Source organism: Acinetobacter sp. 778_lipA (assembly GCF_058242985.1).
In genome coordinates this window covers 1-54094 of sequence record NZ_JBZAYT010000004.1, presented here as the reverse complement: position 1 = coordinate 54094, position 54094 = coordinate 1, and the positions used below count along the sequence as shown (strand labels likewise).

Genomic DNA, 54094 nt, shown 5'->3' with positions numbered 1-54094 from the left:
AGATAAATTACTTCCAGATTTTAACAAAACACCGCAAAAAGCTCCGTGGTATCAGCGTCTTTTGGCAAGATTACGCAAGCAACCAGAACCTCAGCCTGTGATTCATCATAACGGTGAACATTTTGACCCGTATCAATCTAAATTTTATCAAAGCTTTCGAAAGTTGGTGAACTGGTGTGTGACTTATAGAAAAACCGTCATTTCAATTACGGTTGGGGTATTTGTCCTGTCTGTGGTGATGTTTAAGTTTGTACCACAACAATTTTTCCCGTCTTCAAACCGTGCCGAAATTTTGGTCGATTTAAAACTAGAAGAAGGTGCATCACTGACTGCAACTGAAGATGCAGTGAAGAAAGTTGAGGCATTTTTATCCAAGCAAAAGGGCATTGATAATTATGTTGCGTATGTTGGGACAGGTACACCACGCTTCTATCTGCCTTTAGATCAACAAATGCCGCAAGCCAGTTTTGCACAATTTGTGGTTTTAGCATCTTCACTGGATGATCGTGATGAAATTCGTAAATCCTTAGATACGCAAATCCGCCAATTATTGCCACAGGTGCGTATCCGTGTCTCTTTATTAGAAAATGGTCCTCCAGTCGGCTATCCATTGCAATTTCGTGTATCGGGTGAAGATATTGCAGTTGTTCGTGAGGAAGCACAAAAAGTTGCTCAACTGGTTAGTGAAAATCCAAATACCGCAAATGTTCATTTGGACTGGGGTGAGCAAAGTAAAATTATTTCGTTAGTGATTGATCAAGACCGTGCCCGTCAAATGGGTGTGACCTCAGAAGATTTGGCGAATTTTTTAAACAGTTCAATATCGGGTGCAATTATCAATCAATATCGTGAAAAACGTGAGCTGATTGATGTTCGTATCCGAGGAGATCAAGCCGAACGTGTCAATGTTGAAGCATTATCCAGTCTTGCTGTTCCAACAAGTAAAGGCGCCACCGTACCTTTGGCGCAAATCGCTACACTTCAATATAAATTTGAAGATGGTTTGATTTGGCACCGCAATCGTTTACCGACCATTACCGTACGTGCAGATATTCGAACAAAGTTACAGCCTGCAACCGTAGTCAATGAACTGGCTGAAAAAATGGATCAGCTTCGTACAACATTACCCAGTGGTTATTTGCTAGAAGTTGGTGGCGCGGTAGAGGAGTCCGCAAAAGGGCAAACCTCTGTGAATGCAGGTATGCCATTATTCCTTGCGGTGGTTTTTACTTTGCTGATGCTTCAGTTAAAGAGTATCTCTCGCTCATTCATTGTATTTTTGACAGCGCCCTTAGGTTTAATTGGGGTGGTTTTATTCCTGCTCTTATTCAATAAGCCTTTTGGTTTTGTGGCAATGCTAGGTACTATTGCATTATCTGGAATGATTATGCGTAACTCACTGATTTTGATTGATCAGATCGAACAAGATATTCGAGCTGGGCAGAATCAATGGGATGCGATTTTGGATGCAACAGTTCGTCGATTCCGTCCAATTATTCTCACCGCCTTGGCAGCTGTATTGGCCATGATTCCGCTTTCTCGAAGTATTTTCTTTGGACCAATGGCAGTGGCGATTATGGGCGGCTTAATTATTGCGACACTTTTAACGTTATTTTTCTTACCAGCGCTGTATGCGACTTGGTTTAAGATTAAAAAAACTACAGAAAATACATAAATTGTTGAGAATATTAGGTGCGAAAAATTGAAAACTTCAATATAGTAGCACTTAATCTTTAACAGAAAATAACATAGGAAATTTTATTGCATAATAAGTAAATTGGTATGCAATAAATTTGAGGTCAAAAACACCCATGGGGCAAACAAATCCAGAACAGCATCGTAAATTTATTACGAGCTCTTATTTGTTTATGTTTCTCGCATTGTTTACGGTGATTACAGCCGTGTTGGCGTATTGGTTAGCACGTAAAGTAGCAGTGGCAGATAATGCAGAGGTATGGATACATGCGCAAGCGTTGTGGATTATGCGCAATGCTCTTATTTTTTTGATTTTGGCAGCCTTTGCTGCGCTATGGTTTATTCCGTTAATCTTTTTCTATTGGGACAGTTTCATTTGGGTAAAAGCGTGCACTGTGGCAGGTGTGGTATTTAGCGCCATTGCGTGGTTATATTTACTCAATACATGGCTCAAAGGTTTTACTAAATATTTGCAGAAAAAAGCTGTTTTTTAAAAAAAACCACATTTCACGCTTGTAAAAAATAACATCGCCCCCAATTTACTCTGCATAGAAGTATTATCAAATTTTGTGGAGCATCGCCAATCATGGCTAAACGTGATTATTATGAGGTTTTAGGTGTTGCTAAAACCGCTAGTGATGATGAAATTAAAAAAGCCTACCGTAAGTTGGCGATGAAGTATCATCCAGATCGTAATCCTGACAATTCAGAAGCTGAAGAAAAGTTTAAAGAATGTGCGGAAGCATATGAAATTCTTTCTGACGGTGAAAAACGTAGCATGTACGACCGTATGGGTCATAACGCCTTTGAAGGTGGTATGGGCGGCGGTGGCTTTGGTGGCGGTTTCAGCGCCGAAGACATTTTCAGTCAGTTTGGTGACATCTTTGGTGGCGCTTTTGGCGGTGGTGGCCGTGGTCAGCAACGTGCGCGTCGTGGTTCCGACCTGCGCTATGTTATGGAATTAACGCTTGAAGAAGCGGTGAGAGGCGTTAAGAAAACCATTACCTTTACTGCACCAGCACCTTGTGATGTGTGTGATGGTAAAGGTTCAAAAAATCCAAATGATGTAGAAACCTGTAAGACTTGCCATGGTGCAGGTCAAGTGCGTATGCAACAGGGCTTCTTCTCTGTTCAGCAGACATGTAGTACATGTCGTGGACAAGGTAAAATTATTAAAAATCCATGCAGCAAATGCCATGGTTCAGGTGTATCAGATCGTCAGCAGACACTTGAAGTTACTATTCCTGCAGGTGTTGATAATGGTGATCGCGTTCGCTTAACCGGTAAAGGTGAAGCAATCCGTGATGGTCAATCTGGTGATTTATACGTTGAAGTCGTAGTGCGTGAGCACGATATTTTCCAACGTGATGGTGCAGACTTATATATGGATGTGCCAGTCAGTATCGCAGATGCTGCTTTAGGTAAAGAACTTGAAATTCCAACGTTGGATGGTCGTGTAAGTTTGAAGGTACCTGAAGGTACACAAACAGGTAAAATGTTCCGACTACGTGGTAAAGGGGTAAAACCTGTACGTAGCAGTATGCAAGGTGACTTACTTTGCCGTATTGTGGTAGAAACACCTGTACACTTGACCAGCCGCCAACGTGAGCTATTGAAAGAACTTCAAGCCACGATGGAAAGTGATGATAATAAATCGTCACCGAAGAAAAAATCTTTCTTCGATCGTTTATTTGACTAATTGAGTTTAGACCTTTTCATTTAGCAAGCTAAACATTGAATAGGTAAAAACGGAGCAACAGATCTTGTTGCTCCGTTTTTTTATTTTGATGCTTGATCCTATGGTGATAAATCAAATTCGTTGTCATCCGGGGCAGCATCTATTGAATTATCATCTTGGGGGAGGATTACCGCGGGATTTGTTGCTGATATCGATGATTCTGATGATGGAGCGGTAGGTGGGGGGGTGTCTTCGGCCCAAAGGAGTGAAACAGTTGTAGTCATCATCAATCCTAAAATGATTTTTTTGAGTTGCATGATATTTCCTCTGATATTTGCTTTTTATGATTGCATCCAAGCGTCTTTAGTTTAATAGATCTGAAAATTTAAATTTTGCTTTTTAGTTATTTTTAGCTGTAATTTAATACACATTTCAAGAATTTTTTAGATGATTTACAAACAAAATAAGTGTTGATGTTTAGCTGTAGCGTCTGATTTTTATGATGATGATTACAATTGAATTGAGCTATTTAAAAAGACAGGTCGAAGATATTGGACATACCCTCAACCACTGAAAAATAGGTGCTTATTACTCGATGATTGGTGCATCAATATCTTCAACACGGACTTCTGTTTGAGGTTCAGATGCTGTGTTGCTATTGGGTTGAGCAAGCGTTTTTTCTTCAGTTGTTGCTGATGTTGTTGCAGGCGCTGATTCAGCCCAAACATTTGTCATGATCATGCCGAGTACCAGAGCGAAAGCCATTTTATTCGAATGCATATTGATCTCCTTATAAGCCATATTATTTTCATTCGTGGCATGTAGTCTGCTGTGGGATTCTTGCATTTTGATGAAATAGATTTGAAAAGTTTTAAATTTTTCAAAGTTTTATCGATATGTTTTATAAAATTAATCTATTTATTCGTTCAGGCTATTTTGGATCAATGAGCGCACAAGATCCCAAAGCAAGCAAAAAGATTGCAGTATTTTTTTATATTGAAACGTCGTCTTAGAACCGAGTTTTGTTATAGTAGAGCCAAATTTTCAAATTCAGATTTAGGAATAACGTATGTCAGCAGCTCCACGCATTGGTATTGTAGGTGCAGGTGGCCGTATGGGCCGTACATTGATTCAAGCTGTACAACAAGCTGGTTTTCAACTTGCTGCTGCAGTAGAGCGTCCAGAAAGCACATTAATTGGCGCAGATGCAGGAGAGCTTGCAGGAATTGGTGCTGTGGGGATTAAAGTGGTTGGCAACTTAGAAGAGATCCTCAACGATGTGGATGTGGTAATTGATTTTACTGCACCTGTTGCAACTGAACATAATTTAAAATTATGCAGTGCTGCTGGTGTTGCGATGGTGATTGGCACAACTGGTTTTTCGGATCAACAAAAAGAGCTGTTAAATCAATCTGCGACTCAGACACCGATTGTCTATGCTGCAAATTACTCAGTGGGTGTGAATGTTTCGATTAAATTACTTGAGCTGGCAGCTAAAGTATTTGGCGATACTGTGGATATTGAAATTATTGAAGCACATCATCGTCATAAAGTAGATGCACCATCAGGTACTGCACTGATGATGGGTGAAGCTGTTGCTGACACACTGGGGCGCGATTTAAAGAAAGTTGCTGTCTATGGTCGTGAGGGGCATACAGGTCCACGTGAACGTGAAACCATTGGTTTTGAAACGATTCGTGGTGGTGATATTGTAGGCGAACATACAGTGATGTTTATTGGCGAAGGTGAGCGTGTGGAAGTGACACACAAAGCCACGAATCGTATGAATTTTGCTGCAGGTGCTGTACGTGCAGCTGCTTGGGTTGTCGGCAAAGATGCAAAAAAATACGATATGAAAGACGTTTTAGGCTTAAATGATATTTAAGCTTAAAATCTGATGCGATAGAATTAAAACAATTAGTCAAATTTTGAACATTCAAAAATGAAAAAAACAGTGATGTTATTTGCTTGTGTAATCAGTGCTTTTGGCCTGACTACACAAGCTGCTTTACCAAGCAATGCTAAATTAAGTTTGAATAAGAATAACGTTCAGGTATGGACATACAAGGATGCCAGTAATTCTGTGTTGTCTTATAAAGCTGAAACAATATTAGACGTGCCGATTGATCGTGCTGTTGCTTTGGTATTGGACGTCAAAAACTCACCGAAATGGGTCCCCAATGTTGCCAAAGCTGAAGTGTTATCTCGCGATGATAAAAAAGGCGAATTCAGCATTTATATGGTTTTAGATTTCCCCTTTCCGTTAAAAGATCGAGATATGGTGGTTAAAGGAACCATGTCTAAAGATGCAAATGGCAGTATTTTTATTAAAAACTCTGCGATTCAGCAAGGCAAAGCAGTGAATCCTGACTATGTGCGTTTAAAAGATTATTCAGGTGATTGGACCTTTCAAAAACTGGGTGCCAATAAAGTCAAAGTCATTACCTCTGGACACGCCAATCCAGAAGGCTCTATTCCTGCAAGCTTAACCAATATTTTGGTTGAACAGCAGCCTTATCAGATGTTGCAGAAAATGAAAACAGAATTGGCAAAGAATAAACCCTTTACAGCTTTGCCTGATATTTTAAAATAGGCGTTATTAGATCAATAATCCAGAAGCAGACCTTACTGACGAAACAACGCTATATTTGAAAAAATAATGCTTGGCAGATCTTTCCGCTCATTTAAATATTGAAAGTAACCTTTCTCAATGTGTTGATATAGAAAGAAAGGTTACTTGTAGTCTTTGTGACGATTGTTAATCACTACGCTGAATGACTATACTGCCGTACAGATGCTTTATTCATTTTCATTTGAATAAAAACTAGCACTAACCCTAAAGCTGTGAGTACCGCACCTGCAATAGACACTGCAGCATAACTCATCCCCATACTCAATACTGCTCCACCAGCTGTTGCACCTAAAGCATTACCTAAATTAAATGCACCAATATTCACAGAGGATGCCAATCCAGGTGCTTCATGAGCAACAGACATGACACGCATTTGTAAAGGTGGGACCACTGCAAAGGCTGCAGCTCCCCAGACAATCAGTGCCAATGCTGCACCAATTTGAGTTTGAGCCAGGATTGGAAACAGCAACATGCTCACCATTAGTAACAGTAAGAAACTGGTCAATGTTTTGGTCAGTGACAAGTCTGCAAATTTTCCACCTAAGTGATTACCAATTGAAAAGCCAATCCCAATCAGTACCAGCATCAAGGTAATAAACATCGGACTTGCATGGGTGATGTTTTGTAGGCTAGGCGCAATATAGGTATATAGGGTAAACATTGCACCTGCACTCATCACCGTGGTGAGCAATGCAAGAACTACAGGCAACCGAGTCAGCACTTTTAATTCCGCTTTGACATCTGGACGTTGGCTTGCTTTATCTTCAGGCAAGGCTTTCCATAGCGACAACATGGTAATCACGCCGAGTAAAGCGATTGCTGCAAATGACATACGCCAGCCAATATTCTGCCCAACCCATGTGGCTAAAGGCACACCACCAATGTTGGCAATGGTGAGGCCCATAAACATGGTGGCAACTGCACTGGCTTGTTTGTCTTTAGGTACGACGCTTGTTGCAACAATAGAACCAATCCCGAAAAACACCCCATGATTGAGGCTGGTCAGAATTCGAGCGGCCATTAAGCCCCAATAATTGGGAGCAATTGCAGCGAGAATATTGCCAATGGTAAAAATAATCATGGCTAAAATAAGCGCTTTACGTCGTGGAAACCGTCCAAACCATAAGGTCATAAACGGTGCACCAATCATGACACCGAGTGCATAAGCGGTAATCAGCATACCTGCGGTTGGGATTGAAATATTCAAATTTTCTGCAATTTGGGGAAGAAAGCCCATAGGGGAAAATTCTGTTGTTCCTATTGCAAAAGCGCCAATGGCCAAGGCGAGTAAGGGAAAATTTAATTTCATGAGAAATCTCAAATATACAACATATTGAAAATGATGGCGTGTAACAGCGTTCAAGCAATCAAGTTAATGACGATCTTTACTTTTCAGCCGCTATTTTGATGAAGTGACAAAATAAAGCTTCGCAAGAAACAATCTTGCGAAGCAAGCTAAGCCATGAGCAAAAGGGGTAAAGTGTATTTCGAAGCCTAGCAAGCAAAACCTAGCAATCAAACTTTGCTAATCAAAGCCTGAGCCAAGATTTGTTCCGCTTTAAATCACTTTTACTCCATTGGCGAATTAAACATCCCACTGAGGTGCTAAGTTTTCAGGATCAACCTCACGGCCATTACGTTCCAATTGCGCGATTAATTGCATTTCTTCAGCAGATAATTGAATCTCTTGCGCTTTTAAGTTGGCAATTAAGTTTTCACGTTTAGTTGACGACGGAATGACAGCAAACCCTTTCTGCAACGCCCATGCCAATGCAATTTGAGCGCTAGAAGCCTGATGTTGTTTGGCAATTTCAGTTAACGTTGGGTCATTTAAAACTTTGCCATACGCCAAAGTCATATAAGAGGTCACATCAATATTTTGTGATTGTAAAAAGCTCACCAAATTATCATTTTGTAAATAAGGGCTAAGTTCAATTTGGTTGGTGGCAATATTTTCAAGTCCTACAGCAGTAATGGCTTGTTGCGATAAGTCGATATTGAAGTTTGAAATTCCAATATGTTCAGTTAAGCCCAGCTTTTTCGCTTCTAACAGGTTGTGCATCATTTCTGTAACAGAAATTCCTAGACTTGGTGCAGGCCAGTGAATTAAGGTTAAGTTGACAGCATCAGTACCCAGCTTCTGTAAGCTCTCTTTAAGGCTTGGAATAAGTTTGTCGGCTTGATAATGATCTGTCCATATCTTTGTTGTGATAAACAAATCATCACGATGGATATGGCTTTCTGCAATGGCCTGACCGACTTCTGCTTCGTTGCCATAGATTTGAGCAGTATCTACAGCACGATAACCAACGTCTAATGCTGTTTTCACCGAATCAATCACAGTTTGCCCTGTTAAACGGAAAGTACCTACACCAAATTGAGGAACGATGTTTGTCATACTGGATTTCACTTTATTTTCTGAGATTGAGTGTATTTTGCTACTTTAATTGTTGCGGAAAAATACAGGAATATGCAAAATGTTGTTGACTAAAAATCAACAATAAACAGAGCGCTAGCAGCAATGAAATCTACACTCGAAGAATTACAGGCTTTTATTAATATTGTCGATAGTGGTTCGATTGTTGCAGCAGCAACGCATCTTGAACAAACCACTTCAGGTGTAAGTCGAGCCTTGCAACGACTTGAATCTAAACTGAATGTCACTTTATTAGAGCGGACAACACGTAAACTTAAATTGACCCAAGAGGGGCAATTATTTTTAGCAAAAGCCCGAAAAATTGTGCATGATCTCAATGAAGCAGAAGATGCTTTATTAAAATCTGACAGTGATACATCTGGGCTGATTCGTGTGGATTCTGCGACACCTTTTGTATTGCACGTGATTGCACCATTGATGCAAGAGTTTTCTCGATTGTATCCTGAGATTGAAATAGAGTTAAACAGTAACGATCAGATCATCGATTTATTAGAACATAAAACAGATGTTGCGATACGTTTTGGGGATCTTAATGATTCGAGTTTACATGCGCGTTTGTTGTGTAAAAGCCGGTTATATATCGTTGCCAGTCCTGAATATTTAGCAACACATGGTTATCCAGAGACACCGCAAGATATTTTAAATCATAGGCAAATTGGCTTTAGCAAAGTCAGTCGTTTAAATACTTGGCCGATTCGAGTCAATGGAGAAAGGCTTACTGTCAAACCAAAAATCAAAGCATCTAGTGGTGAAACTGTCCGCCAATTGTGTTTACGCGGGCATGGAATTGCGAGATTGTCTGAGTTTGAGATTTTAAAAGATATAAAGCAAGGACGCTTGATCGCTCTATTTGAAGATCAAATAGAGCTTTACGAGCAACACATCCATGCAGTGTATTATCAACAGGAACATTTACCAAAGCGTGTTCGTTTATTTATTGAGTTTTTAACGCAAAAGCTGTCAAAGTTTCGATAGTCTTTTGTGGCGGTAAATCCAGACTCAGTAAAGTTTGGCTACGGGGTTGGTGTGGATTAACCAATTGGATTTCAAAATGATCATTTGCTGTCTGAAGGCATTTAAACGCCAAGTCTTTTTGCACAGGAATATTAATTTTCATCCGCTGATCACTGCTGGCATGGTAGCGGTAGTTTCGGATAGGTGCGGTCTGATGTAAAGTTGGTTCTAAATGATCAAGTTTGTATTCACCTAAATTTTGTGTTTTTAAAAAGCCTTCAATCAAAGATTTACATACAAAATGTTGTTTCTGAGCAGCTTGATTTACGTGTTGAGGTTGGCAAGCAGTTAATCCAAAGACAATACTGATTAAAGCGATCGTTCTCATTTTTTTCTCCTTTCAAATCAATTTGTTTGTAAAAATTGGCTGTGAAACAAGCATAAATCTGTTAACTTTATAGATACAGATACAACAAATATTAAAATTTGAGTACAGATATGGCTTTTCAATATCAAACATTAGCACAGCAAATTGCACAGAAAATTTATTGCGGTGAGTTGGTTGTTGGGCAACGACTTAGTTCTTTACGAAAATTTGCTGCGTTGCAAAATATTAGTCTCAATACAGCAAAAAGTTGTTATGAATTGCTTGAAGCACAAGGTTTGATTTATGTCAAAGAAAAGTCTGGCTATTTTGTTCAATCACAGCAAAAAATTCCGCAGATAGCTGTACCTGACCATCCTGATTTTAAGTCGAGAGCGCGTGAGGTTTCAAATCTAGACTTACAAATTCAAATTCATGAAGCAGCAATCAATAATAAACTGATCCATTTAGGTTCGATTCAGTTATCGCCTAATCTAGTTCCTGTAGAGGCATTACGCCGTTCAATACAACGTGCTTTAAAGCACAGTAAACCTGAAGACTTTTTATATAATGACCGCCAAGGGCACCTTCAGCTAAGAGAGGCTTTGTCAGCACATTGGGCTGAAGATGGTTTTTATATTGCCAAAGAAGATATTTATATCAGCAATGGTTGTATGCCAGCATTGTCTGTGATGATTCAAAGCCTTAGCCAAATCGGTGACAGTGTGATTGTGCCCACACCAAACTATAATGGTCAGTTGCAATTGTTGGCGTTGCTCAAACGAAAAATTATTGAAATCCCTGCCAATACCGAAGGTTTTGATCTAGATCGTTTAGAACAAGAGATGCAAAACTCAGCTGCAAAAGTCTGTTTATTAACCGCCAATTTTCAAAATCCTTTAGGCTTCTGTTTGACTAATGCCGAGAAAGAAAAAATTGCACAGCTGGCAGCGAAGTATCAGTGTTACGTGATTGAAGATGATATTTATGCTGAATGTAGCTTTAATGCCAAACGCCCGTTACCGATTAAATATTGGGATCAACAGGGCTATGTGGTTTATTGCGGATCGGTTTCCAAGTCGTTGTCGACCTCTTATCGGGTAGGTTGGTTCTGTTTACCACAACGTTTACAGCACTTACATGCCAAGTTGATTTTACAAAATGTTTCGGTCAATACACCATTGCAATTGGGACTTGCTGATTTGATTTATAGCAGAGCCTATCGTCAGCATTTGAGTGAGTTACGCCCTAAGTTGATGACTCAAGTTGCGCAATATCTACAGTTTATTCAACATGCTTTTTATGGGGTAGAGATTCGTCTAAATCAACCGCAGGGAAGTTATGCCTTGTGGTTACAGTTCCCAGAGCAGATTGATAGTTTGGCGTTGTATTATTATGCCCAGCAATACAGTATCAATATTGTGCCAGGGATTATTTTTGGTGAGGATCACCGTTATAACAATTGTATTCGCTTAAATGCAGGGCATGAACTGTCGGAAGAGATTCAGGATGCAATTATGTTATTGGCAGATTGGGTAAGGGGTGAATTGTTAGCCAAGAGTGTGGCTTAACTGATCTTTGAGCAAACGCATACCACGACAGCCTTATTCCATTCACGGTTCTTGATAAACCGTGATGGATGGTCAGACTTAAATTAGAAATCCGCTTTTAATACGATACGATAACGGGCTTTTCCAGAATGAAGTCGCTCCAAAGCCTCATTAATTTTTGACATTGGATAAACTTCAATTTGCGGTGCAATGTTTTTGCGTGCTGCAAATTGTAATAATTGACGCAATGCAAAAGGGGAGCCCGTTGGTGAACCAGTCACTGATTTTGCACCGCCAATCAGTGCACCCGCAGGAATCGGCATAGGTTCGAGGACTAAACCTAGCATATGAATTGTGCCATTTGGTGCCAGTGTATTTAGATATGCTTTCCAGTCCAAACTCACATTTACCGTACAGAGCAATAAATCAAATTTGCCACGTTGCGCTTTTAACGCATCGGCATCGCGACTATTGACCACATGGTCTGCTCCCATTGCTTTAAGTTCATCTGTTTTATCCAAACTCGATGTGAAAGCGGTGATCTCACAACCCCAAGCTTTGAGTATTTTAATGGCCATATGACCTAAGCCACCAATCCCAATCACACCGACATGGTGAACTGCTTGAATTTGATGTTTTAAAATTGGGTCAAAAACAGTGATACCACCACATAATAAAGGACCAGCACTTTCAGGGTTTAAATCTTCAGGAAAAGGAATAATCCACTGCCAACCTGCACGGACCTTATCTGCAAACCCGCCTGCATGACCAACGATGGTTGCAACTGAACCTCCTGTGCAAAGCACTTGTTGACCACTAACACACGGATCACAGTGCTGACAACTTTCCGCAGTCCAGCCGATACCAACACGTTGACCGACTTTTAATCCTTTCGCTTCTGAACCCAGTTGAATGATGGTACCGATAATTTCATGACCGCCAACCACTGGAAAAACTGAATTTCCCCATTCATTGTTAATCACTGAAACATCGGAATGGCATAAACCGCAATATTCAACTTTGACTTCGACCTGATGAGGCTGTAATTCACCTGCATCAAATTGATAGGGCACAAGTGCTGCACCTGCCTCTAAGGCAGCATAAGCATGAAACGTATTATTTGACATGTGAATCCTTCCTGTTTGCTCAGTTAAACTTTTAGCGGGATATACAATCATTTTCATGGTCATTGACCATGCCCACTGCTTGCATAAAGGCATAGCAAGTGGTTGGACCAACAAATTTAAAACCTTTCTTTTTTAACGCTTTGGAAAGCTTTTGACTGGTTTCGGTTTGTGCAGGCGCTAATTTATAATCAGGGACATCATTGAGCTGTACTTGCTGGTCTACGAAATCCCATAACCAGTTCACCATATCAATGTCGTGAGCTTTCATGTTTTGCCATGCAATGGCATTGTCACGAATCGCTGTTAATTTCCCGATATGGCGAATCAACCCAGTATCCTGACATTTTAGTGCAAGCTCTTGTTCAGTAAAATTGGCAATGGTTTGAATCGGGTGGTTAAAAAATTGGGCGCGATAGCTTTCACGTTTTTTTAAAACAGTAATCCAAGATAAACCTGCTTGTTGCCCCTCTAGGCAAAGCATTTCAAATAAATGCTGTTCATCTCGATTGGATTTACCCCACTCTTGATCATGATATTCAATATAAATAGGATCATCTGAACACCAACCACAGCGTTTATTTGTCATAAAAGATCTACCATTGTTCTGATTGATTTAAGTTTTAATTGTCTAAAGTTTAAATTCGACCCATTGATCTTGTTTGTTGTCCCAATAGGAAAGTTGCGCATGTTCTAAATCTTTAAAATTTACCCAAATATCTTTACCCGCTTTGTCTGCAAAGCCAGTACTGATCATTAATGCTTCATCGGTGATTTCCATAATCCAGCCTTGATGATTTTGTCCATTGAGGGCAATTTTTTGTTGATTGCCTGATTCTGCAAATTCAACTAAACGCTCAAGCAATGCTTCTGACATGGAATATTCCTAAATTGATTCAATCTAAAATTAACGTAAATAAGGGTAGGGGTTGACTGCACCTTGTCCTTTACCTCTTAAGTATAGTCCATAGTGCAAATGCGGTGCAGTATGTCGTGCATTTCCCGTATTTCCCACATAGCCAATTAGCTGGCCTTTTTTAATATAATCACCTTCTTGTAATCCACGTTTGTGATCATTTAGATGTGCATAATAGTGATAAACACCGCCTGGCCCGATGAGCCAAATCACTTTGCCACCTAGATTATTGCTCTTTAAACTGGTAATTACACCTTCAGTGCTACTGTAAACTTTGGTTCCACGTGAAGCCATGATGTCAATTCCTTCATGTGCTCGCCCAGCACTGCGAGATGCACCCCAAGTATCTGTGAGGTTTTGTGGTTTTACTCCATCTACAGGAATTGCCAATCGGGTTGGCATTGACATTGCTTTTAGGCGGTTAATTTGAGCTTGTGGAAGCTGTGGCTTAGATGAGCTTGGTTTTTTAGGTGCAGTGGTACATGCAGTTAAAATAATGGCAAGCAAAGCCATCAAGCAATATTGGATGCTACGTGACACGAGAAATCCTTTTTTTCAAGTTTCAAAAGGGCAAATTAAAATTGAAATATGCTTAGAATACCCGTGTCTGACTATGTCATATTTTTACTGCTGAGATCAATTTTTTCATGGCTGTCGGGATACCCATTTGTGTAGCTTTTTGTGGTGTTAACCATTCGCCCCCAAGTTCAGCCTGGAGGTATTCTTTTTGGTCTGATTCAACTCGAACAATATGTGCATTCAAAATCCAAGTGAAATGGGTAAAGCTATGCGAGATTTGGACAGATTCAACAGTTGAAATAAGCTTTAGACTTTGACAAAGCTGTTGAAACGCGAGCTCGTTTTCAAAAATCGGTAAACTCCATAAGCCTCCCCATAAACCACTGTTAGGACGCTGTTCCCATAACCATTGTTGATCTGACTCAATTAATAACACTGTGGCAGTTCTAGCTGGAACAGGCTTTTTAGCTTTCTTATAAGGCAGTTCGGTTTCTAGCCCCTGTTGATGGGCTTGGCAATGTTGTTGCATGGGACAGTATAAGCAGAGTGGCTTTTTTGGTGTGCAAATGGTTGCGCCCAAATCCATAATTGCTTGGGTATAGTCATGGTTGCGTTCAGTTGGGCATATGCTTTCCGCCAGTTGCCACATGGCTCGTTCATGGATGGGTTTACTCAGGTCATCTTCAATGGCAAAAAAACGGGCCAAAACACGTTTTACATTGCCATCCATAATGACGCCGTATTGGCGTAAGCCAAGTGACATCAATGCGCCACCAGTAGAGCGACCGATACCTGGAAGTTCCACCCATTGTTCTAAGCTTGGTGGGAAATGCCCCTGCTGGCTGACCACGCCTGCTGCTTTATGCAAATTTCTTGCACGGGCGTAGTAGCCTAATCCTGCCCAATAGGGGGCTACATCGTCCCAAGAGGCTTTACCCAAGTCATCGACGGTTGGAAAACGTTGGATAAATTTATCAAAATATTGCAGTACAGTTTTGACTTGAGTTTGTTGCAACATAATTTCAGATACCCAAACTTTGTAGGGATCATCAGCCACTTGCCAAGGTAAATCATGGCGCCCGTGTTGATCAAACCAAGTCAATAGCGCATCTGAAAATGAAAATTGCGACATAACAATCTAGCGTAAAAATTAGATAGTCAGTATAACCAAGATAAATTTATTGCGGAAAATTATCTTAAACCTGAGCATTCAATTTGCATAAAAAAAGACGCCAGAGCGTCTTTCAAATGAGTTTGTATCCACAACTTAACTTTCGTTCACGATACCCCAGCGCTTATCGAGTTTAAGCGGTTCATTTTTATAACGTGGGATAATATGAATATGGAAGTGTCCACTTTGATCTTCACCAAATACATGCCCATCATTAAAGGCAATATGAAAACCTTCAGGTTGATGGCGAATCTTAAGCTCGTTACGAGCGAGTTCCAATAAAGAGGAAAGGCTTTTTCGTTCTTTCTCTGAAACTTCAAAAAAAGAATCAATATGGCGCAAAGGAATAATAACTGAATGACCTTTTGACAAAGGCTGGTGTTCAGGCAAAATTGCACCAAATTCATTTTTATCAATGATATCAAATTCGTCAAAGTCACAATAAGGACATACTTTTTCAGTCATTTCGAATTCCTCGTTTTGTTGTCTCAATCAATGTAGAACGTATTTTAATTAAGCCAGAGTAGGTTAAACCAAGGTACGGTCTAATAAATCATACATTGCTGCTAATCCGTCTTTCTCTGCTTTTGCGTTATAACCTAGATCTACACCATTTGCTTTTGCTTTTTCATCTGCTTGAGGATTACTAAAGCCATGTTTAGCATCTTTAAGGATGATCACTTCAGATTTTACCTGAGCATGATTCATTTCTTGTTTAAACGATTCTACATCCGCCAAAGACACCATACTGTCTTTTTCACCATGCAGGACAAGAACTTGCGCTTTAAATTTTCCTGATTCCGCTGCATTTCGTGCGGATAAATTTGCATGGAAAGTAATGGCAGCTTTTAATTCTGCACCTGAGCGTGCCAAATCTAATATCACTTTACCACCATAACAGAATCCAATTGCCGCCAGTCGGTTTGCATCTACTTCTGGCTGTTCTGCCAAAGCAGCGAGAGCCGAAGCCGCACGCTCAACAATGGTATTTTCATTTTGGAAAGTTTGCATCATCCACTCTTGAGCTTGAGTCGCAACAGTCGTAGTTTTTTTATCACCATACATATCAATTGCCAGCGCAGCAAAACCATGTTGTGCCAACTCTCGAGCACGTTGTTCAGAATACTCGTTTCGGCCCCACCATTCAGGACCAACAATCACGCCTGCAACTTGTTGTGCGGATTCAGGCGCAGCAAAATAACCGATTAAAGTTGTTCCATCTTTTGCTTGGTATTGAATTTCACGAGTTTTGATTGCAAGAGCCATCGGTTAATCCTTGTCTATTGGCGAGAATGAGATTGATTAAAGCATAAATATATAAGATTCAAATGACTAAATTTGGAATATTTACAATTGAAATGTGAAAATTTATGAATAGAAAAGATAGTTTTCAAATGAAAAAGAGAAGAACCGGGGTTCTTCTCTTTTTATTGAAAATTGATCAGGAAAAGTTAAACTTTTCCTCTCGAAATAAATCCAACAATCGCGAGGATTACAGCGACAACGAGAAGAATGACTGCGAAGTCTTTAGACATTCCCGCAACACCACCAAAACCGAATAAACTTGCGATTAAGGCGATCACAGCGAAAATAATTGCCCAACGGAACATAATATTCATCTCCATATTTTTGTTATGTATTTTCAGTATATGCAGAAAAACCTGACTTACTTGTGAAGTTGTGTTTAGAAAGTGTGATTAATAAAGAAATATGTAAAGGTTTGTTCTGTTTTAATTTTTCTAATTTCTGCTTTTATACTGGTATAATTATTCCGCCTTATATGACTTTAATGTTATGCCATGACCTTTGAGATACGTCCCCAGTTTTGGAAGAATTATACGCTGTCTGAGTTAAATCCGACTGAGTGGGAAGCATTGTGTGATGGTTGTGGGCTGTGCTGTTTGGTGAAATTAGAAGATGATGACACACATGAAATTGCCTATACTAAAGTGTCTTGTAAACTCCTCGATTGTACGACCGCTCAGTGTTCTGACTATCCCAACCGTTTAAATTATGTACCCGACTGTATTCAATTAAGCCCTGAAAAATTAGCCAATATTCATTGGTTGCCTTCAAGTTGTGCTTATCGCCGTGTGCATGAAGGTAAAAATTTACCGGCATGGCACTATCTGATCACAGGCTCAAGAAGCAATGTGATTAAAGCGAGAAAATCTGCTGCAGGGCGTTGTATCTCCGAAACCGAAGTCAATGAAGAAGAAATTGATGAGTACATTGTAAGATGGGTGCGTTAATTCATTTATGAATTGATAATCATTATCAAATAGTAATATGATAACTAAGCCCTCCAGTTTGATGTGTTTTAAAATGTTTGCTTTATCTTCGCTGTTGAAAAAAAGTACCTTTTGTCTATGTGCTATCAGCCTGAGTTTTGGTATTCACTCCAATGTTTATGCAAAGCCAGCTTTGCAAGCTTTAGGGCCAAATATTGCGGAGCAAGGCTCCAGTTATTATCAATTCCAAGTAAAAAATTTTAAATCCGCAGATCAACAACGTTATTATAAAGTTTGGGTCGGTATTCCTAAACACATCAATAAAAATAAGATTTTACCTGCTGTTTTTATGTTAGATGGCAACTCTGCTATGGCGCGTTTAGATGAGTCACTGTTGAAAAAATTCTCAGAACAAGACAGCCCAGTGTTGGTGGCAATCGGCTATCAAACCCAATTACCGTTTGAGTCTGCTTCAAGATCTGTAGACTACACACCTGCGGATGAATCTGGAAAAGTAACTGTTGATCCACGCAATCCTGAACGTATGGCAGGGGGAAGTGCGCAATTTAGACAGGTATTGTTTGAAAAAATTATGCCGTGGGTCAATACGCAAGTAAAACTGGATGAGCAACGTACCGCTTTGTGGGGACATTCTTATGGTGGTTTGTTTGTTTTAGATACCCTTTTAAATAGTCAAAGCACAGATAATAAGTTTTCACACTATTTTTCAGCCAGTCCATCTCTCACATGGGCAGATTCGCGACTGCTTAAAGCTGTTGGAAAAGCCAAGCCTGAACAACTAAAAAATAAAAAATTGTGGGTAATGGAAGGTGACATAATTCAGTCTACAACTAGACCAATCAGCCCAAATGCAGATCGGGAGATGATTCAAAATAACCGTCAATTGGTTTTAGATTTGGCCAGCAAAGGTGTAGATGCAAAATTGATGCTTTATCCACATCTCAGTCATGGCCAAGTATTTCAGGCATCATTAATGGATGTTTTACAGAATCGATTATTTTAAAGCTAAAAGTGTAATATTGATGATTTTCCATAGTAGACTAAGGGCAGCATTCATCAATTAAAAAAGCAGTATGTCAGACACTCAAATTCCGCTTCCAGAACGTTTACGTCCACGTGATTTGTCTGAAATTATTGGGCAAGATCATTTACTCGGTGTCGCAGCACCACTCCGTCAAATGATTGATCAAGGGCATTTACCCTCAATTATTTTTTGGGGGCCTCCTGGTGTTGGAAAAACGACAATCGCTTTGTTATTGGCGCAAGCGGTTGATCGCCCATTTATCAGCTTATCTGCTTTAAATACGGGGGTAAAGGAGCTACGTGAGGTGATTGCTGAAAGTGGTGATTTATTAACACCAGTAGTATTTATTGATGAAATTCATCGTTTTAATAAGTCTCAACAAGATGCTTTATTAAATGCTGTCGAAAAAGGCAAAATTACCCTGATTGGTGCAACAACCGAAAACCCTTCATTTGAAGTCAACAGTGCTTTGTTGTCACGTTGTCAGGTTTATACCTTAAATGGCTTAAGTAATGAGGCGATTCAAGAACTCATTTTACGCGCAATTCAACAAGATAAATTTTTACAAGACCGGCATATCCAGATTGAAGAATTTGATGCGTTGGTTCAATTTGCTGCGGGTGATGCACGTAAGGCACTAAATTTAATCGATTTAATTGCTAGCACCTTTGAGTCCGATATAGAAAATATTGTGACCAATGCGATCGTGGTCAAAGTTGCGCAACAGAACATTGCACGCTATGACAAATCAGGTGAGCAGCATTATGATCTGGTGTCTGCATTTATTAAATCTATTCGGGGTAGTGACCCTGATGCAACGTTGTATTGGATGGCACGTATGCTTAAAGGCGGTGAGGATCCGGTTTTTATCGCTCGTCGTATGTTGATTGCTGCTTCAGAAGATATTGGTAACTCAAATCCAAATGCATTGCTTTTAGCGGGAGAATGTTTCCGCTCGGTTCAAGCGATAGGCATGCCTGAGTGTCGAATTATTTTAGGCCAATGCGCAGTTTATCTGGCAACCAGTGCAAAGAGTAACAGCACTTATTTGGCGATCAATAAAGCCTTAGAACTTGCAGAAAAAACTTCCAACCTACCTGTGCCACTCCATTTACGTAATGCACCGACCAAGCTTATGAAACAACAAGGCTATGGTGTGGAATATCTTTATCCTCATAACTATCCTGAAAATTTTGTGCTACAGGAATATTTACCACCTGAATTGAAAGGCACAAAATTATATGAGTCTGCTCGTAATAAGCGTGAAGTTGAAGGTGAGCGTTTACAGCAACGTCGTTGGCAACAAGAACAGCAGCAACAGTAGTTGTGAAGTTTATTTGCTTAGGCATCTTTTAAATAGATGTTCTGTGTCATATAAAGGTTTAAAATATCGGCAAAATTTAAATTAGGCTAATGCCTTTGAAATGTAGCTTGCTAAAAATACATTTTAAAGGCTCTAGAAATTTTATGAAATTATCCGTTTTATCTTTTGCTGTTTTAATTTCTTTGCCGATGTTGAGCCATGCTGAGCCTGCAAGTAAAATTTCGACCCAAAATCAGCCTAAACTTGCTTCGCAGCAGCTTAAAACACTTTATCAACAAAGTTTTGTTCAGCAAAAAACAATCCCTCAAGGCTGGCGTATTCCTGGCAACAATGCCGGCAACGTCTATGTTGAAAATGGGATGCTTCATATTGATGGTCGAGCAAATTCAGTCAGTCCGACCTCAATTTTATTACCGCAAAATCTTGAGAAACAACAAAACTATCGCATTGATCTCGAATTTACTTTAGACCAAGCTGTCAATAACTCGCGTTGGGGCAGTGTGATTTATGATGTCACAGAAACACAGGGGGTGATTCCAAGCAGTTATTATCAATTTACCCTCAGAACAGACACCACTGCAAAAAATGGTACGGAGTTTGGTCGGCATAAAAGTAACGGGCAATGGGAAGTCTCTGAAACGAAAGCATTCTCGGAGAACATCAAAGCAAATCAATGGTATAAAGCCAGCATTGTGGTGTCTGGACAACGGGTACAACACTATTTAAACCACCAGTTGATGCAAGATGTAGAACTTGACCAAGGATCTGCCAAAGGTGGCATCGGCCTTTCAGCAACAGGCCTAGTCTTAAAAGTTAAAAATATTCAAGTCTCTGAACAAACCAGTGCGTTGCCAGACTTAGCCAATAAAGTCACTCAAGTGCAAGAAATTCAAACTAATGTTGGTTTGGCACCGACGCTGATTCAAAAAGTTAAAACTACCAGCAGTCCATTAAATTCAACCAATCAGTTATATTATCAATTAGATGCCAATTTAAACTTGCTTGATCAGACAGGGCAGGTGGTTGAAACATTACAACAATATTTATCCAATCCACAGCGCAATACCATTCCTGTTTTAGAAATCAAAGATCCCAAAAGCATTGAAGCCTTAAAATTACTCTCTAAATCTCACGATATGAGCGATATTACTGTATTGTCCAAAAGTGATGATTTACTCAAGTCTGCGCATCAAATTGTACCTACGCTTCGAACAGCATTAGATTTAAGTCGCGAAAATTTAAAGGAGAGTCATGTTGGTCTTTCTGAAATTATGCGTCGTACTAATCAGGCCTATGCACGCATCGTGGTTCTTCCGCATAGCCTTGCCAACAAACCCAGTGTCAGCTTTATTCAACGTCATTTAATGACAGTGTGGGTTGATACACCAGCACATGATCCGCAGGATGTTGCCAGTATTTTGACTTCAGGTGTGAATGGGATTATTACAACGCAAAGTACGCTATTTGCCAGTGTCTTAAAACAATTTCCAAAAAACACTTTATTGCGTAAACCCTTTATTATTGGGCATCGTGGTGTACCAAGTTTAGAAGATGAAAATACCTTAGAAAGTGCAAAACATGCAGTTGCTTTGGGTGCAGATATTGTTGAAAACGATATTTATTTAACAAAAGACCAGCATCTTGTGGTGATGCATGATGCAACAGTGGATCGCACTACGCGTTCAACAGGTAAAATTGAAGAAATGAGCCTTGCGCAGGTTCAGCAATTAAAATCTAAAAACAAAGCTTATCCAATACCGACCCTTGCAGAATATTTCACTACATTTAAGCACAATCCAAACTTTGTATTGATGATCGAAATGAAAAGTGCCAATCCAGCATTGGTTGCAAAAATGCAGGATGAAATTAAAAAGTACCAAGTTGAAAATCAAGTCGTCACGACCTCATTTAATGCAGATCAAGTTGCACGTGCACAGTCACAATTGTCTGAGATACCGCGAGGGTTATTGGTTGGAAGCATGCCCAATAGTCGCAATACTTTAATTGCCGCCAAACAAATCAATGCCGATGTTCAGAAATATAATTCAACATATAACCCTGCTTATCGTGCTGATTTGATCAATCTTTTAGAAACGACCAAGCACCGTGGAATCAGTTTTTGGCCTTGGGCATTGACTGATGAAACATTTAAAAAATTATATATTGCAGGGACCTACGGGATAACCACCAATTCTGCGCAACTTTATGCGAAATATATCGTTGATATTCAAGCACCCGAGAATGTCAAAGTAAAAACTGAACAGCCAGTATTACTCAATGCGCAATTGGTTCAGCAAGATGGAGCGAAACTCAATCAGCAACTCAGCAATTTTGTCATTTTATCAGGTTCTGCAAAACATGAGATTAAAAATGGTCAGTTGAGTTTCTCTGAAAAGGGCACTGCATATGTTTTGGCTGGTTATAAATATCAGATCGATGCACAAAACTTCTATCAAATCTTTTCAGCACCTATAAAAGTGGTGGTGAAATGATGGTTTATGAATCTCGGTTAATTTAAACAATTATTTATACATTGTATAAAACAGTGATCAATTTGCTTCAACATTTTGTCTGAATGATATAAACCAAAATTAAAATCGGGTAACTGAGGAAGTGAATGATTTCTAACTTTCTCTAACTCTTGTGGAATAGAAAAATCAGAACGAATCGAAATTCCAATCCCAGCACGCACAGCTGCCCAGAGAGCATTGAGGGAATTACATTCATAAGCAATATGCCAAGGTAATTGATGCTTATTGAGTGTATCAATTGCAATTTGACGTAGGATACAAGGTTGGTTTAATACAATTAATGGTATAGATTGCTGGTTTTGAAGCAATTGACCCAACTGAAAATCTGGATACTTTACCCAAAATGTTGCAATTGATTGCAGTGTTTGAAATTGATTTGATAAATGATCTTGTTGCCATATCAAGGCAAAATCAATACTATTTTTTTCAATTTTTTGAATTAAATTCGCATTACGATCTACTTGAGTATGTAATTTAACATTTGGAAATTGTTGAATAAATTGAGCAATTACAGACTGTAACAAACCATCCCCAAAATCTTCCTGTAAACCAAAATAAATTTCTCCATCACTTTGATTTTGCTGTAATTGAATAAGTATTTTATCATTGCATTCTAATATTTTTTTAGCAGATTCAAACAGCATTTCTCCTTGTTTTGTTAAGACTAAATGACGTCCTTTCTTTTGTACTAAAACAGATTGAGTTTGTTCTTCTAATTTTCTTAAATGCGCACTTACCGCGGCTGGAGAGCGATAAAGCTGACTTGCTGCAAGATTAAAATTACCAAGTTCAATGCCTATAACAAAAGAACGTAAAGCATCTAAATCAAGATTAACTGGATTTTTCATAATTCATAAATCCTGAAGTATTGATTAAAAATATTTTGATTTTTTAAATTATAAAATACCTACATAGTAAAGCAAGGACATAGTAGAGGTTCACACAATGTTTAGACCCATTGATATTTCTAATTTGGCTCAAATTTCACCCAAACTTTATGAATTGAGTAAAGACGTACTCTTTGAAGATATCTGGAAAAGAGAAGCATTAGATACTAAAACCCGTTGTGTACTGACCATTAGTGCTTTGATGACTTTAGGACGGTATAGCCAATTAAATTGGCATATTCAAAATGCTTTAAAGCTGGGAATCAGCAAAGAAGAAATTTTGGAAATGGTTACACATTTGGCTTTTTATATTGGTTTACCCAATGCTATTTCAGCATTGGAACATATGCCTGAGGAGATTTGGACATGCCCATGATTCGTATTGTAACAGCACATACTTATAGTGCAGAGCAGAAATCACAGATTTCTGATTTAACTCAATTCTGTATGGAAAATTACTTTAATACGCCTAAAAATGATCGCTTCCATTTTTTTCAACAATTAAAGTCAGAAGATATAATTATTGATGCAAATTATGGGGTGGAAAAGCAAAGGACTTCTCAATTTATTTTATTTAATATCACAGCGGGTAAACTAAGAAGCCCAGAGCAAAAAGCTGAGTTTATACATGAATTAACCAATCAGCTCAACGCAAAATTTCAGATTCCAAAGCAAGATATTATGATTGTTATTCAGTATAACCAATTAGAAGATTGGAGTTTTGGAGAAGGTGTCCGAGGTGATATTTTAATGAAAAAACTTGTGGGCCAATGATTCTTCGAATTATAGGAATAAAAAACCGAGTCATTTAACTCGGTTGGAAGCCCTTAGTTAACTTTAATCTCTACCACTTATAATTAATTTTGCCGTAATAGAATGCACCATTAAAACCAAACGGTGAGAACTGGCTGTATTGCAAACTTCCGCCTGTAGGCTTATTGATGTCATAAACATCTTTATCTGGGTAAACATTGGTAATGTTGTCCCCCCCAACAGTAAATTTCCAATCGTTTAATTGGTATGTTAGTGCTAAATCCAACAGCCATTTTGCAGAAAATTTCTGATCACTGGCAGCACCTGAGTTACTGTAAGTTTCAAAACTTCCATAACGCGTGATATTGGTATTGATACCAAAATTTCCAATTTTATAATCATTGGCTAAACTGAATTTATGTTCAGGAGTACTTCCGGCCAATAGACCATATTGTTCACGACGGTCTAAACGGGTAAGGTTGACACCCAAAGCATTTAAAATTTCAGGGTTTTTATCAACATCGGTGACTTTATTACGATTAAAATTATAAGCCAAAGATGTGGTTAACTCGCCATAAGGCAGGTTTTCCCATTGGTAATTGGCAACTAAATCTACACCACGAGTGCGAGTATTACTGGCATTATTAAAGAAACGTACCGTGCTGAAATTGGTATCGGTAATCCCTTTAGACACCAAATAAGCGCGAACAGCGGGGCTGCTGGCATTGATATTTGAAGATAAGCTAATACGGTCATCAATATCAATTTGGTAGGCATCCAAAGTCACATATAGGTTTTTAGTTGGGGTAAATACCAAGCCAAGACTATAGTTCTTTGATTTTTCAGCTTTTAAGTCTTCTGCGCCGAGCAATTGTGCAACTTGTGAAGAACTTGGAAATGTTCCTGCCTCAACAAACTGTCCATTGACCAATTGCGAAGAGGTTTGAGTGAAATATTGTTGTGCTAGACTCGGTGCGCGAAAGCCTGTAGAAACTGAGCCACGTACCGCAACTTGAGGTAAAAGCTTATAACGTAATGAAAGAGATGCATTATTGGTGTCCCCAAAGTCATCATATTTCTCATAACGATAGGCTGTAGAAGCTGAAAGTTTTTGGGTAATATCTGTTTCTAAATCAAGATATCCTGCATAACTGTCACGTGTCCATTTCCCGGCATCTGCTTGGCGAAAGCCTGATAAACCTGAAGAACCACTTTTATAATAAGAGGCAGGATTGCCTGCTTTGATTTGATATTGTTGGTTTAAATATTGAGTACCAAACGCGACATTTAATGGACTTGCAAAAGCAGAGATCTCAAATTCTTTTGACAAATCAATATTATAAACAGCTTGGATATTCTTTAACTGTCCATTATGGAATGAATTTGGTGTTGAACCTGTATCTTTGTATAGATCGACATTAATGGTTTTTGTATTTACATCATATTGGTTTAAGCCATAATTGGCTGAAACATCATAGCGCCAGTCTGCGACTTCCCCACGTAAGCCTGCAACAGCACTAAAGTCATCTAATTGACCGCGAATCAGGGGTAAATAACCATTTGGAAATAATGCAGGTACATTGTTCGAGGCATTACTCAAACGATAGAATCCAGCAGTTTCTGCATTACGATGGCTATAGGTTGAAAAGCCATATAATTCAACACTCTCACTGAGGTCAAAACCAGCATTAACAGAAGCTTTAACCTCATCAGATTTTGGATCACCAAAACGGAAGGTTCTTTGTCCGTATGTGGTAGCATTTGGATCACGAAAGTCTAAACCTGCACGATTGGTTGCTTCATTGTCCTGCCATTCACCGGAAAAAATGGCATAACCATAATTGCCCAGTTGAGTACCGCCCGAGACATAGGATTGTTTTTGTTCACCATCACCTTTGTTATAAATACCGTAACGAATACCAGCATCACCTGTTTTAGGATCAGACTTTAAGATAATGTTGACGACCCCCGCAATTGCATCTGAACCATAGCGAGCAGACGCACCTTCTCTAAGTACTTCAATACGGCTGATGGCAGAAATCGGAATGGCATTTAAATCGGTCGGTGCTGAACCACGTCCAATGGTGCCCCCAAGGTTAATAAATGCCCCTGTATGGCGACGTTTGCCATTCACTAAAACCAAAACTTGATCAGGAGAAAGCCCTTTTAGTTGCACTGGGCGAACGAGTTCTGTTCCATCGACAACGGTTGGACGAGGAAAGTTAATCGAGGGGATAATTTTAGCCAGCGCCGTACCTAACTCACTTGAACCTGTACGTTCTGTCAATTCCGCTGCACTAATCACATCAATCGGTTGGAAGGAATCTGTTTTAGAACGTTTTAGCGAACGTGTACCTGTGACAACAATGGTATCAAGTGTTTTAATTTCTTGGGTGGCTGGAATCTGTTCCGCAGCGTATGCATGTGGATACAGAAATGTAAAAACTAAGCTGGCGGTCAGGCTTAATGAATATCGTTTTGATAATGTACGCATAACTCTATTTTGTAGCTCTTTTTGTAACGGTTTGTTGTGATCATAGTGAGCTTGAGATTATTTAGAAAACAACTTTTAAAAATATAAATAGAATAAAATCTGCAAAGTGTATGGTTATTTAAAGTGTTCTCAGTTTAGAAATCTAGATTTTATCATGCGATGTTTTATGGGAAATTTGATACACAATCTTTTGAAATTATTGATAAAGCGTATGATTTTGAATGGCTCAGTGATGAGGCGATGATATTGAATCAAGTTGATGAAATAGAGTGATGATCAACAATTTACATCAGAAAAAGCTGTGTTTGATCAATGCTATACAGACGTATAATTCCCCTGACAGAGCCCAGTTTGATCAGTTTATATTTGCTTTAATGCAAAAGGGCTACCTTAAATTGATAGCCCTTTTAACTTTATCCAATCAGCTTAGCGTGGAGGAAAGCCCGCTTCTGATAAAGCATCAACCACTTGTTGCTGTGTTGCTGTTGTTTCAACTTTAACACTGTGACTTGGTGGATCGGCAATCACCTTAGCATTTTCATCTACAGATTGAATTGCTTTGGTTACACCACGTGCACAACCACCACAGGTCATATTTTCAATATAAAATTCCATATCTCACCCTGCTCTAAGAAGACTTAAACTTAAGATAAACCTTACCATAATTGTAAGGTCAAGTTTTAATGTTTAAAGTTTCATCGCAACGCTTTTTCAAAAATAATTTACAGTATTTTTAAGTCGTCGATTGCTCAATTTTTTACGAATGCTAAATGCCAACCTCGGTGAATGGTTTATATACAGAATTTATGCTTTGATAGTAAACTCTGTATTGAAATTGTGAATGATAAGAACATGATGATGAATAAAGACCATTTATATTCAGTGATTTACCAAGATATCCAAGATGCTTTCGCTGAAATTCAGCAGCTTACACAAGATCAGCATTTATGTGCTATTGGTTTGGGAATGGTTGAGGATTTCTGTGGTTTCTTTTATGTAGGATGCACATTAGAACAATTAAAAACCTTTGAAGACGTCTATGAAGCATGGTGGATTTCAGAATGGAGTTGTTCAAGTACTGCCAATAATCGTGTTCACAATGCAATCACGGCTTTGTATCAGGATTTGGGAGAGGATTATACAAATGAGCAATATAGCGAATTACAAGCGCAGTATCAAAAGACCATTATTCAAGCATTACAAGATTTAAGAATACAAGGAAAATTAAAAAACCAACAGGGTGAAGAAATTATTGTCATTATTCAATATGCAGACTCATCCGATGAAGATTTTGAGGACACCAGCTTCCCACAAATTAATCCTGAGTTTTTGGTACCTTTATTTGAAAACCGCTTTCAGAAAAAAGCTGGTGAAAATTTATATGATTATCTATTAGAAAAATCAGCATTTTAAAATAAGAAACCGAGCTAAAAAGCTCGGTTTCTGAAGAATCAGTATCTAAAATTAGATATCTGAAAGATCTACACCAATGCGTGTAGCCACTTCTTCATAAGCCTCAACAACACCACCTAAACCTTGACGGAAACGGTCTTTGTCGAGTTTTTTCTTGGTGTCTTTATCCCATAGACGGCAACCATCTGGAGAGAATTCGTCACCCAATACGATACGGTCATGGAACACGCCAAATTCAAGTTTAAAATCAACAAGAAGCATGTTGCCTTGAGCGAATAAATCTTTAAGCACAACATTGACTTTTTGAGTCAATTCTTTCATTTGTGCCAATTGTTCAGCATTTGCCCAACCCAATGCAATTGCTTGAGATTCGTTCACCATAGGATCGCCTAAAGCGTCATCTTTGAAGAACAATTCAAACGTTGGTGGAACAAGTTCTAAACCTTCTTCAACACCCAAACGGCGACATAGTGAACCTGCTGCATAGTTACGCATTACGCATTCAACAGGGATCATTTGCAATTTTTTCACTAAAACTTCAGTTGGAGAAAGAAGTTTTTCGAAGTGTGTTTCAATACCAGCTGCAGCCAGTTTTTCCATGATAAAGGCATTAAAACGGTTGTTCACCTTACCTTTACGGTCTAGTTGCTCTATTTTTTCGCCATTAAATGCAGAAGCATCGTCACGGAAAACTAGAATTAGATGATCCGCGCTATCTGTTTCATAAACAGATTTCGCTTTACCAGTATAGAGCAAGGTTTGTTTTAACATGGGGGAACCTTTTGCAAAAAAAAATTGCCTAGAACGACTAGGCTGGCCAGTTTTGGTAAATCTGGGTTAATAGTTCTGCAGCTTTTTCTTTGTCTGCAAAGCTATTATCGGCGTTAAACACAGCAAGCGTGTTACTTGAACCTACGGAGGTAAGCTTCAATACATAGGTTGAATTATCGATTTTAACAGTTGCCTCATTGGCATTTTTGCTTTGGCCGATAACCTTATGATTTAAGCTACTGAGGGTCGCAAGTGCGTACTGCCAAATTGTAGCAGAATTTCCATCAATTTTGATCAGTGGATTGCCATTTCCATCAGTTAAAATTTGAGGACGACCAACACTTTCAGCTGATGCAGAAACTTCATCAGCAGGTGCACTGATTTGAGCAACATCTGGACGAGGAACTTCGTAACGATTGCCTCGTTTATTTTCAAATTTTGGTGCATGCTGAAGAGCAAGTGGGTCAACAATAGGAGCTGGATACATTGGCGTTGCAGGTCTAACTGTCGAACCTTCAGGGTAGCTAAGTGGCTCTACGGTGGTCGTGTTTTTATAATCTAAAGAACCATTGTTGATTCCAAGGGAACTACAACCCGCCAAGCTTAAAGCTGAAATGGCAAGAGTTAAACCTAAACGTAATTGCATAATACTAAGCTCTTATTAAATGAGACCCACTGCTTTGAGTTCTTCACGCAGTGGTGCACGGTATTGTTCTGCTAGGGGAGTTAATGGTAAGCGAATGCCAGTACCAATTAATTCCATTTCATGAAGTGCCCATTTCACTGGAATTGGGTTCGATTCGCAAAATAGAATATTGTTTAATTTTGCAACTTGGTCATCTTTGCTTTTCGCTGTTGTAGTATCACCTGCAATTGCAGCGGCACAAAGTTCACTCATGATTTTTGGTGCAATATTTGCTGTTACTGAAATATTGCCGCGGGCGCCTAACTGAATCAATTCACTCGCAGTCGCATCATCACCTGAATACACCACCATGTTTTTGTCTTTTAAGCCATCAATCAGCTCTTTACCACGAGGAACATAGCCAGTCGCATCTTTAATTCCTACGATTTGAGGAATATCTGCTAAACGAATTGCGGTGTCGTTGTGCAGATCTACACCAGTACGGCCAGGCACGTTGTACAGAATGATAGGTAAATCAACAGCTTCAGCAACTGCCTTATAGTGTTGAAATAAACCTTCTTGCGTTGGTTTGTTATAATAAGGGGTGACTAAAAGTGCGGCATCTGCGCCGAGTTGTTTGGCTTCTTTGGTGAGTTCAATCGCTTCGTGTGTCGAGTTTGCACCAGTACCGGCAATAATTGGAATACGTTTATTGGCAACACGGATAATTTCTTTAATTACTTCTGTGTGTTCTGCCATGCTAAGAGTAGATGCTTCGCCAGTTGTTCCGACAGCAACAATACTATTAGTGCCTTGTTCTATGTGCCACTCAACGAGCTTCTCGAGACCCTTCCAATCTACGCTGCCATCTTCAAACATAGGGGTGACGATTGCGACAATTGAGCCTTGAATGGTCTGTGCTTGCTGAGTCATTTTAAAAAAATATCCTATTTTTCCATCCACATGCGTTTGAGTAAACATGGATTGGGATGGTTGCAGTATTTTGATTTGAGCGAGAAACAATCATCTTAAAGATTGCCTAATGCTTACGCAAATTATGACTGATTCAGCGTGTCAGAACAATATGCTTTAGTCAAAGCTTGGAAATTCTTTAACAAAAGCAACAAATCACTCACATTTCCAAGCAATTTTTTTAATTTTCATTTTTTTATCCAAATTGAACAGCGTGCAGTTTTAATTCAAATACAGGGTGAAATCCATCCGCGCTAGAAAATAAGTTTCTATTGGATGGCTGAGCCTCGCCGTTTAGAATCTAGCTAACCGTTCTAGATGATTTCACGATTGATTTTGATAAGACGCTCGCAAAAGTATGCTTTTTTATTGTATGTTGAGTCATCGAATATTTAAATTTTTACGATTAAAATAATAGTCATTGGGCCAATATAAGGGTAGGGAAATGTTGCAATCTGAGCGTAGCGCCTTGATCGTTGTTGATGTACAAAATGGTTTCACTTCAGGGGGAAATTTAGAAGTTGCCTATGCTGAGCAAATCATTCCAACCATTAATCAATTGGCACTACATTTTGACAATATCGTACTGACCCAAGATTGGCATCCTGAAAACCATATTTCATTTGTTGAGAATCATCCCAACCGTAAAGCTTATGACCTGATCAGCTTAGATTACGGCCCGCAAGTATTGTGGCCATCCCATTGCATACAAGGGACCCAAGATGCTGAATTCCATCCTGATCTAAACATACCAACTGCTCAACTGATCATTCGTAAAGGTTTTCGTTCCCAAATTGACAGTTATTCAGCCTTTATGGAAGCCGATCATAAAACCACTACAGGCTTGGCGGGCTATCTTAAAGAGCGCGGTATAGATACAGTGTATATTGTGGGGATTGCGACAGACTTCTGTGTCGCATGGACGGCCATGGATGCCGCCAAGTTAGGTTTTAAAGCCTTTGTGATTTCGGACGCTACCAAAGCAATTGATTTACATGGTTCTTTACAACATGCATGGCAAGAAATGCTGGCTGTGGGTGTAAAACGCCTGATCTCAAAAGAGATTCTCAACGCAGCATAAGCATCAAGACTTGCATCATTTGAGAAATATTACTGCTTTAAAATATCTTGCTTTAAGATAAGCCGAAATCCTCAATCTGCTTGGGTAGGGACAATGTCAGCAATTTTACGTTTTAGTCAGTTTGTACAAAAAACTTTTGCCTTGTGGGTTGTGGTGTTTGCCTTTATTGCATTATGTTTTCCAGCAGCATTTGTCTGGATGAAAGCATATATTCCCTGGGTTTTAGGGATTATCATGCTGGGAATGGGCATGACCATGACCGTGGATGAGTTTAAGAATGTCTTGTCAAATCCCAAAGCGGTTGTGATTGGTGTCGTTGCACATTTTGTGGTGATGCCCAGTGTGGCATTCTTGCTCTGTAAAGTTTTTAATTTACCACCCGAAATTGCGGTAGGAGTAATCCTTGTCGGCTGTTGCCCTGGAGGGACAGCATCCAATGTCATCACCTATATGGCCAAAGGAAATACAGCTCTATCCGTCACATGTACATCTGTTTCAACGTTTTTAGCGCCTATTTTGACACCAGCGATATTCTATGTTTTAGCCAGCCAGTGGATTCCGATTGATGCGGGTTCAATGTTCATCGATATTCTTAAAGTGGTGATTTTTCCAATTATTTTGGGCGTGATTTTAAGAAGCCTATTTAAACAAAAGACCGAGCAATATATTCAAGTGATGCCTCTAATATCTGTAGTCGCCATTGTGGTGATCGTGGCGGCAATTATTGCAGCCAGTAAGGCTTCAATTTTACAATCGGGTTTACTGATTTTGGGTGTGGTGATTTTACATAATGGTTTAGGCTTTTTATTAGGCTATTGGGCAAGTCGCCTATTCAACTTATCTTATCCTGACTCTAAAGCTGTTGCGATTGAAGTGGGGATGCAAAATTCTGGCTTAGGTGTGACCTTAGCGGCAATACATTTTGCTGCATCTCCAATAACCGCAGTACCAAGTGCTATTTTTAGTTTATGGCATAATATTTCTGGACCTATTTTAGCCACGTATTGGGCAGCAAAAGCAGATAAAATGGCTGAAAATAAACAATAATACTATTTTAAAATTTACGTTTCATTTAGAGAGCTTTGGCTCTCTTTTTATTTATACTGACTTATTCTTGCGCTAACTGCTTTAAAAACTCATCTTCAGTGAGTACGCTAAAGCCATGTTGTTCGAGTAGAGCTGCAGTAACCCCTTTGCCTGATATTTTATGCCCTGAAAATGATCCATCATAAATCATCTGTGAACCACAAGAAGGACTGTTGGCTTTTAAAATAATATGTGTCACTTGATGGTATTGGGCGAGTTTTAGGGTTTTTTCTGCACCTAGAATAAATTCAGCTGAAACATCATCACCATTGGCATCTTTTACTTTGGCTTGCCCCTTTAAAACTTGATAACCATCACCACCTACGATTTCTGCAGGTTGCCGAGGTGTACTTAAGCCGCCTGAAACTTCAGGACAAATCACTACGGCTTGTTGCTTGTCTAACAGTTGTTTAAGCTTGTGTTGTAGGCAGTTCTTGGCATCGTAGCGCACATTTTCACCCACAAGACATGCACTAATCAGGTATTTTTTCATTATCTTGAGGTTAATTCGAGTTGCATTAAATCCATACCAATATCATATAAATCTGTTTTAAAGTCGATGCTTAATTTCTCTATAAAAGCAAAATTTTGATAGAATTTTTTTGCACGGGTGTTGGTTGTTAATACTTCCAAAAATACAGAAGCTTGTTGATATTCACGTGCAATATCAATCGCATTTTGCATAAGCGAAGATGCAAAATTTTTCCCAACCGGCTCTTTAAGCAAGTAAATTTTCTGTAATTCTGCACCAGTAATATCTAAATGTGGTTCATATTGGTTGAGATTTAACTTGGCATATCCAATAATTTGCGCTTGTTCATTTTCCAGCAATAGCCAAACTTGATCAGGATCTCGCAGAGATTCGGACAAATTTTCTAAACTAAAATTTTGATTGAGAAAATTTTGTAGGCCTTGTTCTAACCAAAGATCAGCAAAATGTTGGTGATATGTGGTGCAGGCAAGCTGATTGAGTTGCTTGAGATGGATTGGTGTGGCTGGATAAATTTTCATTATATTTTGTCATCAAATGACGCTTTGCTATACCTTGAATTTGTATTCAATCATGGATGAATTTCATGGGATAATCAATCCGAAATAGGGAAAATGAATCTTGTTATGAGTGTGTATGTCGATCGCGCAAAAGTTCCGTTTAAAGGGCAAGAATGGTGTCATTTGATGGCAGATACACTGGAGGAATTACATCACTTTGCGCAAATGCTGGAAATCGATGCCCGTTTATTTCATCGCTCGGCCTCTTATCCGCATTATGATATTACCCTGCAAATGCGGGTAATGGCGATTGCTTATGGCGCAATTGATGCCGATCGAAAAACCATTATTGCTTGTGGAAAGAAACTGAAGTTACAACTCAATCAATCTTTATGAAGTGTTGATAGGCTGAATGAATATATTTATTAAATTCAATTTTTTATGTTTTTAGTATGCTTGTTTCGTACTTAGATGTTTTTGATTCGTGTTTTAAACATTAGAAATAAAGAGTTGGTTTTTTATTTAAGCTTGATAAAACCGCATCTCCAGAAAAATACTTTATCGCGATTAAGTCTTGTCCTTATGAGAAGCACAAGAGTAGAATCTTTTATGATGAAAAATTATGAACAACGATTGTGATTAATATATGACTTTTAAAGACGGCTCAACAGAAATATCGCAAGACGAGATTATTATTCTGGCTGAAACTTTTCGACTTTTAGGAGATGCTTCACGTCTCAGAATTCTTTTATTCTGTATGCGTGGACCTAGTCCAGTTGGCGATATCTGCGAAGCACTCGATTTGTCGCAATCTTTGGTTAGTCATCATTTACGTTTATTACGTTCAGCACGCTTGGTGAAAAGTGAACGTCAGGCCAAACAAGTCTTATATGAAATCGCTGATACGCATGTCAGTCATGTTCTGTCTGATATGGCAAAACATATTGCAGAAGAGCAGTGCGGTTAAATTTTCTATTTTTCAAATCGATTTTAAAACTAAAGTGAATTTCAAAATGTGGATGCCACAAAGCAACAATCAATGACCTTGTGGCGATTTGTGCTTGATCCATATTAATCTTAATGATTATGTCCAGCATGAGGATCAATTTTTGTCGGTTTTTCAAGGCTACAGGTACTATCACCTTGCCAATCAATCGCGACAGTTGGATGTTCAATATCAAATTTGGTTTTTAATTCATCCTCAATTTGTTCGGTGAGTGTCTTGATATCAACATCTGCTTCAGGTTGGACATGTAATGTTGCCATTGCTCTTCCTGAAGTGATCATCCATACATGAATATGGCTAATTTTCTGAATGCCTTGAACGGATTTTAATAAGTGAGTGGTGATATCTGCGGTATTGGCATTGGCAGGCGCACCTTCTAATAAAATATGAATGGTTTGTTTAAACAAAGACCATGCACTGCGCAATACAAGTAATGATACAAGCACAGACAAAATCGGATCAATCGATGTCCAACCTGAATACCAGATGACGATTGCAGCAATAATTGCAGCAACAGAACCCAATAAGTCACCCATCACATGCAGAATCGCACCTTTGATATTTACATGATCCGTATCATCTCGTGTGAGATACCATAAAACAAAGATATTCACCAACATACCAACAATTGCGACGATAAACATCGGTCCCGCAAGAACGGGTTGTGGTGATTGAAAGCGTACTATCGCTTCATAGATGATCCATCCAACAATCCCAAACAATGTTAGAGAATTGATCAGACCTGCAATCACTTCAAAGCGCATATAGCCGAAAGTCCGTGATTTATCCGCAGTACGACGACCAAAGCGGAACGCTACATATGCTAATCCTAATGCCAATGCATCCGTCATCATATGGCCTGCATCAGCTAACAGTGCCAGTGAACCAGATATGATTCCCCCTGCAGCTTCAACAAGCATAAAACTGAAAATAATGAAGAAGGAAATCAGAATTTTTCTTTCATTTCCTGTAGTTGCTTCAGGTACATGCGTGTGGTTGTGATCAATATGGCTATTATGGGGATGATTGTGATTGTGTCCCATAAGGACCTCTAGATTGGATTATTTACATATGAATATATGTTCATATGTTTGTTTTGTCAAATAGCTTCATGTTAATTTTTTACAGTAATATGAATCAAAAAATTTAAAATTTGATGTCACTAGGTGTTTAAGTTTAATAAAACACAATAAAGTTTTTAAAATGAACTGATTCACTTTTGAGCTTATTTACTTTGATGCGAAGTAAAAAAAAGGAGGCTTTTTCTCGCTAAGGGATCTTGTTGGTTTAAGTTCAAGAGGATGGTTTTTGTTTTGGTTATTTTTAAATTGATGGATCTATAAAAATTAGGCATCAAAAAATCCACACATCATGCTGTTTAGAGCATAGCTTGTGTGGATTGTTTGAGCTATTGATATGTGTATGGAACTTAACTTATTTCATACACTTGTATGAGAGTACTTTATTACTCTCATACAAACACTACAATCAGTAACTAATTGCTTATTCAACCGTAACTGATTTTGCTAGGTTTCTTGGTTGGTCTACGTCAGTACCACGTAATACCGCAACATGATAAGACAACAACTGCACAGGTACACTATAAACAATTGGTGCTAACCAAGTATTGACCGTTGGAACATAGACAACATGTTGACGATCTTTAGCCACGATACCGCTATTTTCATCTGCAAAAACAAACAGTTCCCCACCACGTGCTTGAACTTCTTCCATATTGGATTTAAGTTTATCCAGCATTTCATCATTCGGTGCAAGAATCACCACAGGCATATCATTGTCGACCAAAGCCAATGGGCCATGTTTCAATTCACCCGCAGCATAACCTTCGGCATGAATATATGAAATTTCTTTAAGTTTTAATGCACCTTCAAGCGCAATTGGGAATTCTGTACCGCGACCCAAGAACAAGCAATGCTGTTTTTCTTTAAACAGAACAGACAAACGTAAAATTTCTGCATCATTTTGTAAGGTATCTAAAATGACTTTAGGAATATGCCACAACGCAGAAGTGATTTCATCAATATGTTCAGCTGAAATGGTTTGCTTAACCTGACCAAGTTTAAGGGTCAATAACATTAAAGCCGCAAGCTGTGTGGTAAACGCTTTGGTTGATGCCACCCCAATTTCAGGACCAGCTAGGGTTAATAAATGATGATTTGTTTCACGAACCATAGATGAGGTCGCGACATTACAAATCGTCATAGTATAGATATTTAAGCCTTTTGCTTTAGCACGCTTTTGTGTATCACGTAATGCAGCCAAGGTATCCGCAGTTTCACCTGATTGGGAAATACAAACATACAATGTGTTATCTACAATCACAGGCGAGCGATAACGGAATTCACTGGCAATTTCGACTTGGCAAGGCAGATCAATCAGTTGTTCAAACCAATATTTTGCAATCATTCCAGCATGGTAGCTGGTACCACATGCAAGCACTTGAACTTGCTGAACATTTTTAAAATCTATTTCAGCATTTTGTAAAAAGTCTTCTCGTAGTGTATTGCCATTTAAAGCTTGAGAGATCGTTTGTTGAATTGCTTCAGGTTGCTCAAAAATTTCTTTGAGCATGTAGTGTTTATACTCACCTTTAGAGGCATTACTCACGGTTGCATCCAGCTCTTTCACCGGACGATCAACCAATTGGTCATTGACAAAAACTTCAATCGTTTCACGAGTTAAACGCGCAATATCACCTTCTTCAAGATAGATAAAACGGTTGGTCACAGGTAACAGTGCCAATTGGTCTGAACTAATAAAGTTCTCACCAATACCAACACCAATGACTAAAGGTGAACCTTCACGAACAGCAATTAATTCGTTTGGGTAATCGGTATGCACAATCCCCAGTGCATAAGCACCTTTCAGTTGAGGTACGATTTCTTCAACAGCTTTTAATAGATTGGGTGATGATTTCAGTTCTTCAGTAATTAAGTGAGCAACGACTTCAGTATCTGTTTGAGATGTAAACACATAACCCAAAGCTTCAAGATCATCTTTAAGCTCTTGGTAATTTTCAATAATACCGTTATGTACCACTGCAACATGCCCAGAAATATGCGGATGGGCATTGTTTTCAGTTGGTTTACCATGGGTTGCCCAACGTGTGTGTGCGATACCCACAGAACCTAAAATATTAGACTCTGCAACCGCACCTTCTAAATTTGCAACTTTACCGACACGACGTTCACGTAAGATTTGCCCTTGATCAACCAGTGCAACACCCGCAGAGTCATAACCACGATATTCAAGACGTTTTAGGCCTTCAATTAAAATATTTGTAATGCTTCGTTCAGCAACGCCACCAACAATACCGCACATAATAATATCCTCTTATTTCTTGACCTTTTGGGGACGTTGATAATTTTCTTTCGAAATTTGTTTTGCACGTTCAAATGCAAGACTGTTGTCTGCTACATCATGGGTAATCACTGAACCCGCACCCGTGGTTGCGCCATGACCAATTTTAATCGGTGCAACCAGTGAGTTGTTGGTTCCAATAAAGGCATTATCACCAATGATGGTTTTGTGTTTATTGGCACCATCATAATTACAGGTAATTGTACCTGCACCGATATTTGAACCCGCACCAATTTCTGCATCGCCTAAATAGGTGAAATGATTGGCTTTTGAACCTAGACCAACAGAAGAGTTTTTCACTTCAACAAAGTTACCGATATGAACTTCATCTGCTAATTTTGCACCTGGACGTAATCGTGCAAAAGGACCAATGTGTACATCGGCACCAATTATCGCATCTTCAAAAACACTATAAGGTTGAACTTTGGTTCCTGCTGCAATTTGGGTATTTTTAATAATACATCCTGCACCAATTTCAACGCCATTTCCGAAAGTACATCGACCTTCAATAATCACATTAATATCAATACGAACATCCGTACCCGCCGTGAGTTGACCACGTAAATCAAAGCGTGAAGGGTCAATCAGATGCACGCCTTGCTGCATCAGTGATTTAGCTTGATAGTTTTGGAATTCTCGCTCTAATGCTGCAAGTTGAATACGATCATTCACACCTTCAACCTCAAAAGCTAATTCTGGTTGAATGGATGCGATTTCCATACCATCAGCTAAAGCCATTGCCACGATATCAGTGAGGTAGTACTCGCCTTGAGCATTGTCATTGCTGAGTTTCGGTAACCATTCATGTAATTTGGCATTGCTAACACAGTAAATACCTGTGTTGATTTCTTTAATTTGACGTTGTTCATCAGAAGCATCTTTATGTTCAACAATCGCTTGGATTTTTTCATCCTTACGTACGATGCGACCATAGCCTGTAGAATCTTCAAGCGTTAATGTGACTAGACCAATACCTGTTTGACTAGATACATCAACCAAACGTTGTAGGGTACTTTGTTGTACGCAAGGCACATCACCAGAAAGAATCAAAGAAATGCCGTCTTGGGGCAAAACCGGCAAAGTCACTTTAACTGCATGACCAGTACCGAGTTGTTCTGTTTGCTCTACCCATTGAATATTTTCATGTGCAAATGCATTTTGAACCAGATCACCACCGTGACCAAAGATCGTAATGATATTTTTTGCTTGTAATTGTTTTGCTGTTTCAATCACATGACCGAGTAGTGGGCGTCCTGCTAAAGGTTGGAGTACCTTGGGTAAACTAGAACGCATACGTGTTCCTTTACCTGCAGCAAGAATGATCACAGTTGTAGACATATCACACCTAACAGATCTGGCTTAAGCCATTTTAAAATATAAATAAATCACGATACATATTGCTGCCCAGAGGCCTGCAATAATATCGTCAAGCATGATTCCAAAGCCACCATCGACTTTTTGGTCAATGACACGAATAGGCCATGGTTTCCAGACATCAAATAAACGAAATAGTGCAAATCCAACCAGTGCCCAAATCCAATTCATTTGTCCTAAATAAATTAAAGGCAGGAAGGTGATTGATTGCCCAGCAAACTCATCCCAAACAATACGCCCATCATCATGCACATGGATAATATCTGCGGTTTTCCCACAAATCCAAATACCGACCAATGACATGATTATGATGGCCAATATGGAGCCATAAAAACCAATTGCAAGCCAAATCGGAATAAACAAAAGCGCAAATGCTGAGCCAAATGTACCTGGTGCTTTAGGCGCTAAGCCTGAACCAAAGCCTACACCACAGAACACAATAAAGCGTTCAGCCCATGTCATACTTTTAAAGACAATCGGAGGTTTATGCAAAGTGTTGGTACCCTTGAAGTTGAAGTGGATGGTCTAAGCCATCTTTCTCAAATACAATCCCAGATTTTTGTGTAACTTGGCCGATGATTGTAGTGGTTACATTTGGTTTTAATTGCAAAAGTTTAGCATAATTTTGCATAGTTATTGTAAAGCATAACTCATAATCATCTCCGCCCGCTAAAGCATATTTCCATTGCTCATTGTTGCTGAGCTGCTTTAAAGCTGGATGAATTGGGAGTTGATTTAAATCTATTTTTGCACCGACACCCGAGGCATCTAATATATGCCCCAGATCTTGAGCAAGCCCATCTGAAACATCAATCATACTGGATGCCAAGTCTTTCAACATAGCGCCTAATTCGCAGCGCGGTGTTGGGTAATCTAGACGTTGTTGTAGGGGATGTCCTAAATGCTTTAATCCAAAAGCGGCATCACCAATCGAGCCACTGACTACAATTAAATCATCGACTTGCGCGCCAGAACGGGTAATGGCTTTGCCTGTTTCAATCCAGCCCAGTGCCGTGACGGTAATGGTAAGATGTGGACTTTGCGTGGTATCACCGCCAATTAAACGTACGCCAAATTGATCGCAACAATCATATAAACCCTGACTAAATTGTTTTAGCCAGTCATGATCAATTTGGGATAGGCTCAATGCGAGTAAAATACTGTGGGGTTTTGCACCCATTGCAGCAATATCTGAAAGATTAACAGCAACAGATTTCCAGCCAATGGCATGTGGAGAGGCTTCTAGCGGAAAATGTCGACCAGCGACAAGCGTATCTGTGCAAATCACCAATTGATGATTTAAAGGTGGGGAAAGCAGCGCTGAGTCGTCACCGACGCCTAAATCAACATCAGTTTGCTGCTGACGATTGAAATAGGTCTCAATAATTGAAAACTCAGCCATGTAAAAACAACTTATTTGCTTTGTTGCTTTTCTGCTTCACGCAGGCTTGTTGCTAAACGATCTAATACACCATTGATGTATTTATGACTGTCAGCACCACCAAAGTGTTTTGCCAGCTCAATGGCTTCATCGAGTACAACTCGATAAGGGACTTCAAGATGGTCTTTGAGTTCGTATGCACCCAAACGTAATGTAGCAAGTTCTACACCGTCTAATGCACTCAGTTCACGATCTAGAACAGGAACAAGTAAAGCATCCAATGCTTCATGGTTTGCGATCACGGCTGTGAGCAACTCATGATAATAGCCGAGATCCACTTTATGCATTGCGTTTTCAACACGTGTACGTGCTTCAATTTCATGCACTGGGTTGTGGCTCATTTGCCATTCATAAATCCCTTGTACAGCAAAGCGACGTGCTTTACGTTTTGCTGCATAAGTAGCTTGGAGTGTTTGCGACATGCTTTAAATTGCCTTTAACAGGTTAACCATTTCAATAGCAGTAAGGGCAGCTTCACCACCTTTATTACCTGCTTTTGTACCAGAGCGTTCAATCGCCTGTTCAATACTGTCCGTAGTCAATACACCATTGATCACAGGTAGGCCAGTATCTAAACCAACTACACCTAAACCTTTGGCACATTCACCTGCAACGAAGTCGAAATGTGGCGTACTACCACGAATCACTGCGCCAAGTGCGATCACTGCATCGAATTTACCAGAAGCTGCTAATTTTTTAGCCACAACTGGAAGTTCCCATGCGCCCGGTGCATGAACGACAGTGATATTATCGTCGCTTACACCATGACGATGCAATGTATCAATTGCACCTTCTAATAAATGTTCAACAACAAAGCTGTTAAAACGACCAACTAAAATCGCGTAACGGTCTTCGCTCGCGAGATGTAATAAACCTTCAATTCGGCGAATCGCCATGGCAACCTCGATAATTTAACAGATAAGTGGTTGTACAGACTGCTTTTATTTCCCAACTAGAAACCTAATTGAGTAATACAAGCCATCTGATTAAAAATTATTGACCGGTTTTTTGGTCAGCAGTGATGTATTCCACCACTTCTAAATTAAAACCTGATAATGCATTAAAACGTAATGGTGAGCTAAGAAGTTTCATCTTTTCAACACCGAGATCACGTAAAATTTGTGCACCAACACCAATCGTTTGATATTGCTGTGAAAGTGCGGCATTTGATTTTGTTGGTTTTGGCTTACCAAGTTCTGCTAAAGCAGGGCCTAAGTCAGATAGATGACGTTGACCAATCCAGACCAAAACCCCTCGATCACTCTCAGCAATTGTTTTGAGTGCTTTATCTAGGTTCCAAGCAGGCTCACCATCTTTTTTATTAAGTTTCAATAAATCACGTACAGGGTTGAAACCATGTACGCGGACAGTTGTCACACCTTGTTGCGGTTCACCTTTAACCAAAGCCAAATGAATGTCTGGATTACCAATTTCACGGTAACGGTATAAATCAAAGGTACCGTATTCAGTATCTATGCTTTGTTGATCCAATCGTTCTACTGTTTGTTCATTGGTCATACGATAATGAATCAGATCAGCAATTGTACCAATTTTTAAGCCATGTTTCTCAGCAAATACTTCAAGATCTGGACGACGTGCCATCGTGCCATCTTCATTGATAATTTCACAAATCACAGATGCCGGCTCTAAACCCGCTAAACGAGATAAGTCACAGCCAGCTTCAGTATGTCCAGCACGGTGTAATACACCACCTGGTTGTGCCATCAATGGGAAGATATGCCCAGGTTGTACTATATCAGCAGGTTTGGCATGAGCAGCAACTGCAGTTTGTATGGTATGGGCACGTTCTGCAGCAGAAATACCCGTGGTAATACCATTTGCAGCTTCAATAGAAAGCGTGAAATTTGTGCTGTGTTGTGCGCCATTATGGTCGACCATTAATGGTAGATCGAGTTGCTTACAGCGGTCACGACTTAGTGTTAGGCATACAAGACCACGAGCATGGGTGATCATAAAGTTGATGTCTTCAGGGCGTACGTGTGTTGCAGCAATGACTAAATCGCCTTCATTTTCACGATCCTCGTCATCCATGAGGATAACCATTTTACCTGCACGGATATCTGCTACAAGCTCTTCAACAGTATTGAGCGGCATCAACCTTCACCTTTTTGTTCTGTCGTATGACATTTTCATTGAATATATTCGGAGCATAGTCTAACGTGTTTTTACGTATTTTGCCTATGCTTATCATCTTCCTTTGAGATAGATAGTTATACACAAGCTTGTAGGGCAATGAAAAGAGAAGAAAATTGATTTATCGTGATTTAGTATAAAGATCAGGGTCTGTTGACAATTCGTCTACGTTTGCGACTACGTGTGTTTTTTAGGCGATACTAGGCGCGAAGTATGAAATTTAGTTATTCTAAATGAGTAGTTCATAACGAGGTAGCGGCAAAAAACACGCTAGTCCCCCGCTGCGCCTTGCGCTGCAAACAAAGCAGTGTTTTGTTCTTGCTCAGGGTTGTGGCTAAAATTATCTCAGTCTAGGTTATTAAACTCGAAAATAGCCTCGCTATTCTCATTCATGCTTTAGACGCATATGTCCCATGTTCAATTTTAACCTACAACGCGAACCATTTATGAAATGTCAGCCGACCCCAGAAACTCATTTCGAAAAAAATAAGATGAACTTATCGGAAATTGAGCGTAATAAAAGAAAAACCCTCACACTTTAAAAAAGAGGAGGGCTTGATAGATGGTAAATACTTAATTCTCTGAGATTACTGCAGAGTTTGGTGTATTTTTCTTTCCTTTTAAAATCTCAGTACGAATATTTTGTGCAATTTCAGCACAGTCACTATTCATACCATTGATCATAAATGAATGACGAGTCAACACATTGGTTGGATTTGGTAAGGCAACCAATTGATAACAATCACCAATATGCTTGAGCTGATCATTACTTAAATACAATGCCATTTCTTTGGCAATTAAATGGTTCACCAAGCGCTCAGCCGCTTGAGACGCATCAAGTTGCATCGCCTCTACTGAGGTGGTGACCGCACAACGCGTCTGTAAAACAAAGCGCTTATCTTCACGGTAACGTTTATACAGAACTTCTGACAATAATTGAAATACCGAACCAACCATTAATATAGATTGTGCTGCATTGGGTTTTTCAGCATCAATACTCAGGATTGCACCATTCTGATTAAATTCTTGATGAATGGTGAAATCTTTTGCATTCAATTTGAAATGCTGTGCGCAAAGTTCAATACTTTTATTAAGAAAAATCTGACATAAATTAAAATAAGGCAGTGAAACCGATTGGTTGACCGTATTCATCAGTTGCTTTGGATCATAGTACTGAATATTCAGCGCCAAAATCTCTTGGTCATTTTCCAGTGTCGTGGTTACAGGTGTTTTGGGTTCAGGTTTTGCTTTGGCTTGTGCTTGTTGTTGAGCTTGCGCAATCGCAATCGTGCGATTGGCTTTCTCAGCTTCAAGTGCTTCTGTCAATTGTTGAATTTCGTGTTTTAAACGGGCTTCATTGTTGATACGAGCCAAATATTCACTACGTGTTGGGCGAGCGATGGCACGATAGGCCAGCCATAAAAAGGCATGAATCAATAATGACACTAAAATAGCCAGCCATTGGGTACGTAAAATTTCACCAATACTTGGCTTGATCAAGGTAATTTCAATTGTGCCAACTTTTTTCTCGTTCTGTAATGCATCACGAACAAACACTTCACCTTGACGAGTTTTTGCCATACCACTGGTTGCCAACACTTGTTTTTTCGCATCAAGTATTCGAATCGAAGCCACACTTGGATTGGTCGCATAGCGATTTGCCAATAGCGCCAATGACACAGTATTTGCGGGTTCGAGTTCAGACAGGCTGTCCGTGACCAATTGACTAGTCATGAGTTGGCCTTGGCTGGCACGGTTTTCATTTAATTGATGTGTTGTTGCAACTACCAATAAAAAGGTATGAAATGCAAAACTTACAATAAGTAGGCTAGCAAATAGCCCTTGTCTTGGCGCATTCAACGTAAACTTCCAAAGCAAAAAATTTCGATTTCGATTATGATTCTTCCAATTGTTGTAGCTCAGACCCGAGTCAATTCATGCGAGAAATCATTCTTATTTCATTTTTAGGACCTGACCAACCCAATCAGTTTACTCGATTAATGCAAGTGTTGTCCGTACATTCTTTGCAAATATTAGATGTAGGGCAGGCGGTCATCCATAATCAATTGACTTTAGGTATTGTAGTGTCGTCAAACGATCAAACTGCAACAGCTTTAGCCATGAAAGACATCCTTATTTTAGCACATGATATTGGTTTAACAGTTCGTTTTAAGCCGATTTCAGGCGCAGAATATGACCAATGGGTGAGTGAAGGTGGGCGTACACGTTATATCGTGACCGCTTTAGCACCAGAGCTCACAGCCGAACATCTGCAAGCGGTGACCAATATTGTTTCAAGTCAAGGTTTTAACATTGAAACCGTAACTCGTTTATCGGGTCGTCCCGAGCGTAACGGAGACCAAGATGGACTGAAGCGTTCATGTGTTCAATTTGGCTTGAGTGGGCAAATGCTTGATGCACAGGCGATGCGTGCCGCATGTTTACGGCTTTCTGCTGAATTAAATATTGATGTTGCTGTACAAGAAGACAATGCCTATCGCCGTAATCGCCGCTTAGTTTGTTTCGATATGGACTCGACTTTGATTGAGCAAGAAGTAATTGACGAACTTGCCAAAGAAGCAGGGGTGGGCGATAAAGTCGCTGAAATCACTGAACGTGCAATGCAAGGGGAGTTAGATTTTCAACAAAGTTTCCGTGCACGGGTTGCATTACTGAAAGGCCTTGATGCCAAAGTATTGCCACAAATTGCTGAGCGATTAACCGTGACAGAAGGTGCTGAGCGTTTAATCTCGACACTAAAATCATTGGGTTATAAAACTGCGATTTTATCTGGGGGATTTCAGTACTTTGCTGAATTTCTTCAAGAAAAACTGGGCATTGATGAAGTGCATGCTAATATTCTTGATGTTGAAAATGGTGTTGTGACAGGTGAGGTTAAAGGGCATATCGTTGATGGTGCACGCAAAGCGTATTTATTGACTGAGTTGGTTGGGAAAATGGGGATTTCACCTGAGCAAGCGATTGCGGTTGGAGATGGTGCAAATGATTTACCAATGCTTTCAATTGCTGGGCTCGGTGTGGCTTTCCGTGCTAAACCTGTGGTTCGTCAAAATGCCAATCAAGCCATTTCAAGCGTAGGTCTAGATGGTGTGCTTTATCTTTTAGGTGTGCATGATAAAGATTTATCACGTGCTTAAATGACTTGGATTATATTGCAGAATCATGACAAATAGCGACTTTAAGTCGCTATTTTTTATTTGAAAATGAATTACTTTGCTGTGATTAGTGGTCAATAAAACAACTTGATCAAACTATTGGTTTTAGAACTTAAAAAAAGATTTTCTAGTATTAAAAGCTGTATGTATTTTTTTGTAATGACACTGCATGATTGATGGTAATTAGATTGTGAGAAAAACAGGATTCTTAAAAAATGTAATGACAAATGAATGTGGCGACAAAGTGTGTCGTTTAACCAGAAAACAGCTCTTTCCTTCTCATAAAAACTATACATAATGCAATGCATAAGCTTCTATAAGGTGATTTAAGAAAAATTATAAAGCTTGAAATTGTTGTGAAACACCTATTTAAACGGTTTTTTTAAAAGGCATCATTTTGACGGAGGTTGTTATGGTATCAACAACATTTGCAACATTGATTGGATTCGGTCTAATTGCTGCAGCGTTGGCTACCGTTTTCTTTTCCCCTTATCGTCATTGGTTAGGGTTTATGTTTGCAGGCATGATCTTCTGGGGCATCTTGGAAGCAATGCGTTATAGTGTACAGAACATCTTTGATATTTCGGTCGCATATAGCTATTTAACCGCGATTATGTTGGCGATGTCTGCATTGATTGCACTTTTATTACGTGAAGATAGCCGTGCACAAAAAGCATTGGCAAATCGTCAATATATTGAACATACACCAGTCTATGAAGATGAATAAGTTTTGAGTGAAAACTTCAGTCAATATGAACGCTAAGATAACAATAGTGACTTTAATTACACGAAAAAAATCAATTTAGACATTCCAAGGTATATCATAATGGTATACCTTTTTTTCAGTTTATACTTTGCTCTGAAAGCCATGTCTACGCAATGACAGTTATGTTAGGATGAGCAAATTCGAATCTAATTTAAAAAACAACAGGCTTAAATGTCATGAAACTTTCTGCAATTCCAGTTGTGAAGTTACCAATCGTTGATGCAAGTACAGATCCACTGGATTTGCTTGTATTGGGTTTAGCACTTCGTATGAAACAATTGGCTCGTACAAGTCCAAAATTTATTGAATTGACTCATGATCGTCAGTTCCGTATTCAGATTGGTACCGACTTGGGCGTGGCACGCCAAATTATTGTGAACAATGGTCAAATTGATACCGTTTCAGGTGCTGAACAAAAAGCTGATTTTGTTTTACAGTTTGCTGACAGTGAGCAAGGTGTAAAAACTTTAGTAAAAGGCGATCCAACAGCTTTTATGACGGGTATGCAAAACGGCAGCATCAAAATGGAAGGAGATTTCAGTTTGCTAGTCTGGTTTAACCAAGTTGCTAAGCTGATTCCACCAAAAGTTCCCAAACCAGTAAAAGACAAAATTAAATTGGCACGTCAATTCTTAAAAGAGAAGACTGGACGCTAAGCGAATCGATAATCTTAAAAAGTCCGATCTGATCGGGCTTTTTAAGATTTAAACATTGCGATTAAGATCAAGATTTTGATTATTCAACTTCTAATTATTCAACTTCCAAGTTAAAGGTCACTGGTCCATCATTGACCAAATGAACTTTCATATCTGCTGCGAAAATACCTGTTTCAACGTTTTTAAATTGTGATCGAGCATAATCAACCAATTGTTGATAAAGCGCTTGAGCTTCAGTGGGCGGCATGGCTGGTCCAAAGTCTGGACGCAAGCCTTTTTGCGTTTGTGCCATTAATGTGAATTGAGAAACCAATAAAATCCCGCCATTGGCTTGGCTGACGTTCCACCCCATTTTGCCTTGCTCATCATCAAAAAAACGATATTTCAAAATTTTATCAATTAATTTTTGACCTTTTTCAAAATTGTCATCCTTAGCTAAGCCTAGAAAAACCAAAATTCCTTTTTGAATTTCTCCAGTGGTTTCACCCTCAACAACGACTTTGGCTTCTAACACTCTTTGTAATAATGCGCGCATATAAACAATAAGACTAAAATATGATAAGCCTATTCTAACAGGGAAAACTCAGTAAGATGATGTGAGCAAGTCATTGATGTAGAGCTGAATCTATTGGTAAGCTTTTGAATAAAAATAGAATTTATGGCATTCTAATATAAATAGATAAATTAAAAAAACAAATATGCCGAGATTTATGTTGAGCTTAACTGAAAATATAGTTCATCACTTATAAATGATTACGTTATATCAGTGAAAAATATGCTTTAATAAAAACAGCATAGCGAAATTAAAATAGATATGGCGCCAATCATCCAATCCTTGCTCGATACAGATTTATATAAATTTACCATGTTACAAGTGGTGCTACATAAATTTCCACAAACGCACAGTGTGTATCATTTTCGCTGTCGTAATCTAGATGCTACGGTTTATCCTCTGACGGATATTCTGGATGATTTGAACGAGCAGCTCGATCATCTCTGCTTACTCAAATTCCAAGAAGATGAATTGCAATATTTACGCAGTATGCGTTTTATCAAAAGTGATTTTGTCGACTATTTAGAATTATTCCAACTGAAACGTCGTTTTATTAAAGCGGGTATTGATGAACAAGGTCGTTTAGACATTTGGGTTGAAGGCCCAATGGTTCAGGCGATGATGTTTGAAATTTTTGTTCTGGCGATTGTCAATGAACTTTATTTTAGCCGGATTCGTAATGATGACATTTATGTTGAAGGTGAACGTCGTCTACAAGCCAAAGTTGAATTATTAAAGAAATTTGAACAACAACAAGGCACACAAGCTCCTCCATTTTTAGTTTCAGATTTTGGTACTCGTCGTCGCTATAGTCTAGATTGGCAAAGACATGTGATCCAGACCTTCCATGCAGCTGTACCCAATGTGTTTAGAGGTACCAGTAATGTCCTCTTGGCAAAAGAATTAAATATTCATCCAATTGGAACCATGGCACATGAGTTTCTACAAGCATTCCAAGCACTAGATGTCCGCTTAAGAGATTTTCAAAAAGCTGCTTTAGAAACATGGGTACAAGAGTATCGTGGCGATTTGGGCATTGCCTTGACCGATGTGGTTGGTATGGATGCATTCTTACAAGATTTTGATTTGTATTTTGCCAAGCTATTTGATGGCTTACGTCATGACAGTGGTGACCCATTTGAATGGGGTGATAAAGCTTATCAACACTACCGAAAACTAAAAATTGATACCAAAACCAAGATGCTGACGTTTAGTGATGGATTAGATATAGAGCGTGCGTGGGCGTTGTATCAATACTTTAAAGATCGCTTTCAAGTCAGTTTTGGTATTGGTACGAATTTGACCAATGATATGGGGCAAACCCCACTCAATATCGTGTTAAAACTGGTGGAATGTAACGGTCAATCAGTGGCAAAAATTTCAGATAGTCCCGGAAAAACCATGACAGACAACGATACTTTCTTAGCATACTTACGACAGGTCTTTGAAATACCTGAAGTTGTCGAAGCAGTGAAAATTGATATCTGAATTTTTGCTAAAAGAATGTGAAAAATCAGCATATTGGTAAAAAACACTGTGCTAAGATCATTTGTGCTCAAGGTCTTAAAATAGAAAAACGTATGACTACATCAGCCTTTAACTTCGAATTACTCATAGAAGCAGAACAACTTGTGCCATTTTTAGGGCATGACAAAATTCGTATTGTCGATCTAAGTCGTAGCTCTGTGTATGATCAATTACATATTCCACATGCATTGCATGTTAAACCGCAACTGCTGGTGCGACAGGAAGAACAAGCTTCAGGGTTATTGCCTGATGAGGATGGTTTAAAAGCGCTGATTGGCTATTTGAACATCTCTCCAGAACATCATGTCGTGGTCTATGATGATGAAGGTGGTGCTTGGGCTGGGCGTTTGATCTGGAATTTACATTGCCTTGGTTTTTATAATACCAGCTTACTCAATGGTGGAATTCATGCGTGGCTAGCAGCAGGCTATCCGACTTCGGCGGAAGCGGAAAGCTTTAGCAAAGTTGAAGCCTTGGTTACGGTCAATTTACAACATCTTGATCAGCACCGGATTGAATATGCTCAATTGTTGCAAAAGGTTGAGCAGCAAGCGATTCAAGTTTGGGATTGTCGAACTTCAGAAGAGTATACGGGACAGCGGTTGGCAGCGCGACGCGGCGGTCACATTCCAAATGCACAACATTTTGAATGGAGTACTGCAATTAATCGTCAAAATCATTTAAAATTGCATCCTCTTGAACGCACGCAACAACGTCTAGAACAATTAGGCTTTCAATTTGACCAGCCTGTGGTGGTGTACTGTCAGTCACATCATCGTTCTGGTTTGGCTTATATCTTGGGGCGGTTATTGAATTGGAATATTCAAGCCTATGATGGTGCGTGGAGCGAGTGGGGCAATCGCCTCGATAGTCCAATTATTACTGGAGAATCACCTGCGTGAGTCTTACATCAGCGTTAAAAAAACAAATTTTTATCCAAGCACAAAAAGTCATTCCACAACAACAACTCAGTCGAGTTGTTGGTAAAGTTGCAGCCAGTGAAAATCCAATTGTTAAAAATATAGCGATTCAAGCATTTAAAGCCCAGTATGGGATAGACCTTTCTATTGCTGAGCAAAGTGATGCTTTAAAATATAAATCATTCAATGAATTTTTTACCCGTGCTTTAAAAGATGGTGTGCGAGAGATAGATGCAGATCAGACCAGTATTGTCTCTCCAGCAGATGGTGCAATTTCTCAGTTGGGTAAAATTAAAGATGGTGATGTATTTCAGGCCAAAGGCCAAAGTTTTTCTGTAGACAAACTGATTGGCGACCCACAATTGGCTACACCATTTATCAATGGTGAATTTGCCACGGTTTATTTATCACCACGTGATTATCACCGTGTTCATATGCCATTTGCAGGAACGTTGACAGAAACTTTGTATATCCCCGGTGAATTATTTTCTGTAAACCAAACTACAGCAGAGAATATTCCAGGTTTATTTGCGCGTAATGAGCGTATGGTATGTTTGTTTGATACCGAATTAGGACGTATGGCCGTTGTTCTAGTGGGGGCAATGATTGTTGCAGGAATTGAAACTGTGGCAACTGGTAAAGTAAAACCAACAGGGCGTTTAGAGTTAAACCAGCACGATTTGGCCTTAGAAAAGGGTGCTGAGCTTGGACGTTTTTATTTAGGTTCAACCGCAGTTGTATTGTTTGAACAGAATAAAATTACTTGGGATGAACAGTTTAAAGCTAATTCTATTGTAGTGATGGGTGAAGCTTTAGGGCATACCGTTTAATTTGCTTATTCTATCATGAGGTGTACTTTCTGTTGTAGAGAGTCACCGAGTCTAAAGCCTTATAGCATCTTAAATAAGTGCATGAATATAACGATATAATGAAGAATTTCTTAGAAAATTAATGTAAGAATTCCGGTATAAGTCGCAATTTAAAGAGCCCGTTATATAAATTGGTTTTATTTTTAGAATAAATCAAAGATGATAGGCATTGAAATAAGACAGCTTTAAAGCGTGTGCATCTGCTAATGCATTGTGTGGATTTTCAGAGGCAACATGGGTTTCGATTGGATCCTGCATCCATAACTGCATGGTGAGCGGAGGTGTTTGGATACATTTCCCAGCTGAAAGCATAAGACTACGGGTAAATAAGGCAAAGTCTTCAGGCCAATCTGCCACAATTTCAAGACTTGTATATCGAGATAAATGAATCTGTAAGCGACTTTGAAATTGCGCTAAGGGAATCGGTTTTCGATTTAAACGAGGCATGACATGGTCTTTAACCCAAGTAATTGGGTCTAAGCATTCTAAAACTTCATAAAAATGCTGATTATTCTCGTCAACCAATGCCAGTGAAATTAATTCACCGCCAAAGCCATTAAATTCACAATCTAAAAATAGTTTCATTAGAATTAATCAAAAAACAAATATTAACCTGCAAAATCAAGGCGCTCTTTGGGAAAAACCACTCTAAAAATAGACCCTTGATTTTCTTTAGAATCAATTTCTAAGTAAGCATTATGTTGCATTAAAACATGCTTCACAATAGCTAGCCCTAAACCTGTTCCACCCGTTTGACGGCTTCGTGCACTGTCTACGCGATAAAAGCGTTCAGTTAAACGTGGAATATGTTTTGGGTCAATCCCGATCCCGGTATCTTCAACGGTAAAATAACCATGTTCACTGTCATCATGCCAGCCGATTGTAACGGTGCCACCTTTTGGAGTGTATTTAATCGCATTGGTAATTAAATTACTAAACGCACTGGCAAGTTCTGCATCGGAACCAATCAGGTCACAATGGCTGTCGATATCTAAGTTTAAAGTATGTCCATAATCAACATTGTAGGCTTGTGCATCATCAAAAAGCTGATTCATCAAATTCGGCATATCGATGATTTGATTTTTTGCGACTTGTTTATTACCTTCCAAACGTGAAAGCAAGAGTAAGTCATTGACCAACGCATTCATACGACGTGTTTGCGATTGCATCTGTTCAAATGCTCGTTTCCAGCGCGGATTTAAATCCTCTTGGTCGGTAAATGTTTCGATATAACCACTGAGTACAGTGAGTGGTGTACGCAGTTCATGTGAAATATTGTCGACAAAGTCTTTGCGCATCTGTTCTAGATTATGTACACGTGTCACATCGTAAGCGACGAGCAAACGGCTTTCACTGCCAAAACGTGTGAGTTTAATCTGTACATAATGCTCTTCATAAACAGAAGATTTTATTTTAATGCCATCTGGAGATTGGTCGATATTATTAAAATATTCAATAAAGCTCGGCTGGCGGATAATGGTCAAGATATTACGCCCACGATCTAGAGGTTGAATGCCCAACAGTCTTTCTGCCGCAGGATTCCACCATTCAATCTGATGTAATTCATCCGTTAAAACAACAGCTTCGGCCAAAGCAATCAGTGAAGATTGGGCACGGTCAATCAAGCCGACCATTTCAGCCTGAACCACACGTTCTTGGCGTTGTGCGCGATAAACATTAAACAATAGCGCTCCCCAAATACCCTCTAAATTGGGCGGAGAATCGTAAGGACGATTCGAAATCCATTCATTCACCAAGTATAAAGAGCGTAATTGAAATAGGAAAAAAACCGCAAAACCGATGGAAATAGTAATCCAAAAATACCCTATCCCTAAACCAATAAATCCACCAATGATGAGTAAAAAACCAAGCAGGCGTAAATCTTGTTTTGCAAATTCCCACAAGCTACTGTAACGAAATTTTTTATGTTCTCGCGCAAGATCTGGGACGGGGTAGGGTTCATACATAGAAAATTATTTACCTTGAGAATGCTTAACCTAAGGCAACATCTGCACGGGTAGAGAAACGATAACCCGTTCCACGTACAGTTTGTACGTAGCGATCGGCGCCATATGGTTCAAGCACTTTACGTAAGCGGCGGATGTGTACGTCAATCGTACGGTCTTCAATATACACGTTGCCACCCCAGACCTGATCGAGTAACTGGGCACGTGTATAAGCACGTTCAGGATGAGTCATAAAAAATGCCAATAATCGGTATTCTGTTGGACCCATTTCCAAAATATTATCACTAAAACTGACGCGTTGGCTCACTGGATCAAGAATTAATCCATTGGCATCAATGGTTTTTTCGCCACTCAGGGCATTGGCACGACGAAGTACTGCTTTGATACGAGAAACCAATTCACGAGTAGAGAATGGTTTGGTCATATAGTCATCTGCACCAGCATCAAGACCTTGAACTTTATGGTCTTCTTCACCGCGTGCTGTCAACATGATGACTGGAATTTCTGCCAAATTTTCATCACGTTTTAAGCGACGACATAAGTCTACACCGCTCACACCGCCAGGCATCATCCAATCGAGTAAAATCAAAGATGGTCGTTGGTCAACAATCATTTGATGGGCTTGTTTTGCATCTTCAGCTTGCAAGCATTGAAAGCCTGCCATATCCAATGAGGTATGAATCATTTCTCGAATCGGAAGTTCGTCATCGACGATTAATATATAGTCATCTTTCACAACGCAATATCCTATGTATGAACGGTGTACGGTCTTTTATTTATGACAGGCTTATTACAAAGATTAATTATGACAGTATCATTGCAAAAAGAAGATGTTGACGAATTTTTGCAAAAAAATGTGACAAATAATCGTCGATATGATGAATAATCCATGAAATTTTTAAATAAATCTTCCATTTTATGAAAAGAAATTTATTTAAATTGAAAATAAAAATGAGATATTTGACATTTTTATGACGATTTGATGACAAAAATATTTAAGCTAACAATCTTATTGAGATGAAAATGAATCAATCAGCGATACAAATACAATTTCACATGCT

At 39.2% G+C, this 54094-nt stretch carries 58 protein-coding genes; 24 read left to right on the top strand and 34 right to left on the bottom strand.

Going from position 1 to position 54094, the window contains the following annotated elements; genetic code table 11:
• From AC4CUY_RS22295 to dnaJ, 3 genes are all read left to right on the top strand, one after another.
• On the top strand, positions 1-1675 hold a 1675-nt coding region (locus tag AC4CUY_RS22295; RefSeq protein ID WP_490774731.1), incomplete at its 5' end, for an efflux RND transporter permease subunit.
• 136 nt (positions 1676-1811) lie between these two features.
• Entirely contained in the window at positions 1812-2189 is a 378-nt protein-coding gene (locus AC4CUY_RS22290) for a hypothetical protein (protein ID WP_004718846.1), read from the top strand.
• A gap of 92 nt (positions 2190-2281) precedes the next feature.
• Positions 2282-3394, top strand: a complete 1113-nt coding sequence (dnaJ, locus tag AC4CUY_RS22285) for a molecular chaperone DnaJ (RefSeq protein ID WP_004718844.1) — start codon at positions 2282-2284, stop codon at positions 3392-3394.
• A 98-nt stretch (positions 3395-3492) separates the two neighbouring features.
• Here dnaJ and AC4CUY_RS22280 read toward each other — a convergent pair whose 3' ends face one another.
• On the bottom strand, positions 3493-3690 hold the full coding sequence (locus AC4CUY_RS22280; protein ID WP_490774730.1) for a hypothetical protein: 198 nt from the start codon (positions 3688-3690) through the stop codon (positions 3493-3495).
• A 271-nt stretch (positions 3691-3961) separates the two neighbouring features.
• Positions 3962-4153: a hypothetical protein gene (locus AC4CUY_RS22275; protein ID WP_336952560.1), complete on the bottom strand. Its 192-nt coding sequence runs from the start codon at positions 4151-4153 to the stop codon at positions 3962-3964.
• A gap of 289 nt (positions 4154-4442) precedes the next feature.
• Between AC4CUY_RS22275 and dapB the strand changes: the two genes are divergently transcribed.
• Positions 4443-5258 carry a 4-hydroxy-tetrahydrodipicolinate reductase gene (gene dapB, locus AC4CUY_RS22270; protein WP_336952559.1) on the top strand — a complete coding sequence of 272 codons (816 nt, stop codon included), beginning with the start codon at positions 4443-4445 and terminating at the stop codon, positions 5256-5258.
• A gap of 57 nt (positions 5259-5315) precedes the next feature.
• Entirely contained in the window at positions 5316-5966 is a 651-nt protein-coding gene (locus AC4CUY_RS22265) for an START domain-containing protein (RefSeq protein WP_336952558.1), read from the top strand.
• 172 nt (positions 5967-6138) lie between these two features.
• On the opposite strand, the gene AC4CUY_RS22260 is transcribed toward AC4CUY_RS22265, so the two are convergent.
• Together AC4CUY_RS22260 and dkgB are read right to left on the bottom strand one after the other, a co-directional pair.
• Positions 6139-7314 carry an MFS transporter gene (locus tag AC4CUY_RS22260; RefSeq protein WP_336952557.1) on the bottom strand — a complete coding sequence of 392 codons (1176 nt, stop codon included), beginning with the start codon at positions 7312-7314 and terminating at the stop codon, positions 6139-6141.
• Between the two features lie 276 nt (positions 7315-7590).
• On the bottom strand, positions 7591-8403 hold the full coding sequence (dkgB, locus tag AC4CUY_RS22255) for a 2,5-didehydrogluconate reductase DkgB (RefSeq protein ID WP_490774729.1): 813 nt from the start codon (positions 8401-8403) through the stop codon (positions 7591-7593).
• A 123-nt stretch (positions 8404-8526) separates the two neighbouring features.
• Here dkgB and AC4CUY_RS22250 point away from each other — a divergent pair, with 123 nt between their 5' ends.
• Positions 8527-9417, top strand: coding sequence for a LysR family transcriptional regulator (locus AC4CUY_RS22250; RefSeq protein WP_490774728.1), 891 nt, complete (start codon positions 8527-8529; stop codon positions 9415-9417).
• On the opposite strand, the gene AC4CUY_RS22245 is transcribed toward AC4CUY_RS22250, so the two are convergent.
• On the bottom strand, positions 9377-9784 hold the full coding sequence (locus AC4CUY_RS22245; protein WP_490774727.1) for a hypothetical protein: 408 nt from the start codon (positions 9782-9784) through the stop codon (positions 9377-9379). The genes AC4CUY_RS22250 and AC4CUY_RS22245 overlap by 41 nt on opposite strands.
• Positions 9785-9894: 110 nt before the next feature.
• Between AC4CUY_RS22245 and AC4CUY_RS22240 the strand changes: the two genes are divergently transcribed.
• Positions 9895-11331, top strand: coding sequence for an aminotransferase-like domain-containing protein (locus tag AC4CUY_RS22240; RefSeq protein ID WP_419360562.1), 1437 nt, complete (start codon positions 9895-9897; stop codon positions 11329-11331).
• A gap of 83 nt (positions 11332-11414) precedes the next feature.
• Here AC4CUY_RS22240 and ahr read toward each other — a convergent pair whose 3' ends face one another.
• From ahr to AC4CUY_RS22200, 8 genes are all read right to left on the bottom strand, one after another.
• Positions 11415-12437, bottom strand: coding sequence for an NADPH-dependent aldehyde reductase Ahr (ahr, locus tag AC4CUY_RS22235; RefSeq protein ID WP_336952552.1), 1023 nt, complete (start codon positions 12435-12437; stop codon positions 11415-11417).
• 31 nt (positions 12438-12468) lie between these two features.
• Entirely contained in the window at positions 12469-13023 is a 555-nt protein-coding gene (locus AC4CUY_RS22230; RefSeq protein WP_419819779.1) for a DNA-3-methyladenine glycosylase I, read from the bottom strand.
• A 42-nt stretch (positions 13024-13065) separates the two neighbouring features.
• Positions 13066-13311, bottom strand: a complete 246-nt coding sequence (locus AC4CUY_RS22225) for a hypothetical protein (protein WP_336952550.1) — start codon at positions 13309-13311, stop codon at positions 13066-13068.
• Positions 13312-13341: 30 nt separating this feature from the next.
• A complete protein-coding gene (locus AC4CUY_RS22220; protein ID WP_336952549.1) occupies positions 13342-13890 on the bottom strand; it encodes a M23 family metallopeptidase in 549 nt (182 codons plus the stop codon).
• 76 nt (positions 13891-13966) lie between these two features.
• A complete protein-coding gene (gene mutY / locus AC4CUY_RS22215) occupies positions 13967-15001 on the bottom strand; it encodes an A/G-specific adenine glycosylase (protein ID WP_336952548.1) in 1035 nt (344 codons plus the stop codon).
• A 135-nt stretch (positions 15002-15136) separates the two neighbouring features.
• Positions 15137-15505 carry an HIT family protein gene (locus AC4CUY_RS22210; RefSeq protein WP_336952547.1) on the bottom strand — a complete coding sequence of 123 codons (369 nt, stop codon included), beginning with the start codon at positions 15503-15505 and terminating at the stop codon, positions 15137-15139.
• Positions 15506-15568: 63 nt separating this feature from the next.
• Positions 15569-16306 carry a dienelactone hydrolase family protein gene (locus AC4CUY_RS22205; protein ID WP_419819778.1) on the bottom strand — a complete coding sequence of 246 codons (738 nt, stop codon included), beginning with the start codon at positions 16304-16306 and terminating at the stop codon, positions 15569-15571.
• A gap of 185 nt (positions 16307-16491) precedes the next feature.
• Positions 16492-16650, bottom strand: a complete 159-nt coding sequence (locus AC4CUY_RS22200; RefSeq protein WP_004718815.1) for a DUF1328 domain-containing protein — start codon at positions 16648-16650, stop codon at positions 16492-16494.
• Between the two features lie 189 nt (positions 16651-16839).
• Here AC4CUY_RS22200 and AC4CUY_RS22195 point away from each other — a divergent pair, with 189 nt between their 5' ends.
• The 4 genes from AC4CUY_RS22195 (at position 16840) to AC4CUY_RS22180 (ending at position 22132) form a co-directional block, all read left to right on the top strand.
• Entirely contained in the window at positions 16840-17292 is a 453-nt protein-coding gene (locus AC4CUY_RS22195) for a YcgN family cysteine cluster protein (protein WP_336952545.1), read from the top strand.
• A 73-nt stretch (positions 17293-17365) separates the two neighbouring features.
• Positions 17366-18295, top strand: a complete 930-nt coding sequence (locus AC4CUY_RS22190) for an alpha/beta hydrolase (RefSeq protein WP_419819777.1) — start codon at positions 17366-17368, stop codon at positions 18293-18295.
• A 70-nt stretch (positions 18296-18365) separates the two neighbouring features.
• Positions 18366-19640 (top strand): replication-associated recombination protein A, encoded by a 1275-nt coding sequence (locus AC4CUY_RS22185; RefSeq protein WP_336952543.1) that lies wholly within the window; start codon positions 18366-18368, stop codon positions 19638-19640.
• Between the two features lie 143 nt (positions 19641-19783).
• Complete coding sequence (locus AC4CUY_RS22180) at positions 19784-22132, top strand: glycerophosphodiester phosphodiesterase family protein (RefSeq protein ID WP_490774726.1); 2349 nt, start codon at positions 19784-19786, stop codon at positions 22130-22132.
• Between the two features lie 17 nt (positions 22133-22149).
• On the opposite strand, the gene AC4CUY_RS22175 is transcribed toward AC4CUY_RS22180, so the two are convergent.
• A complete protein-coding gene (locus AC4CUY_RS22175; RefSeq protein ID WP_336952541.1) occupies positions 22150-23019 on the bottom strand; it encodes a LysR substrate-binding domain-containing protein in 870 nt (289 codons plus the stop codon).
• A 97-nt stretch (positions 23020-23116) separates the two neighbouring features.
• Here AC4CUY_RS22175 and AC4CUY_RS22170 point away from each other — a divergent pair, with 97 nt between their 5' ends.
• A complete protein-coding gene (locus tag AC4CUY_RS22170; protein WP_336952540.1) occupies positions 23117-23434 on the top strand; it encodes a carboxymuconolactone decarboxylase family protein in 318 nt (105 codons plus the stop codon).
• Complete coding sequence (locus AC4CUY_RS22165) at positions 23425-23832, top strand: tautomerase family protein (RefSeq protein ID WP_419819774.1); 408 nt, start codon at positions 23425-23427, stop codon at positions 23830-23832. The genes AC4CUY_RS22170 and AC4CUY_RS22165 overlap by 10 nt, the downstream gene beginning before the upstream one ends.
• A 70-nt stretch (positions 23833-23902) precedes the next feature.
• On the opposite strand, the gene AC4CUY_RS22160 is transcribed toward AC4CUY_RS22165, so the two are convergent.
• Positions 23903-26305 (bottom strand): TonB-dependent receptor plug domain-containing protein, encoded by a 2403-nt coding sequence (locus AC4CUY_RS22160; protein WP_336952537.1) that lies wholly within the window; start codon positions 26303-26305, stop codon positions 23903-23905.
• 426 nt (positions 26306-26731) lie between these two features.
• Positions 26732-26920, bottom strand: a complete 189-nt coding sequence (locus AC4CUY_RS22155) for a heavy-metal-associated domain-containing protein (RefSeq protein ID WP_004818287.1) — start codon at positions 26918-26920, stop codon at positions 26732-26734.
• Positions 26921-27157: 237 nt separating this feature from the next.
• On the opposite strand from AC4CUY_RS22155, the gene AC4CUY_RS22150 reads away from it, so the two are divergent.
• The gene (locus tag AC4CUY_RS22150; RefSeq protein ID WP_419326919.1) at positions 27158-27718 is read left to right on the top strand and encodes a DUF4303 domain-containing protein; all 561 of its coding nucleotides are present in this window, start codon (positions 27158-27160) and stop codon (positions 27716-27718) included.
• Between the two features lie 51 nt (positions 27719-27769).
• Here AC4CUY_RS22150 and purC read toward each other — a convergent pair whose 3' ends face one another.
• From purC to dapA, 3 genes are read right to left on the bottom strand one after another with little or no spacing between them, the layout of a single operon-like run.
• On the bottom strand, positions 27770-28489 hold the full coding sequence (purC, locus tag AC4CUY_RS22145; protein WP_004818291.1) for a phosphoribosylaminoimidazolesuccinocarboxamide synthase: 720 nt from the start codon (positions 28487-28489) through the stop codon (positions 27770-27772).
• 37 nt (positions 28490-28526) lie between these two features.
• The gene (locus AC4CUY_RS22140) at positions 28527-29135 is read right to left on the bottom strand and encodes a lipoprotein-34 precursor (NlpB) (protein WP_336952534.1); all 609 of its coding nucleotides are present in this window, start codon (positions 29133-29135) and stop codon (positions 28527-28529) included.
• A 15-nt stretch (positions 29136-29150) separates the two neighbouring features.
• Positions 29151-30047: a 4-hydroxy-tetrahydrodipicolinate synthase gene (dapA, locus tag AC4CUY_RS22135; protein WP_490774725.1), complete on the bottom strand. Its 897-nt coding sequence runs from the start codon at positions 30045-30047 to the stop codon at positions 29151-29153.
• Between the two features lie 484 nt (positions 30048-30531).
• Here dapA and pncA point away from each other — a divergent pair, with 484 nt between their 5' ends.
• Together pncA and AC4CUY_RS22125 are read left to right on the top strand one after the other, a co-directional pair.
• On the top strand, positions 30532-31167 hold the full coding sequence (gene pncA / locus AC4CUY_RS22130; protein ID WP_419326920.1) for a bifunctional nicotinamidase/pyrazinamidase: 636 nt from the start codon (positions 30532-30534) through the stop codon (positions 31165-31167).
• A gap of 93 nt (positions 31168-31260) precedes the next feature.
• Positions 31261-32214, top strand: coding sequence for a bile acid:sodium symporter family protein (locus AC4CUY_RS22125; RefSeq protein ID WP_336952530.1), 954 nt, complete (start codon positions 31261-31263; stop codon positions 32212-32214).
• Between the two features lie 61 nt (positions 32215-32275).
• Here AC4CUY_RS22125 and AC4CUY_RS22120 read toward each other — a convergent pair whose 3' ends face one another.
• Entirely contained in the window at positions 32276-32746 is a 471-nt protein-coding gene (locus AC4CUY_RS22120; protein ID WP_336952529.1) for a 2-thiouracil desulfurase family protein, read from the bottom strand.
• Entirely contained in the window at positions 32746-33264 is a 519-nt protein-coding gene (locus AC4CUY_RS22115; protein WP_490774724.1) for a GNAT family N-acetyltransferase, read from the bottom strand. The genes AC4CUY_RS22120 and AC4CUY_RS22115 overlap by 1 nt, the downstream gene beginning before the upstream one ends.
• Before the next feature lie 105 nt (positions 33265-33369).
• Here AC4CUY_RS22115 and AC4CUY_RS22110 point away from each other — a divergent pair, with 105 nt between their 5' ends.
• Positions 33370-33639 (top strand): DUF4031 domain-containing protein, encoded by a 270-nt coding sequence (locus AC4CUY_RS22110; protein WP_004718783.1) that lies wholly within the window; start codon positions 33370-33372, stop codon positions 33637-33639.
• A gap of 250 nt (positions 33640-33889) precedes the next feature.
• Positions 33890-34210 carry an ArsR/SmtB family transcription factor gene (locus tag AC4CUY_RS22105; protein ID WP_004718782.1) on the top strand — a complete coding sequence of 107 codons (321 nt, stop codon included), beginning with the start codon at positions 33890-33892 and terminating at the stop codon, positions 34208-34210.
• A gap of 110 nt (positions 34211-34320) precedes the next feature.
• Here the strand turns inward: AC4CUY_RS22105 and AC4CUY_RS22100 are convergent, their stop codons facing one another.
• From AC4CUY_RS22100 to AC4CUY_RS22060, 9 genes are all read right to left on the bottom strand, one after another.
• Positions 34321-35292 (bottom strand): cation diffusion facilitator family transporter, encoded by a 972-nt coding sequence (locus AC4CUY_RS22100; protein ID WP_490774723.1) that lies wholly within the window; start codon positions 35290-35292, stop codon positions 34321-34323.
• A gap of 460 nt (positions 35293-35752) precedes the next feature.
• A complete protein-coding gene (gene glmS, locus AC4CUY_RS22095) occupies positions 35753-37591 on the bottom strand; it encodes a glutamine--fructose-6-phosphate transaminase (isomerizing) (RefSeq protein ID WP_490774722.1) in 1839 nt (612 codons plus the stop codon).
• 12 nt (positions 37592-37603) lie between these two features.
• Entirely contained in the window at positions 37604-38968 is a 1365-nt protein-coding gene (gene glmU / locus AC4CUY_RS22090; protein ID WP_336952524.1) for a bifunctional UDP-N-acetylglucosamine diphosphorylase/glucosamine-1-phosphate N-acetyltransferase GlmU, read from the bottom strand.
• A 21-nt stretch (positions 38969-38989) separates the two neighbouring features.
• Entirely contained in the window at positions 38990-39466 is a 477-nt protein-coding gene (locus AC4CUY_RS22085) for a phosphatidylglycerophosphatase A family protein (RefSeq protein WP_314337025.1), read from the bottom strand.
• Between the two features lie 22 nt (positions 39467-39488).
• Complete coding sequence (gene thiL / locus AC4CUY_RS22080) at positions 39489-40406, bottom strand: thiamine-phosphate kinase (RefSeq protein ID WP_419326924.1); 918 nt, start codon at positions 40404-40406, stop codon at positions 39489-39491.
• Between the two features lie 11 nt (positions 40407-40417).
• Positions 40418-40867 carry a transcription antitermination factor NusB gene (gene nusB / locus AC4CUY_RS22075; RefSeq protein WP_004718751.1) on the bottom strand — a complete coding sequence of 150 codons (450 nt, stop codon included), beginning with the start codon at positions 40865-40867 and terminating at the stop codon, positions 40418-40420.
• Between the two features lie 3 nt (positions 40868-40870).
• Positions 40871-41341, bottom strand: a complete 471-nt coding sequence (gene ribH / locus AC4CUY_RS22070) for a 6,7-dimethyl-8-ribityllumazine synthase (protein ID WP_004718750.1) — start codon at positions 41339-41341, stop codon at positions 40871-40873.
• Between the two features lie 97 nt (positions 41342-41438).
• Positions 41439-42560 carry a bifunctional 3,4-dihydroxy-2-butanone-4-phosphate synthase/GTP cyclohydrolase II gene (gene ribBA, locus AC4CUY_RS22065; RefSeq protein WP_336952522.1) on the bottom strand — a complete coding sequence of 374 codons (1122 nt, stop codon included), beginning with the start codon at positions 42558-42560 and terminating at the stop codon, positions 41439-41441.
• A 612-nt stretch (positions 42561-43172) separates the two neighbouring features.
• Positions 43173-44459, bottom strand: a complete 1287-nt coding sequence (locus AC4CUY_RS22060) for a hypothetical protein (RefSeq protein ID WP_419819769.1) — start codon at positions 44457-44459, stop codon at positions 43173-43175.
• Between the two features lie 77 nt (positions 44460-44536).
• Between AC4CUY_RS22060 and serB the strand changes: the two genes are divergently transcribed.
• The 3 genes from serB (at position 44537) to AC4CUY_RS22045 (ending at position 47197) form a co-directional block, all read left to right on the top strand.
• Positions 44537-45757 carry a phosphoserine phosphatase SerB gene (gene serB / locus AC4CUY_RS22055; RefSeq protein ID WP_336952520.1) on the top strand — a complete coding sequence of 407 codons (1221 nt, stop codon included), beginning with the start codon at positions 44537-44539 and terminating at the stop codon, positions 45755-45757.
• Positions 45758-46187: 430 nt separating this feature from the next.
• On the top strand, positions 46188-46502 hold the full coding sequence (gene aciT, locus AC4CUY_RS22050; protein WP_336952519.1) for a ciprofloxacin tolerance protein AciT: 315 nt from the start codon (positions 46188-46190) through the stop codon (positions 46500-46502).
• A gap of 215 nt (positions 46503-46717) precedes the next feature.
• A complete protein-coding gene (locus AC4CUY_RS22045; RefSeq protein WP_336952518.1) occupies positions 46718-47197 on the top strand; it encodes an SCP-2 sterol transfer family protein in 480 nt (159 codons plus the stop codon).
• Positions 47198-47291: 94 nt separating this feature from the next.
• Here AC4CUY_RS22045 and dtd read toward each other — a convergent pair whose 3' ends face one another.
• Complete coding sequence (gene dtd, locus AC4CUY_RS22040) at positions 47292-47732, bottom strand: D-aminoacyl-tRNA deacylase (RefSeq protein ID WP_419326925.1); 441 nt, start codon at positions 47730-47732, stop codon at positions 47292-47294.
• 279 nt (positions 47733-48011) lie between these two features.
• Here dtd and pncB point away from each other — a divergent pair, with 279 nt between their 5' ends.
• The 3 genes from pncB (at position 48012) to asd (ending at position 51027) form a co-directional block, all read left to right on the top strand.
• The gene (gene pncB / locus AC4CUY_RS22035) at positions 48012-49238 is read left to right on the top strand and encodes a nicotinate phosphoribosyltransferase (RefSeq protein WP_004718736.1); all 1227 of its coding nucleotides are present in this window, start codon (positions 48012-48014) and stop codon (positions 49236-49238) included.
• Between the two features lie 92 nt (positions 49239-49330).
• Entirely contained in the window at positions 49331-50179 is an 849-nt protein-coding gene (locus AC4CUY_RS22030; protein ID WP_336952516.1) for a sulfurtransferase, read from the top strand.
• Complete coding sequence (gene asd / locus AC4CUY_RS22025) at positions 50176-51027, top strand: archaetidylserine decarboxylase (protein ID WP_336952514.1); 852 nt, start codon at positions 50176-50178, stop codon at positions 51025-51027. The genes AC4CUY_RS22030 and asd overlap by 4 nt, the downstream gene beginning before the upstream one ends.
• 192 nt (positions 51028-51219) lie before the next feature.
• Here asd and AC4CUY_RS22020 read toward each other — a convergent pair whose 3' ends face one another.
• Genes AC4CUY_RS22020 through phoB form a run of 3 tightly spaced genes read right to left on the bottom strand, consistent with a single transcriptional unit; the run spans position 51220 to position 53769 of the window.
• The gene (locus AC4CUY_RS22020; RefSeq protein WP_336952513.1) at positions 51220-51651 is read right to left on the bottom strand and encodes a hypothetical protein; all 432 of its coding nucleotides are present in this window, start codon (positions 51649-51651) and stop codon (positions 51220-51222) included.
• A gap of 23 nt (positions 51652-51674) precedes the next feature.
• Complete coding sequence (gene phoR, locus AC4CUY_RS22015; protein ID WP_419326927.1) at positions 51675-53033, bottom strand: phosphate regulon sensor histidine kinase PhoR; 1359 nt, start codon at positions 53031-53033, stop codon at positions 51675-51677.
• 25 nt (positions 53034-53058) lie between these two features.
• Complete coding sequence (gene phoB, locus AC4CUY_RS22010) at positions 53059-53769, bottom strand: phosphate regulon transcriptional regulator PhoB (RefSeq protein ID WP_004718724.1); 711 nt, start codon at positions 53767-53769, stop codon at positions 53059-53061.
• Positions 53770-54094: the final 325 nt, after the last annotated feature.

Coding starts and splice junctions, on each gene's coding strand:
- dapB (WP_336952559.1), top strand. CDS start 4,443: ATGTCAGCAGCTCCACGCATTGGTATTGTAGGTGCAGGTGGCCGTATG.
- ribH (WP_004718750.1), bottom strand. CDS start 41,341: ATGGCGATTCGCCGAATTGAAGGTTTATTACATCTCGCGAGCGAAGAC.
- AC4CUY_RS22195 (WP_336952545.1), top strand. CDS start 16,840: ATGACCTTTGAGATACGTCCCCAGTTTTGGAAGAATTATACGCTGTCT.
- dkgB (WP_490774729.1), bottom strand. CDS start 8,403: ATGACAAACATCGTTCCTCAATTTGGTGTAGGTACTTTCCGTTTAACA.
- AC4CUY_RS22265 (WP_336952558.1), top strand. CDS start 5,316: ATGAAAAAAACAGTGATGTTATTTGCTTGTGTAATCAGTGCTTTTGGC.
- AC4CUY_RS22120 (WP_336952529.1), bottom strand. CDS start 32,746: ATGAAAAAATACCTGATTAGTGCATGTCTTGTGGGTGAAAATGTGCGC.
- AC4CUY_RS22160 (WP_336952537.1), bottom strand. CDS start 26,305: ATGCGTACATTATCAAAACGATATTCATTAAGCCTGACCGCCAGCTTA.
- AC4CUY_RS22185 (WP_336952543.1), top strand. CDS start 18,366: ATGTCAGACACTCAAATTCCGCTTCCAGAACGTTTACGTCCACGTGAT.
- AC4CUY_RS22275 (WP_336952560.1), bottom strand. CDS start 4,153: ATGCATTCGAATAAAATGGCTTTCGCTCTGGTACTCGGCATGATCATG.
- AC4CUY_RS22210 (WP_336952547.1), bottom strand. CDS start 15,505: ATGACTGAAAAAGTATGTCCTTATTGTGACTTTGACGAATTTGATATC.
- pncB (WP_004718736.1), top strand. CDS start 48,012: ATGGCGCCAATCATCCAATCCTTGCTCGATACAGATTTATATAAATTT.
- ribBA (WP_336952522.1), bottom strand. CDS start 42,560: ATGCCGCTCAATACTGTTGAAGAGCTTGTAGCAGATATCCGTGCAGGT.
- mutY (WP_336952548.1), bottom strand. CDS start 15,001: ATGTCGCAATTTTCATTTTCAGATGCGCTATTGACTTGGTTTGATCAA.
- AC4CUY_RS22100 (WP_490774723.1), bottom strand. CDS start 35,292: ATGGGACACAATCACAATCATCCCCATAATAGCCATATTGATCACAAC.
- phoR (WP_419326927.1), bottom strand. CDS start 53,033: ATGTATGAACCCTACCCCGTCCCAGATCTTGCGCGAGAACATAAAAAA.
- pncA (WP_419326920.1), top strand. CDS start 30,532: ATGTTGCAATCTGAGCGTAGCGCCTTGATCGTTGTTGATGTACAAAAT.
- dtd (WP_419326925.1), bottom strand. CDS start 47,732: ATGCGCGCATTATTACAAAGAGTGTTAGAAGCCAAAGTCGTTGTTGAG.
- AC4CUY_RS22105 (WP_004718782.1), top strand. CDS start 33,890: ATGACTTTTAAAGACGGCTCAACAGAAATATCGCAAGACGAGATTATT.
- nusB (WP_004718751.1), bottom strand. CDS start 40,867: ATGTCGCAAACACTCCAAGCTACTTATGCAGCAAAACGTAAAGCACGT.
- dnaJ (WP_004718844.1), top strand. CDS start 2,282: ATGGCTAAACGTGATTATTATGAGGTTTTAGGTGTTGCTAAAACCGCT.
- dapA (WP_490774725.1), bottom strand. CDS start 30,047: ATGACTCAGCAAGCACAGACCATTCAAGGCTCAATTGTCGCAATCGTC.
- AC4CUY_RS22170 (WP_336952540.1), top strand. CDS start 23,117: ATGTTTAGACCCATTGATATTTCTAATTTGGCTCAAATTTCACCCAAA.
- AC4CUY_RS22190 (WP_419819777.1), top strand. CDS start 17,366: ATGTTTGCTTTATCTTCGCTGTTGAAAAAAAGTACCTTTTGTCTATGT.
- purC (WP_004818291.1), bottom strand. CDS start 28,489: ATGTTAAAACAAACCTTGCTCTATACTGGTAAAGCGAAATCTGTTTAT.
- AC4CUY_RS22165 (WP_419819774.1), top strand. CDS start 23,425: ATGCCCATGATTCGTATTGTAACAGCACATACTTATAGTGCAGAGCAG.
- AC4CUY_RS22240 (WP_419360562.1), top strand. CDS start 9,895: ATGGCTTTTCAATATCAAACATTAGCACAGCAAATTGCACAGAAAATT.
- thiL (WP_419326924.1), bottom strand. CDS start 40,406: ATGGCTGAGTTTTCAATTATTGAGACCTATTTCAATCGTCAGCAGCAA.
- AC4CUY_RS22290 (WP_004718846.1), top strand. CDS start 1,812: ATGGGGCAAACAAATCCAGAACAGCATCGTAAATTTATTACGAGCTCT.
- AC4CUY_RS22200 (WP_004718815.1), bottom strand. CDS start 16,650: ATGTTCCGTTGGGCAATTATTTTCGCTGTGATCGCCTTAATCGCAAGT.
- glmS (WP_490774722.1), bottom strand. CDS start 37,591: ATGTGCGGTATTGTTGGTGGCGTTGCTGAACGAAGCATTACAAATATT.
- AC4CUY_RS22140 (WP_336952534.1), bottom strand. CDS start 29,135: ATGCAATTACGTTTAGGTTTAACTCTTGCCATTTCAGCTTTAAGCTTG.
- AC4CUY_RS22250 (WP_490774728.1), top strand. CDS start 8,527: ATGAAATCTACACTCGAAGAATTACAGGCTTTTATTAATATTGTCGAT.
- AC4CUY_RS22150 (WP_419326919.1), top strand. CDS start 27,158: ATGATGATGAATAAAGACCATTTATATTCAGTGATTTACCAAGATATC.
- AC4CUY_RS22125 (WP_336952530.1), top strand. CDS start 31,261: ATGTCAGCAATTTTACGTTTTAGTCAGTTTGTACAAAAAACTTTTGCC.
- AC4CUY_RS22230 (WP_419819779.1), bottom strand. CDS start 13,023: ATGACAAATAAACGCTGTGGTTGGTGTTCAGATGATCCTATTTATATT.
- AC4CUY_RS22155 (WP_004818287.1), bottom strand. CDS start 26,920: ATGGAATTTTATATTGAAAATATGACCTGTGGTGGTTGTGCACGTGGT.
- AC4CUY_RS22030 (WP_336952516.1), top strand. CDS start 49,331: ATGACTACATCAGCCTTTAACTTCGAATTACTCATAGAAGCAGAACAA.
- AC4CUY_RS22245 (WP_490774727.1), bottom strand. CDS start 9,784: ATGAGAACGATCGCTTTAATCAGTATTGTCTTTGGATTAACTGCTTGC.
- glmU (WP_336952524.1), bottom strand. CDS start 38,968: ATGTCTACAACTGTGATCATTCTTGCTGCAGGTAAAGGAACACGTATG.
- AC4CUY_RS22225 (WP_336952550.1), bottom strand. CDS start 13,311: ATGTCAGAAGCATTGCTTGAGCGTTTAGTTGAATTTGCAGAATCAGGC.
- AC4CUY_RS22110 (WP_004718783.1), top strand. CDS start 33,370: ATGAGTGTGTATGTCGATCGCGCAAAAGTTCCGTTTAAAGGGCAAGAA.
- AC4CUY_RS22280 (WP_490774730.1), bottom strand. CDS start 3,690: ATGCAACTCAAAAAAATCATTTTAGGATTGATGATGACTACAACTGTT.
- serB (WP_336952520.1), top strand. CDS start 44,537: ATGCGAGAAATCATTCTTATTTCATTTTTAGGACCTGACCAACCCAAT.
- AC4CUY_RS22180 (WP_490774726.1), top strand. CDS start 19,784: ATGAAATTATCCGTTTTATCTTTTGCTGTTTTAATTTCTTTGCCGATG.
- AC4CUY_RS22205 (WP_419819778.1), bottom strand. CDS start 16,306: ATGGCTCTTGCAATCAAAACTCGTGAAATTCAATACCAAGCAAAAGAT.
- AC4CUY_RS22260 (WP_336952557.1), bottom strand. CDS start 7,314: ATGAAATTAAATTTTCCCTTACTCGCCTTGGCCATTGGCGCTTTTGCA.
- AC4CUY_RS22020 (WP_336952513.1), bottom strand. CDS start 51,651: ATGAAACTATTTTTAGATTGTGAATTTAATGGCTTTGGCGGTGAATTA.
- AC4CUY_RS22085 (WP_314337025.1), bottom strand. CDS start 39,466: ATGACATGGGCTGAACGCTTTATTGTGTTCTGTGGTGTAGGCTTTGGT.
- aciT (WP_336952519.1), top strand. CDS start 46,188: ATGGTATCAACAACATTTGCAACATTGATTGGATTCGGTCTAATTGCT.
- ahr (WP_336952552.1), bottom strand. CDS start 12,437: ATGTCAAATAATACGTTTCATGCTTATGCTGCCTTAGAGGCAGGTGCA.
- AC4CUY_RS22045 (WP_336952518.1), top strand. CDS start 46,718: ATGAAACTTTCTGCAATTCCAGTTGTGAAGTTACCAATCGTTGATGCA.
- AC4CUY_RS22175 (WP_336952541.1), bottom strand. CDS start 23,019: ATGAAAAATCCAGTTAATCTTGATTTAGATGCTTTACGTTCTTTTGTT.
- AC4CUY_RS22115 (WP_490774724.1), bottom strand. CDS start 33,264: ATGAAAATTTATCCAGCCACACCAATCCATCTCAAGCAACTCAATCAG.